This is a genomic window from Flavobacterium arabinosi (assembly GCF_048158725.1).
In the GTDB taxonomy this organism is placed as follows: domain Bacteria; phylum Bacteroidota; class Bacteroidia; order Flavobacteriales; family Flavobacteriaceae; genus Flavobacterium; species Flavobacterium arabinosi.
This window is the reverse complement of the sequence record NZ_JBLNKX010000002.1, coordinates 403,700-461,370: the sequence shown is the minus strand read 5'-3', so window position 1 is coordinate 461,370 and position 57,671 is coordinate 403,700. Positions and strand designations below refer to the sequence as shown.

The 57,671-nt window shown below is 35.1% G+C and carries 53 protein-coding genes, 2 tRNA genes and 2 pseudogenes (2 of these 57 running past the window's edge); 41 read left to right on the top strand and 16 right to left on the bottom strand.

All coding sequences use genetic code 11. From position 1 onward, the window contains the following. The 5 genes from bamA to ACM55K_RS06125 all read right to left on the bottom strand — a co-directional run. On the bottom strand, positions 1-247 hold the 5' portion of the coding sequence (bamA, locus tag ACM55K_RS06145) for an outer membrane protein assembly factor BamA (RefSeq protein WP_416849356.1). Its footprint begins 2,498 nt before the window's first position; 247 of the gene's 2,745 nt are visible here — the first part of the coding sequence; the start codon lies at positions 245-247; its stop codon lies off the left edge, out of view. Continuing rightward, positions 180-920 carry an isoprenyl transferase gene (locus ACM55K_RS06140; RefSeq protein ID WP_416849484.1) on the bottom strand — a complete coding sequence of 247 codons (741 nt, stop codon included), beginning with the start codon at positions 918-920 and terminating at the stop codon, positions 180-182. Before ACM55K_RS06140 ends, bamA begins: the two co-directional genes overlap by 68 nt. A 4-nt stretch (positions 921-924) precedes the next feature. Next, complete coding sequence (gene porG, locus ACM55K_RS06135; RefSeq protein ID WP_416849355.1) at positions 925-1,608, bottom strand: type IX secretion system protein PorG; 684 nt, start codon at positions 1,606-1,608, stop codon at positions 925-927. Positions 1,609-1,764: 156 nt separating this feature from the next. Further along, entirely contained in the window at positions 1,765-2,649 is an 885-nt protein-coding gene (locus ACM55K_RS06130) for an NAD kinase (protein WP_416849354.1), read from the bottom strand. A gap of 72 nt (positions 2,650-2,721) precedes the next feature. Then, positions 2,722-3,381: a CBS domain-containing protein gene (locus tag ACM55K_RS06125; RefSeq protein WP_416849353.1), complete on the bottom strand. Its 660-nt coding sequence runs from the start codon at positions 3,379-3,381 to the stop codon at positions 2,722-2,724. Positions 3,382-3,494: 113 nt separating this feature from the next. Between ACM55K_RS06125 and ACM55K_RS06120 the strand changes: the two genes are divergently transcribed. The 24 genes and pseudogenes from ACM55K_RS06120 (at position 3,495) to ACM55K_RS06005 (ending at position 27,598) form a co-directional block, all read left to right on the top strand. Then, on the top strand, positions 3,495-4,208 hold the full coding sequence (locus tag ACM55K_RS06120; RefSeq protein WP_416849352.1) for a pyridoxine 5'-phosphate synthase: 714 nt from the start codon (positions 3,495-3,497) through the stop codon (positions 4,206-4,208). 133 nt (positions 4,209-4,341) lie between these two features. Then, positions 4,342-5,100: an alpha/beta fold hydrolase gene (locus ACM55K_RS06115; RefSeq protein WP_416849351.1), complete on the top strand. Its 759-nt coding sequence runs from the start codon at positions 4,342-4,344 to the stop codon at positions 5,098-5,100. A 54-nt stretch (positions 5,101-5,154) separates the two neighbouring features. Next, positions 5,155-5,499 (top strand): phage holin family protein, encoded by a 345-nt coding sequence (locus tag ACM55K_RS06110; RefSeq protein WP_416849350.1) that lies wholly within the window; start codon positions 5,155-5,157, stop codon positions 5,497-5,499. Between the two features lie 84 nt (positions 5,500-5,583). After that, a complete protein-coding gene (locus tag ACM55K_RS06105) occupies positions 5,584-5,955 on the top strand; it encodes a hypothetical protein (protein ID WP_416849349.1) in 372 nt (123 codons plus the stop codon). Positions 5,956-6,102: 147 nt separating this feature from the next. Then, on the top strand, positions 6,103-6,957 hold the full coding sequence (locus ACM55K_RS06100; RefSeq protein ID WP_416849348.1) for a DUF3347 domain-containing protein: 855 nt from the start codon (positions 6,103-6,105) through the stop codon (positions 6,955-6,957). 59 nt (positions 6,958-7,016) lie between these two features. After that, the gene (locus ACM55K_RS06095; protein WP_416849347.1) at positions 7,017-7,721 is read left to right on the top strand and encodes a DUF3347 domain-containing protein; all 705 of its coding nucleotides are present in this window, start codon (positions 7,017-7,019) and stop codon (positions 7,719-7,721) included. A gap of 2 nt (positions 7,722-7,723) precedes the next feature. Then, a complete protein-coding gene (locus tag ACM55K_RS06090) occupies positions 7,724-8,284 on the top strand; it encodes a helix-turn-helix domain-containing protein (protein ID WP_416849346.1) in 561 nt (186 codons plus the stop codon). A gap of 109 nt (positions 8,285-8,393) precedes the next feature. Beyond that, the gene (locus tag ACM55K_RS06085) at positions 8,394-9,029 is read left to right on the top strand and encodes a heavy metal-binding domain-containing protein (RefSeq protein WP_416849345.1); all 636 of its coding nucleotides are present in this window, start codon (positions 8,394-8,396) and stop codon (positions 9,027-9,029) included. A gap of 71 nt (positions 9,030-9,100) precedes the next feature. Beyond that, the gene (locus tag ACM55K_RS06080) at positions 9,101-9,343 is read left to right on the top strand and encodes a heavy metal-binding domain-containing protein (protein WP_416849344.1); all 243 of its coding nucleotides are present in this window, start codon (positions 9,101-9,103) and stop codon (positions 9,341-9,343) included. A gap of 245 nt (positions 9,344-9,588) precedes the next feature. Then, entirely contained in the window at positions 9,589-9,885 is a 297-nt protein-coding gene (locus tag ACM55K_RS06075; protein WP_416849343.1) for a PDDEXK family nuclease, read from the top strand. After that, the gene (locus tag ACM55K_RS06070; RefSeq protein ID WP_416849342.1) at positions 9,872-12,499 is read left to right on the top strand and encodes a cation-translocating P-type ATPase; all 2,628 of its coding nucleotides are present in this window, start codon (positions 9,872-9,874) and stop codon (positions 12,497-12,499) included. The genes ACM55K_RS06075 and ACM55K_RS06070 overlap by 14 nt, the downstream gene beginning before the upstream one ends. Next, a complete protein-coding gene (locus ACM55K_RS06065; RefSeq protein WP_416849341.1) occupies positions 12,496-12,777 on the top strand; it encodes a hypothetical protein in 282 nt (93 codons plus the stop codon). The genes ACM55K_RS06070 and ACM55K_RS06065 overlap by 4 nt, the downstream gene beginning before the upstream one ends. A 119-nt stretch (positions 12,778-12,896) precedes the next feature. Next, positions 12,897-13,451 carry an AAA family ATPase gene (locus tag ACM55K_RS06060; protein WP_416849340.1) on the top strand — a complete coding sequence of 185 codons (555 nt, stop codon included), beginning with the start codon at positions 12,897-12,899 and terminating at the stop codon, positions 13,449-13,451. Positions 13,452-13,512: 61 nt separating this feature from the next. Further along, positions 13,513-16,692, top strand: a pseudogene (locus ACM55K_RS06055) (efflux RND transporter permease subunit). A 34-nt stretch (positions 16,693-16,726) separates the two neighbouring features. Continuing rightward, a complete protein-coding gene (locus ACM55K_RS06050) occupies positions 16,727-17,983 on the top strand; it encodes a TolC family protein (RefSeq protein ID WP_416849339.1) in 1,257 nt (418 codons plus the stop codon). Between the two features lie 2 nt (positions 17,984-17,985). Further along, the gene (locus ACM55K_RS06045) at positions 17,986-19,233 is read left to right on the top strand and encodes a heavy metal-binding domain-containing protein (protein WP_416849338.1); all 1,248 of its coding nucleotides are present in this window, start codon (positions 17,986-17,988) and stop codon (positions 19,231-19,233) included. Positions 19,234-19,236: 3 nt separating this feature from the next. Next, positions 19,237-20,451 (top strand): efflux RND transporter periplasmic adaptor subunit, encoded by a 1,215-nt coding sequence (locus ACM55K_RS06040; protein WP_416849337.1) that lies wholly within the window; start codon positions 19,237-19,239, stop codon positions 20,449-20,451. Positions 20,452-20,474: 23 nt separating this feature from the next. Further along, positions 20,475-23,009: a heavy metal translocating P-type ATPase gene (locus ACM55K_RS06035; RefSeq protein WP_416849336.1), complete on the top strand. Its 2,535-nt coding sequence runs from the start codon at positions 20,475-20,477 to the stop codon at positions 23,007-23,009. A gap of 30 nt (positions 23,010-23,039) precedes the next feature. Beyond that, positions 23,040-23,369: pseudogene (locus tag ACM55K_RS06030) on the top strand (MerC family mercury resistance protein); the annotation flags it as partial. A gap of 51 nt (positions 23,370-23,420) precedes the next feature. Continuing rightward, the gene (locus tag ACM55K_RS06025) at positions 23,421-23,639 is read left to right on the top strand and encodes a GDCCVxC domain-containing (seleno)protein (RefSeq protein WP_416849483.1); all 219 of its coding nucleotides are present in this window, start codon (positions 23,421-23,423) and stop codon (positions 23,637-23,639) included. Positions 23,640-23,660: 21 nt separating this feature from the next. Then, positions 23,661-25,892 (top strand): multicopper oxidase family protein, encoded by a 2,232-nt coding sequence (locus tag ACM55K_RS06020; protein ID WP_416849335.1) that lies wholly within the window; start codon positions 23,661-23,663, stop codon positions 25,890-25,892. Positions 25,893-25,936: 44 nt separating this feature from the next. Further along, positions 25,937-26,755: an MOSC domain-containing protein gene (locus ACM55K_RS06015; RefSeq protein ID WP_416849334.1), complete on the top strand. Its 819-nt coding sequence runs from the start codon at positions 25,937-25,939 to the stop codon at positions 26,753-26,755. A gap of 234 nt (positions 26,756-26,989) precedes the next feature. Then, on the top strand, positions 26,990-27,163 hold the full coding sequence (locus ACM55K_RS06010) for a hypothetical protein (protein ID WP_416849333.1): 174 nt from the start codon (positions 26,990-26,992) through the stop codon (positions 27,161-27,163). Between the two features lie 93 nt (positions 27,164-27,256). After that, positions 27,257-27,598 (top strand): hypothetical protein, encoded by a 342-nt coding sequence (locus ACM55K_RS06005; protein ID WP_416849332.1) that lies wholly within the window; start codon positions 27,257-27,259, stop codon positions 27,596-27,598. A gap of 201 nt (positions 27,599-27,799) precedes the next feature. Here the strand turns inward: ACM55K_RS06005 and ACM55K_RS06000 are convergent, their stop codons facing one another. Both ACM55K_RS06000 and ACM55K_RS05995 read right to left on the bottom strand, forming a co-directional pair. Then, positions 27,800-28,348, bottom strand: a complete 549-nt coding sequence (locus tag ACM55K_RS06000; RefSeq protein WP_416849331.1) for an REP-associated tyrosine transposase — start codon at positions 28,346-28,348, stop codon at positions 27,800-27,802. Between the two features lie 273 nt (positions 28,349-28,621). After that, positions 28,622-29,398, bottom strand: coding sequence for a S1 family peptidase (locus ACM55K_RS05995; RefSeq protein ID WP_416849330.1), 777 nt, complete (start codon positions 29,396-29,398; stop codon positions 28,622-28,624). A 448-nt stretch (positions 29,399-29,846) separates the two neighbouring features. Between ACM55K_RS05995 and ACM55K_RS05990 the strand changes: the two genes are divergently transcribed. The 7 genes from ACM55K_RS05990 to serB all read left to right on the top strand — a co-directional run bounded on the left by ACM55K_RS05990 (position 29,847) and on the right by serB (position 36,548). Beyond that, a complete protein-coding gene (locus ACM55K_RS05990; RefSeq protein WP_416849329.1) occupies positions 29,847-31,172 on the top strand; it encodes a trigger factor in 1,326 nt (441 codons plus the stop codon). A gap of 310 nt (positions 31,173-31,482) precedes the next feature. Next, positions 31,483-32,157 (top strand): ATP-dependent Clp endopeptidase proteolytic subunit ClpP, encoded by a 675-nt coding sequence (gene clpP, locus ACM55K_RS05985; RefSeq protein ID WP_073204212.1) that lies wholly within the window; start codon positions 31,483-31,485, stop codon positions 32,155-32,157. A gap of 85 nt (positions 32,158-32,242) precedes the next feature. Then, entirely contained in the window at positions 32,243-33,475 is a 1,233-nt protein-coding gene (gene clpX, locus ACM55K_RS05980; protein ID WP_416849328.1) for an ATP-dependent Clp protease ATP-binding subunit ClpX, read from the top strand. A gap of 169 nt (positions 33,476-33,644) precedes the next feature. Next, complete coding sequence (locus ACM55K_RS05975) at positions 33,645-34,058, top strand: VOC family protein (RefSeq protein ID WP_416849327.1); 414 nt, start codon at positions 33,645-33,647, stop codon at positions 34,056-34,058. 28 nt (positions 34,059-34,086) lie between these two features. After that, on the top strand, positions 34,087-34,527 hold the full coding sequence (locus ACM55K_RS05970; RefSeq protein ID WP_416849326.1) for an SRPBCC family protein: 441 nt from the start codon (positions 34,087-34,089) through the stop codon (positions 34,525-34,527). Between the two features lie 23 nt (positions 34,528-34,550). Beyond that, positions 34,551-34,985: a VOC family protein gene (locus ACM55K_RS05965; RefSeq protein ID WP_416849325.1), complete on the top strand. Its 435-nt coding sequence runs from the start codon at positions 34,551-34,553 to the stop codon at positions 34,983-34,985. A 324-nt stretch (positions 34,986-35,309) separates the two neighbouring features. Next, positions 35,310-36,548, top strand: coding sequence for a phosphoserine phosphatase SerB (gene serB, locus ACM55K_RS05960; protein WP_416849324.1), 1,239 nt, complete (start codon positions 35,310-35,312; stop codon positions 36,546-36,548). Between the two features lie 57 nt (positions 36,549-36,605). Here the strand turns inward: serB and ACM55K_RS05955 are convergent, their stop codons facing one another. Together ACM55K_RS05955 and ACM55K_RS05950 are read right to left on the bottom strand one after the other, a co-directional pair. Then, positions 36,606-36,755: a hypothetical protein gene (locus tag ACM55K_RS05955; RefSeq protein WP_416849323.1), complete on the bottom strand. Its 150-nt coding sequence runs from the start codon at positions 36,753-36,755 to the stop codon at positions 36,606-36,608. Positions 36,756-36,767: 12 nt separating this feature from the next. Further along, complete coding sequence (locus ACM55K_RS05950; protein WP_416849322.1) at positions 36,768-38,291, bottom strand: GH3 auxin-responsive promoter family protein; 1,524 nt, start codon at positions 38,289-38,291, stop codon at positions 36,768-36,770. Positions 38,292-38,386: 95 nt separating this feature from the next. On the opposite strand from ACM55K_RS05950, the gene ACM55K_RS05945 reads away from it, so the two are divergent. Then, a complete protein-coding gene (locus tag ACM55K_RS05945; RefSeq protein ID WP_416849321.1) occupies positions 38,387-39,181 on the top strand; it encodes a DUF2797 domain-containing protein in 795 nt (264 codons plus the stop codon). A 53-nt stretch (positions 39,182-39,234) separates the two neighbouring features. Here ACM55K_RS05945 and ACM55K_RS05940 read toward each other — a convergent pair whose 3' ends face one another. Both ACM55K_RS05940 and sppA read right to left on the bottom strand, forming a co-directional pair. After that, a complete protein-coding gene (locus ACM55K_RS05940) occupies positions 39,235-41,877 on the bottom strand; it encodes an AsmA-like C-terminal region-containing protein (protein ID WP_416849320.1) in 2,643 nt (880 codons plus the stop codon). Positions 41,878-42,060: 183 nt separating this feature from the next. Further along, positions 42,061-43,821 (bottom strand): signal peptide peptidase SppA, encoded by a 1,761-nt coding sequence (gene sppA / locus ACM55K_RS05935; RefSeq protein ID WP_416849319.1) that lies wholly within the window; start codon positions 43,819-43,821, stop codon positions 42,061-42,063. Between the two features lie 137 nt (positions 43,822-43,958). Between sppA and folK the strand changes: the two genes are divergently transcribed. After that, positions 43,959-45,092 carry a 2-amino-4-hydroxy-6-hydroxymethyldihydropteridine diphosphokinase gene (folK, locus tag ACM55K_RS05930; protein ID WP_416849318.1) on the top strand — a complete coding sequence of 378 codons (1,134 nt, stop codon included), beginning with the start codon at positions 43,959-43,961 and terminating at the stop codon, positions 45,090-45,092. A gap of 16 nt (positions 45,093-45,108) precedes the next feature. On the opposite strand, the gene ACM55K_RS05925 is transcribed toward folK, so the two are convergent. From ACM55K_RS05925 to ACM55K_RS05915, 3 genes are all read right to left on the bottom strand, one after another. After that, entirely contained in the window at positions 45,109-48,024 is a 2,916-nt protein-coding gene (locus ACM55K_RS05925) for an Ig-like domain-containing protein (RefSeq protein WP_416849317.1), read from the bottom strand. Positions 48,025-48,063: 39 nt separating this feature from the next. Then, a complete protein-coding gene (locus ACM55K_RS05920; protein ID WP_416849316.1) occupies positions 48,064-48,600 on the bottom strand; it encodes an RNA methyltransferase in 537 nt (178 codons plus the stop codon). A gap of 76 nt (positions 48,601-48,676) precedes the next feature. Then, a complete protein-coding gene (locus tag ACM55K_RS05915) occupies positions 48,677-49,132 on the bottom strand; it encodes a DUF1573 domain-containing protein (protein WP_416849315.1) in 456 nt (151 codons plus the stop codon). 160 nt (positions 49,133-49,292) lie between these two features. On the opposite strand from ACM55K_RS05915, the gene mutS reads away from it, so the two are divergent. The 5 genes from mutS to ACM55K_RS05890 all read left to right on the top strand — a co-directional run bounded on the left by mutS (position 49,293) and on the right by ACM55K_RS05890 (position 53,128). Then, a complete protein-coding gene (mutS, locus tag ACM55K_RS05910; protein WP_416849314.1) occupies positions 49,293-51,899 on the top strand; it encodes a DNA mismatch repair protein MutS in 2,607 nt (868 codons plus the stop codon). 148 nt (positions 51,900-52,047) lie between these two features. Further along, positions 52,048-52,123 (top strand) — tRNA-Gly (locus tag ACM55K_RS05905). Positions 52,124-52,135: 12 nt separating this feature from the next. Next, positions 52,136-52,221, top strand: a tRNA-Leu gene (locus ACM55K_RS05900). Between the two features lie 53 nt (positions 52,222-52,274). Then, entirely contained in the window at positions 52,275-52,556 is a 282-nt protein-coding gene (locus tag ACM55K_RS05895; protein WP_416849313.1) for a GIY-YIG nuclease family protein, read from the top strand. Positions 52,557-52,780: 224 nt separating this feature from the next. Beyond that, positions 52,781-53,128, top strand: a complete 348-nt coding sequence (locus tag ACM55K_RS05890; protein ID WP_416849312.1) for a DUF1508 domain-containing protein — start codon at positions 52,781-52,783, stop codon at positions 53,126-53,128. Between the two features lie 165 nt (positions 53,129-53,293). On the opposite strand, the gene ACM55K_RS05885 is transcribed toward ACM55K_RS05890, so the two are convergent. Further along, on the bottom strand, positions 53,294-53,536 hold the full coding sequence (locus ACM55K_RS05885; protein WP_416849311.1) for a hypothetical protein: 243 nt from the start codon (positions 53,534-53,536) through the stop codon (positions 53,294-53,296). A 341-nt stretch (positions 53,537-53,877) separates the two neighbouring features. Beyond that, positions 53,878-55,122 (bottom strand): 3-deoxy-D-manno-octulosonic acid transferase, encoded by a 1,245-nt coding sequence (locus ACM55K_RS05880; RefSeq protein WP_416849482.1) that lies wholly within the window; start codon positions 55,120-55,122, stop codon positions 53,878-53,880. A 229-nt stretch (positions 55,123-55,351) separates the two neighbouring features. Here ACM55K_RS05880 and ACM55K_RS05875 point away from each other — a divergent pair, with 229 nt between their 5' ends. The 3 genes in view from ACM55K_RS05875 to galE are tightly spaced (at most 9 nt apart) and all read left to right on the top strand, a layout consistent with a single transcriptional unit that may run on beyond the window. Further along, positions 55,352-56,482, top strand: coding sequence for a DegT/DnrJ/EryC1/StrS family aminotransferase (locus tag ACM55K_RS05875; protein WP_416849310.1), 1,131 nt, complete (start codon positions 55,352-55,354; stop codon positions 56,480-56,482). 5 nt (positions 56,483-56,487) lie between these two features. Further along, on the top strand, positions 56,488-56,931 hold the full coding sequence (locus ACM55K_RS05870; RefSeq protein ID WP_416849309.1) for a nuclear transport factor 2 family protein: 444 nt from the start codon (positions 56,488-56,490) through the stop codon (positions 56,929-56,931). A 9-nt stretch (positions 56,932-56,940) separates the two neighbouring features. Then, positions 56,941-57,671, top strand: the 5' portion of a protein-coding gene (gene galE, locus ACM55K_RS05865) for a UDP-glucose 4-epimerase GalE (RefSeq protein ID WP_416849308.1). 283 nt of this gene lie beyond the right edge of the window; the window shows 731 of its 1,014 coding nt (coding positions 1-731); it begins with the start codon at positions 56,941-56,943; its stop codon lies beyond the right edge, outside the window.

Here is a 57,671-nt window from a genome sequence, read left to right as displayed (position 1 = left end):
CTGCAAAAGTTACCACGGTCTGAGAATTGAAACTTATTTTTCCAATAACTGCTACATCGGCTAGAATGTATTTTTTTCCCTGGTCAAAAGGAACTCTTTCTTGAGCTTTAATTTGAGTAAAACTACCAAAAATCAAAATTGTAAGGACTGTTTTTATGCTTTTATGTAACACTAAAAAATTATTTAATTTGTTCACTTGTTTTTCCAAATCTACGTTCTCTTTTTTGATAACTAATAATAGCCTCATATAAATCTTGTTCTTTAAAGTCTGGCCACAATATATCAGTAAAATATAATTCTGCATAGGCTATCTGCCACAACAAAAAATTACTTATTCTATGTTCTCCGCTGGTTCGTATTAATAAATCTACGTCAGGTAAATTTTGCGTGTAAAGATGCTCATTTATAATTGAATCGTCAATAGTGTCTATTGAAATTATATTATTTTTAACTTTACTACAGATGTTTTTAACCGCATTGACTAATTCCTCTCTGGAACCATAGCTTAACGCCAGTGTTAATGTCATTTGCGTGTTGTTCTTTGTTTTATTTATTACATCGAGAAGTTCCTTTTGCGCAGATTTTGGTAATTTTTCCAGGTTACCAATAGCATTCAGTTTGATGTTATTTTTTTGTAATGTGATCAGTTCTTTTTTTAGTGAATTGATCAAAACTCTCATTAACGTTTCTACTTCCAGTTTTGGTCTGTTCCAGTTTTCAGTAGAAAAAGCGTAAAGCGTAAGATATTCTATACCTAATTTAGCACTGGCTTCTATTATTTTTTTAACTGATTTTGTTCCACTTTCATGCCCTAAAGCTCTTAAAAGTCCTTTTTGTTTCGCCCAACGACCATTTCCATCCATTATAATGGCTAAATGTTTGGGTAAATTTGTAACGTCTATTGTAGGTAGTAAATCCATTTCTTTAATCTGCACAGTAACAAGGTTTCTCTCCAAAGGTATAAGTAAGGGTTAATCCCGAAAAAACATACCAATCATTATTATTTAAATTTCCAAATCTCAACATTTCTAAATTCTTATTCTTAGGGTAACTCCCATCCAAATTGTCTGTAAGCGCATATCGTGCTCCAATCTCTGCAGCCAATATAAAATTAGGTGTAATATTTGATTTTATTCCTAAATTAATTGGAATGGCAAAAGAACCTGAACTTTTATCTTTCCTTGTTTCACCAGCTAAAATATATAATTCATCATATCTAAAATAGCTTATTCCGGAATACATATAAGGAGTGATTTTATTCCTCATTTCATGAAGATTAAAATCGAAGAAATTGAATTCAAGGCCTAAAGATACTTCTTTTATGCTATTTTCAAAACGATATCCTCTTTGGTTTCTGCCAGCTTCTTCAGAATCCAAATCGTTTGAAGTGATTTTTGATTGTGTGTACGAAAACCTGTAGGAGTGTCTGGAGCTTTTATTCCATTTGTAAAGAAGTCCTAAAGCGGGTTCGTTTGGAGAAATATAGGTCGTGGGACCAACATCTCCAACGTAGTTACTACCTCCCACAAAAACACCAATCTCATGAATTTGAGCTTGGATTGCCAAGAAGGGAAATAGGCATAACAATAAATTAAAAACTTTGTTCATTTAGTTAAAATTGCGTGCAAATATAAGAATTATCGATACGATTCAATACCCATCTTGTTAATTGTCTTTTATTTTGAATAATTAACAACAAATAGGCGTTAGATAAATCCAAACGTGAAAAATAGATAGAATCGTATAGTGTTTAACTAAAATGATTTAATTCCTTTTGTCTTCTCCCCAAAGTAATTTACTGCGAAGTGTTTTTAAAAATGTTTCGTCGGGAATTTCAACCATATTGATTTGAAAAGGAGTTTTCTTAATGGTTAGGATAGATTCGTTTTTTATAGTGGTTACCCTGGAATCTAATGAAACTAAATAATTTTCCTCTCTACCGGAAACTTTTAATTTAATTTCGGTTTCATCCGGAACAACAAGTGGTCTGGCGGTAAGATTGTGAGGCGCTATTGGAGTAATAACTAAGCTTTTAACAGTTGGTGTCAAAATGGGACCGCCACAACTTAAGGAATATCCCGTAGATCCGGTTGGTGTAGAAATAATCAGACCATCAGCCCAGTATGAGTTTAAATATTCATCGTCCAGATAGGTGTCAATGGTAATCATCGCAGTGGTATCTTTTCGGCTAACCGTAATTTCATTCATCGCAAAATTAATTTCCTGAATGGATTCGTTTTCGGTAGTACAGGTTAAACTGAGTAAAGTTCTCTTAGAAAGCGTGTATTTTCTTTCAATAACAAATTGCATAAATTCTGCAATGTTTTCTTTCTGAACTGTGGCTAGAAATCCTAATCTCCCTGCATTTATGCCTAATATTGGAATCCCTGAATCCCGAACCAATGTAGCGGCTCTCAAAATAGTTCCGTCACCGCCAATGCTGATGAGCAGGTCAAAGCTTTGGTCTAATTCAGTATGGGAAGAAAAGGTTTTGTATTTTGTTTCTACAATTTTTTTTTCGTTAACCATCGATAAAAAATTAGATTCGATGATCATCTCAACGTTGTTCTTGTTAAAAAAATTAAAGATGTCGTTTATAATAGGTTCTGTACTATTTTGATAATATTGTCCGTATATGGCTACTTTCATCTTTTTAATCTTTTAATCGCTGATATGTTTATTGGGTAACGGCTTAACTGTTTATTTTAACAAACTGCTACCCTATATATTAAGGTATTTGTCTAAATAATCAGAACGTTCCTTTAAGTTGTTGATGTAATTGTCTTCTTGATGCTCTGATATGATTTCATAGTTATACCTTCTGAAAGTTTGGATAATTTCATTCATGGCTCCCAAACTTATTTTCATGGTCACTTGAACACTTTCAACATCAGCATCAGATATAAATAAACCCAAAAGCTTCCCGTTATTGCTTTCAACAATTTGGGTAATCTGACTCATTGAATAATCCAAAATAGGTTTTTTGACAACAATAATTCCGCCTGGTTCTTTTAAAAAGGGAGTTTCATGGAAAAATTTCATGATATCCACTATTTCATAATAGCCAACATATTTATTGTTTTCATCTAAAACAGGAACTAAATTAGTGTGGTTTTTTGCAAAAATTTCTAAAACATCGAGCCAAATAGTATTGGTTCTGGTAAAAAATCCTTCAAGTGTAAATCGGTAATCAGCTACTTTCTTATCGGTATCAAAAGTTTCTATATCATCGGATGCAATACTGCCAATATAAATCCCCTCTTCAATCACCGGAAAGTGCGAAAAGTGCAATTCATCAAAAAAGTCTTGAACAACCGCAATCGTATCTTGGCTGTCAATCGCTTTAAAATCATTGGTAATATAGTTTGTAATTTCTGTCATAAATCAATCGGCAATATTTCATGCAAAATAATCAAAAATAAGCAAAAACTCCTAAGTTTTACTTTGTATTTTTGCTCCATTAAATACTATTATCACAATCAAAAAGTGTTCCAATGACAAAGTTAAGTGTAAACATCAATAAAATAGCTACTTTACGAAATGCTCGTGGTGGAAATGTTCCTGATTTATTAAAAGTCGCAACCGACATTCAAAAGTTTGGAGCCGAAGGAATCACCATACATCCACGTCCTGATGAGCGTCACATTCGCTATCAAGACGCCCGCGATTTGAAATCCATTGTTTATACCGAATATAATATTGAAGGAAATCCAGAGAAAACCTTTATCGATCTCGTTCTCGAAATAAAACCGACCCAAGTTACTTTGGTTCCGGATGCTATTGATGCGATAACTTCAAATGCAGGTTGGAATACCATAAAACATGCCGATTATCTCAAAGAAGTGGTTCAGGAATTTCAACGCAACGGAATCAGAACGTCCATTTTTGTCGACCCAGTTCTCGAAATGATCGAAGGCGCCAAAAAAATTGGAACCGAAAGAATCGAATTATACACTGAAGCCTTCGCGCACGAATACAGTTTGGGTAATCAAAGAGGAATACAGCCGTATATGGAATCAGCGATTTTGGCCAATCAAATCGGCTTGGGGATCAACGCAGGTCATGATTTAAGTTTGGATAACATTCAGTTTTTCAAGGAAAATATTCCAGGATTACTCGAAGTTTCAATAGGTCATGCTTTAATTTCCGAAGCCATTTATCTGGGATTGGATAATGTGATCAATATGTATTTGCAAAAATTAAAATAAAATAATTGGGGCGTGACCCGCTGAAAAAGCGGGTCGGGCTATTCGTTGCAAGTCCTCACAAAACTCCATTTTTATTCCGTTTTGTTCCGGGCTTTCCACTGCTATCCCTCACGCGCTCACCAAATTCCATACTATGTTGTACTCAAAAATAGAAGGCTCTGGCCAACCGCTTTTAATTCTTCACGGATTTCTTGGAATGTCTGACAATTGGAAAACACTGGCTACTCAATTTGCTGCTGATTTTCAAGTTCACATCCTCGATTTACGCAATCACGGCCGAAGCTTACATTCCGAAGAATTCAGTTATGAAATCATGGTTCAGGATGTTTTCGAATATTGTCAAGCCCATAATTTAGAAAACATACATATCATCGGACATTCTATGGGCGGGAAAGTCGCCATGCTTTTGGCAACAACGCATCCCGAATTAGTCGATAAATTAATCGTTGCTGACATTGGACCAAAATTTTATCCGCAACACCATCAGGATATTTTGGCAGGATTGAACGCCGTTGATTTTTCAGTAAAACCAAGCCGAAATGAAGTAGAGGAAATTATGGCAAAATACATTCCTGATTTTGGAACACGACAATTCCTGATGAAAAATTTGTATTGGCAAGAACCGGGACAATTAGCTTTCCGATTTAATTTGGCCGTTTTTAATACTAAAATGGATGAAATTGGAGTTTCATTACCAGAAAATTTAATTTTCGAGAAACCAACGTTGTTCATCCGTGGTGGAAATTCTAATTATATTCTGGACAGCGATTTCGAAAATATAAAACACCATTTTCCAACGGCAACAGTTGAAACAATTCCGAATGCAGGACATTGGCTTCACGCCGAAAATCCAGCCGTTTTTTATGAAACGGTTATCTCATTCTTAAAATAAATTAATTAGATTTAAATTTTTCTTACATTTATTAAAATTTTAAAACAAAAAACCATGAATTTATTGATCAGAATTCTTGTTACTTCAGGATTAGTTTTGCTAATTTCCCATTTTATGCCGGGTGTTCATGTGGCTGGATTTACTACAGCATTAATTGTAGCGATAGTTTTGGGTTTACTTAATATATTTATCAAACCAATATTGGTGATATTAACATTACCCGTTACCATTCTTACATTGGGTTTGTTTTTGTTGGTCATTAATGCATTAATTATCTTATTGTGTACCAATATTGTAGGCGGATTTAGCGTTGATTCGTTTTGGACCGCCTTTCTTTTTAGTATCATATTGTCTCTTTCACAATCCATCATGAATGGGATATTAGGAGAGGGGAAATAATCAATTATTTAACAGCTAATTGTGAGTGAATAAATTTACGATGATTGTTGATTTAATACCTTTGTGCTATAAATCGCTTGATAAATGTCAAAAAAGTTTTATATAATGCTTCTTGTTATGTTTGGTTTCTTTATGACGCCAAGCATAGCTTTTGCATGTGGAACTAAATCGGAGAAAGCGTGTTGCAAAAAAGAAACTTCTTCAAAAACGAAAAAGGTCGACTGCTGCAACAAAGAGCATTCTTCTAAAAAGAAATCACACGAGGGTTGCAATGGAGCCTGTAAGAATATTTCTTGCGGTGGTTCAACACTTCATTTGGGGTTAACTTCATTATTTTACACCGATTTAAACAATAAAAAAGTTAGTTTTTCTTCAGAAAAACAAAATTACTATTATTCAGAAATCTTCATTTCTTCTGATTTCCGATCCGTTTGGCTTCCACCCAAAATAAGCTAAATTACTTATTAGACAGCCATAAAAGGGTTTAATTCAAAGCGTTAATGCTTTAAAATCATTAAATTTATAGTCAAATTCAATTTTTAGCAATGCAAACCATTGCTCTGATGTTGTTTGTGACAAACTCACTTCAAATTATTTAAAACAATGAACTCAATAAAAAAAATAGTGATGGCAATTATAGTATTGCTTTCAGTCACAATCGCTAACGCACAAATTAAAAATGCCAAAACCGAAACGGTGAAAATTTATGGTAATTGCGGAATGTGTAAAACAACGATAGAGAAAGCCGGAAACTTGAAAAAGGTAGCTCAGGTAGATTGGAATAAAGAAACCAAAATGGCTATGCTGACCTATGATTCGCAAAAAACAAATCAAGAGGAAATCTTAAAGCGCATTGCTTTAGTTGGTTATGACAGCAACAGTTTTCTTGCTCCAGAAGCCGCTTACAATAATCTTCCCGGATGCTGTAAATACGACAGAGAAGCTAAAGTGGCTGTGTCTGAAATTATAACAAATCATGAAAGGCACAATAAAAATTTAGGTACTCTAAATCAAGAACAAACAACGAATAATCAATTGAAACCAGTTTTTGATAATTATTTTTTGTTGAAAGATGCCTTGGTGAAAACCGATGGTAAAGCGGCTTCTTCGATAGCAAAAGATTTATCAGTTTCCTTAAATGGGGTTAAAATGGATGAACTAACGATGGATGTTCACCTGGTTTGGATGAAAGTTATGAAAGATTTGATGGCTGGAGCCAAAAATATTTCTGAAACACAAGACATTAAAAAACAAAGAACGCTGTTTATGTCTTTGTCCAAAAACATGCACGATTTGATAAAAGTCGCTAAGTATGAAACTCCTGTTTTTTACCAGTTTTGCCCAATGACAAATGATGGAAAAGGCGCTAATTGGTTGAGCAAAGAGGACACGATTAAAAATCCTTATTATGGTTCCCAAATGTTGAGTTGTGGTAAAACGGTTGAAACGATTAAGTAATTTACTTCAGAATTATAATATACCTTTAAATTAGAACTAAAAATCAATAAACATAAAATATGAAAAATATAATCCTTTCTTCGATTGCATGCGCATTCCTATTTACAGCTTGTAACCAAAAAAGCAAGCAAGCCGAAACAACAAATCCTGAAACAACTAAGAGTTCTTCAGAATTATATGCCTGTTCCATGCATCCTGAAATTACAGGAAAAAAAGGAGAAGCATGTTCTAAGTGCGGAATGGAATTGACAGAACCTGTTGCTGAAACTCCGATAACGGAAGCAAAAACCACTATAGTTGCATCTGAAGCGAAATCAGTTATTTCCTCTTCGTTTGCTATTGATGGAATTGTAAGTGGCTATTTGAAGCTTAAAAATGAGTTGATAAAAGACGATTCTAAAGCTGCGGCCAATGCAAGTAAATCAATAGCCGTAACTTTAAATGAGGCTAGCACAAATACATTAGATGCAAAACTAAAGAAGAAATACAATGATATTGCGGCTGATGCTAAAGAACATGCGGAACTTATTGGTAATAACGTAGGGAAAATTGATCAACAAAGAGCGCATTTTGCGATGCTAAGTAAAGATGTAAATGATTTGATAAAAACCTTTGGAACAAAACAAAAATTGTATCAGGATTATTGTCCAATGTATGATGAAGGAAAAAGCGGCTATTGGATAAGTGAAACAAAAGAAATTAGAAATCCGTATTATGGTTCCGAAATGTTAAGCTGTGGTAGAATAGAAAAAACGATTCAATAATTATGAAGCTCTATATCAAAAATATGGTATGTGATCGCTGTAAAATGGTTGTGAAATCAGAACTCGAAAAAATTGGAATTTTCCCTATTTCAGTTGAATTGGGCGAAGTCGAATTTTCAGGCGATTTCAAAGAGAATCAGAAGCAAGATTTAGAAATAAAATTACAATTACTTGGATTTGAATTATTAGAGGATAAAACAACTATAACTATTGAGAAGGTGAAATGTTTAATTGTTAATTTGGTTCATCATCAAAATAATGAAATAAAAACAAATTTGTCAAGCTATTTGTCAGAACAATTAGGTCAAGATTATAACGCATTGAGTAATTTATTTTCAGAAGTTCAAGGCACAACTATTGAGCATTATTTTATTGCTCAAAAGATTGAAAAAGTGAAGGAATTATTAATGTATAAAGAATTGACATTAAGTGAAATTGCAATTAAATTGAATTACAGCGATGTAGCGCATTTGAGTAATCAGTTTAAAAAAATTACGGGCGTTACGCCAACTCATTTTAAACAATTAAAAGAAAATAACAGATTGCAAATTGATGGTTTGTAAAATTTACAAATCATTTCCAAAATTCTACAACGAGTCAAAATAATAGGTCTTGTACCTTTGAGTAGTAGAAAAATGAATCTTGATTTTAATATTTTAAAACAACAAAAAAATGAAAAATTTAATTATCGCACTAAGCGTTTTCTTAGTAGTGAATTCAATGGCATCAGCTCAAGAAGTTGTGAAAAATGAAGGTCAAAACACAACTTACACCTGCCCAATGCATCCTGATCAGATGAGCATGACAGGAGGTAAATGTTCTAAATGCGGAATGGAAATGGTAAAAACCACCGAGAAAATTGATACTCATGCTGCAAAAGGAAGTCAACCTAGGAGTATAGTTGTGACGAAATATGTTTGTCCAATGGACGGCACAACTACTGACGAACCTGGGAAATGTTCTAAATGTGGAATGAAATTGGTGAAAACCACCGAAAAAGTTGATACCCACGCTACAAAAGGAAGTAAACCTAAGAGTACAATTGTGACAAAATATGTTTGTTCAATGGATGGTACAACTTCCGACAAAGCAGGTGAATGTTCTAAATGCGGAATGAAATTGGTAAAAACTACACAGAGGAAATACGACCACGCTGTAAAGGGAAGTCAAGCTCGCACCTATGTTGCGACGAAATATGTTTGTTCTATGGATAGTACAACTTCTGATAAAGCAGGTAAATGTCCTAAATGTGGAATGGAAATGAAAGAAATGGATGAGCAAAAAAATGAAAAAAAGCACAAACATTAATTTTAGCCCTAAATAAGCCTATGGACTATATAGCTATGGGCTTTTTTCTAATTCTTTTAAAATTTAAATAAATGAAAAACATAATTCTTTCAGCCATTGCAATGGTATTCGTGTTGGTTTCCTGCAACCAAAAAAACAAACAACCCGAAACAACAAATACTCCAATGATGGAAAAAGATTCAACAATGATGAAAGACACCCAAGCAAAAATGTATTCTTGTCCAATGCATCGAGAAGTCAAAGGAAAACTGAACGACAAATGTCCAAAATGTGGAATGGAATTAACAGAACCAGTCGTTCAAACGACAAAGTAAACTTCAAATCCTTTAACTGAAGTAATAGCTGAAACAAAAAATACCGCCGCAGGTAAGCGATAAGAAAATTTATTGCGGGAATGAAATGTTAAATTCAATATGAAAAAGATTCTGGTTCATATTGCTTTATAAACGATGAACGTCTTTTGTATATTGTATAGTAACAGGTGTAAATAAATTTACAGAACATAATTGTAACATCAGTTAAATGAGTAAAAAAAATCAAATAGTTATAACTAAAGGAAGTGGTCAACAGTCTCCGGAATTGTGCCGGTCTTAACTTGCTGGGATGGGACTTTCCTGAAAAAGACAGTTTAAAAGAACAGATTGATACGTTGGGACTATATCCGGTTACCTGTCTCACTACACTTACAAAAATTGAAAAACAACAATTATTAGAAAATGATATCGTGTTGTGCAAAGAAATTTGCGATAACGAAAATCATTTGAATACTATTGGCATAGAATCTCCCCGGATTAAATCAATACTTGAAGAAGGCCGTCAGCTTTGTAATCAATTAATAGACAATGGGAAACATTAAACTAAATAGTATTCCATATTCTACAGAAGCCGAAGCGGTGATTGCTGCTTTACAATCTGATGGTGAAAGCGGATTATCTTCATCAGAAGTGGAGAAACGCTTGAAAGAATATGGAACCAATAAAATTGAAGAGAAAAAGAACAAGAGCCTTTGGCTTATTTTTCTAGATCAATTTAAAAGTCCAATTGTATGGCTGCTTGTTTTTGCTGCTGGCTTATCTTTTTATTTTGGAGAATGGGTAGATGGTATTGCCATTCTTACCGTGATAGTGATTAATGCGCTTATTGGATTTTACATGGAGTTCCAGGCAAGGCGTTCCATGAATACGCTAAAAAAATTATCTGCCGTACCCGCCAAAGTGCTGAGGAATAAAAAATTGGAAGAAATAAATGCGGAACATATTGTTCCGGGTGATGTGGTTTATATTGAAGCGGGAGATATGATTCCTGCAGATGGCAGAATTTTTAATGTCTCACAAATGCAGATTGACGAATCGGCATTAACAGGCGAATCTGTTCCTGTTGAAAAACAAATAGAAAAGTTGGAAACAGACACTACTCTAGCTGAACGAAATAACACGCTCTATAAGGGAACTTACGCTACAAAAGGCAACGGCTATATGGTAGTTACGGAAACCGGAATGGATACCGAACTTGGAAAAATCGCACAAATGGTACAAACAGCAGAACAAGCTGCTACACCTTTAGAAAAGAAACTGGAAGATTTTAGCAAAAAGTTGATTTGGATAACAGTAGCATTGGTAATCGTAATCTTTATTATAGGACTTCTGAATGGGCAAAAGCTACTTGAAATGCTTCAAACTTCCATTGCGCTTGCTGTTGCTGCCATACCCGAAGGATTGCCTATAGTTGCGACTATGGCATTGGCACAGGGAATGATGAAAATGGCAAAATTTAACGTGATTGTAAAAAAACTTTCGGCTGTTGAAACACTTGGTGGAACCAATGTAATATGTACTGATAAAACAGGTACACTTACGCAAAATAAAATAGAAGTCAATACAATTATGACCCCTGCTGATAATGCAGAAGCTTTAGAAGTTATTAATCGAATAGCTGTTTTATGCAATACGGCAGAGTTGCAAAACAACAATGGTGCTGTTAAAGAAATTGGAGACCCTCTTGAAATCGGGTTGCTAAAGTTTGCTTTGAAAAATAATTTTAATATTCAGGATTATCGAAGCCAATTTCCTAAAATAAAGGAAGAACCTTTTTCTTCCGAAACCAGAATAATGGCTACACTCCATCAGTCTGAAAAGGAGCTTACTTCTTATGCTAAAGGAGCTACAGAAGAATTGCTAATGCGTTGTAATCGTATTTTAGAGACCGAAGGTATAACAGAACTGAATGCTGAAGAAAAAGAGCTTTGGATCCAAAAAGCAGAAGAACTTGCTAATTCAGGATTAAAGGTAATTGCAGGGGCATATAAACCTGCGACTGCTTTAAATGAGGATATGGCAGTCGATCTTGTATTTGTAGGGTTATTTGGAATGATTGACCCACCAAGAGAGGAAGTATTTGAAGCAATCGAGGAATGTAAAACAGCGGGAATCAATGTAATAATGATAACTGGGGATCATCCAGCCACTGCTAAAAATATTGCTCTTGAACTTGGCATTGCAAGCAATGATACCTTCAAGGCAATGGTAGGAAAAGAAATGACCGATTACGAACATTTGACGGAACAGGAAAAATCAAATTGGTTGGATACAAAAGTTTTTGCAAGAGTAAGCCCTAAACAAAAACTGGATCTTGTTTCGGTCTTACAAGAAAGGAAAAACATTGTGGGGATGACAGGTGATGGAGTGAACGATGCTCCGGCATTGAAAAAAGCCGATATCGGTATTGCAATGGGGTTAAGAGGAACGCAGGTTTCGCAAGAGGTGGCAGACATGGTGCTAAAAGACGATTCTTTTTCATCTATTGTAATAGCCATTAGACAAGGACGTGTTATTTTTGAGAACATACGAAAGTTTGTGATTTTTCTACTTTCATGTAACTTAAGTGAGTTATTAGTGATTGCAACTGCATCAGTATTTAGCCTTCATTTTCAATTATTCCCTATTCAGATTCTTTTTATAAATCTTATTACAGATGTTTTGCCTGCCCTTGCTTTGGGAGTAACGGAAGGCAGTCCTGATATAATGCAAAGACCGCCTAGGAGCATTGACGAACCTATTATTGATAGAAAAAGATGGATTAATATTTTCTTTTATTCAATTGTTATTGGAGCTAGTAGTATAGGCGCAGTTTTTTTTAGCCATTATACAGTTCACAAAGCAGAAACCTGGAAACCAGAACTTTGTAACAATATTTTATTTTTTACGCTAATCTTTTCACAGCTTCTTCATGTACTGAATATGGGGAGCAATTCCTCTTTTTTCAAATCAGAAGTAATCAGGAGCAAGTATGTATGGGGAGCAATTATACTTTCATTAATCATTTTGGTTGGTATTTACAATATTGAACCAATGAGAAAAGTATTGACACTTTATAGCATGTCTATTAACGATTGGTTCATTTCAATTGGAGCAAGTGTGGTTTCATTAATAATAATTCAGATTGGTAAGAAACTAAAAATTGCACAACAATGAACAGCATAAATAAAAGCATTTTCGTTTTTGGTTTGTATTCCTTGTCAATGGGAATGGTTTTGCTGTTTTTAGCAATCCTTGTGTTGCCCATGGTGGGTTTACCCATCTCTAAAGAACCGTGGCTTCACTTACTTGGTTTTGTATTGATATCTTCATCATTCTATTATTTGCGATCCGCCTTAAAGGGAAATATTGATTTTGCTCGATACATTTTGCATACAAGATTATTCGCCCCACTGGTAGTCATTTTCTTGATTGGAACAGGCAAAGCGGATTAGCATTTTTTATCTTTTGGAATTGTAGATGGAATGGGTGGAATTGGGACGTGGATTGATTTAAAGAGAAATAAAGAAAACAACATTAAATAGTAATAGGAGCAATAATTACAGTATTTAAAATGGAAAAAGGAATCATCAATAATCATTTAAGGCAAACCAATTGGTATGTCATAACAGGGGGACCAAGTTCTGGGAAGACTACCACCGTTAATATACTTCGAGAACGAGGTTATATTACAACTATGGAGCATGCCCGACATTTTCTTGACACACAACGGCTAAAAGGAAAAACTATTGAAGAAGTTAGAAAAAACCAACGGGAGTTTCAATTAGGTGTTTTAGATATGCAGATTGAGCAAGAAAAAGAAATTGCACCACACGTCCAGGTTTTTCTTGACAGGGCAATTCCTGATGCGCTTGCCTACTATCGTTTTTTAAATCTTTCCGTAGATGACAAACTAACAGATGCATTAAGAAATGTTTCCTATAAAAAAATTTTTATTATGGATTATCTTCCCTTAAAAAATGATTATGCTAGGAATGAAAATGCAGAAGCGCAAAAGAAAATCCATGCACTGATAACAGCCGTTTATGAATCCTTGCCTTTTCCCGTTGTACATGTTCCTGTACTTCCGGCAGAAGAGCGGGTAAATTTTATATTGAAAAATCTTTAGTGATCAATGTAAATAATAAAACTTGTTTCAAGTGTAAAATTTAGACTAAAAGAAAATAATAATGATAAATTATTTCATAACCTGGGCACTTAAAAACCGCATTATTGTTTTGCTCATTGCAGCAGCAGTTGCGGCTTACGGTATTTATGCAGTAAAAAATACGCCCGTTGACGCTATCCCCGATTTGTCAGAGAATCAAGTCATCATTTTCACTGAATGGATGGGACGTAATCCGCAAATCATCGAAGATCAGATTACCTATCCTTTGGTAAGTAATTTACAGGGGATTCCTAAGGTAAAAAACATACGGGCAAACAGCATGTTTGGGATGAGTTTTGTATTCGTGATTTTTGATGATGATACTGATATTTATTGGGCAAGAACAAGAGTTTTAGAACGATTAAATTATGCCCAACGACTTTTACCCGAAGGAATCATACCTACACTTGGTCCAGACGGAACAGGATTGGGTCATGTTTATTGGTACACTTTAGATGCTCCAGGCTATGATTTAGGAGAACTTCGTGCTTTGCAGGATTGGTATGTCCGTTTTGGTTTACAGACTGTTGATGGTGTTAGTGAGGTAGCTTCTTTTGGAGGTTTTCAACGACAATACCAAGTGGTTGTTGACCCTAATAAACTGCGTTATCATAACATCCCATTAATGGAGGTTGCCGGAAAAATTAAAGCAAACAATAACGATGTTGGTGGACGAAAATTTGAGCAATCGGATATCGGATATATCATTAAAGGATCCGGCTATATCAAAAACATAAAAGAAATTGAAAATATTCCGCTTAGAACCATTAACTCAGTTCCTGTTAGAATAAAAGATGTTGCTACTGTTCAAATGGGAGGAGAACTGAGGCTTGGCATTATTGATGAGAATGGTGAAGGAGAAAAAGTGGGAGGAATTGTCGTAATGCGTTATGGAGAAAATGCAAAAGATGTAATAGGAAGAATTAAGGAAAAATTACCGGATATCGAAAAAGGCTTGCCTCCCGGAGTAAAATTTAAAACGGCTTACGACCGTGCCAACCTCATCGATGCTACTATAAGCACATTGAAGGAAGCGGTAATAGGAGAAATTATAGTGGTCGCCATCGTCCTATTCATCTTTCTGCTTCATGTAAGAAGTGCATTAATAGTCGTAATTACAATTCCAATATCTGTTCTTATTTCATTCATTATGATGAGCTGGTTTGACATCACTTCAAACATAATGTCTCTTGCAGGAGTTGCTCTTGCCGTGGGTGATTTAGTGGATGCCGGAATTGTGATGGTTGAAAATGCAATGAAATCAATAAGTGGAGAAGAAGATTAATTTTTTTTAAAGTTAGAACAAATGTTATCAAACGAAGAAAGAGAAAAGAAAATTGAAGCGTCATCTAAGCTGATTGGGAAAGCCGTATTTAATTCCATACTGATTACGCTGGTATCATTCAGTCCTATACTATTCCTTACAGGGCAGGAAAATAAACTATTTTCACCTTTAGTATGGACTAAAACCTTTGCTATGATTGGCTCTGCCTTCGTAGTTGTATTTCTTGTTCCGGTGCTTATGACACTATTTTTAAAGGGAGACGTGCGTCCTGAAAGTAAACATCCCGTTTCCCGTTTTTTCCTTTGGATGTATAATCCGATAATCCGTTGGTGTCTAAAATGGAAAAGAACAACTCTTGCGTTAAGTATCGCATTAGTATTGGGAAGCGTTCCTCTGGTGCTCAGTCTTGGAACTGAATTTATGCCACCGTTAGATGAAGGATCTTTACTTTTTATGCCAGTAACTTTGCCTGATGTTTCCAATTCCGAAATAAAGCGAATCATGCAAGTACAGGATAAACTAATTATGACTGTCCCTGAAGTGCAAAATGTTCTCGGAAAAGCCGGACGGGCTAATACAGCCACAGATAACGCACCTATGAATATGATTGAAAGCATCATACTATTGAAACCGCAATCGGAATGGAGAGAGGATTTTTCCAAGGATGATATCATTAACGAGTTAAACGCTAAACTACAAATTCCGGGAGTTATAAACGGGTGGACACAACCCATTATCAATCGGATCAACATGCTGTCAACTGGAATTAGAACAGATGTGGGGATTAAATTATATGGGCAAAACATTGACACGATCAATAAGTTGGCGCAACAATTTAAAAAAGAACTGGAAGGATTAGACGGTGTAAAAGATTTGTATGTGGATCCCATCGTAGGCGGAAAGTACATTGACATAAAAATAAATAAAGAGGAGATTGGCAGATACGGTCTTTCAGTGGATGATGTAAACATGTTTATCGAAACAGCCATTGGAGGAATGAATGTTACCACTACAATCGAAGGCCGGCAACGGTTTTCTGTTAATGTGCGATTTGCTCAGGATGCTCGTGATGAAATCCATAAGTTGAAAATTTTGCCATTACAAACCATGGAGTATGGTTCTATACCACTTTCTGCCGTTGCTGATATCAGTATTACCGAAGGGCCTCCCATGATAAGTTCAGAAAATGCGATGCTAAGAGGAACGCTTCTGTTTAATGTTCGAGAAAGGGATTTAGGAAGTACTGTAAATGATGCCAAAAAGAAACTCGAAGGAGCGATTAAAAAATTGCCAAAAGGGTATTTTTTAAGTTGGAGCGGACAATACGAAAACCAAGTAAGGGCGCAGGAGCGATTGAAAATGATTATTCCCTTTGTGTTACTCATCATTATGGCTATCCTTTATTTTACCTTCCATACTTTCAGGGAAGTACTGATAGTCCTTTCTGCCATTCCGGTTGCTTTGGTTGGTGGAGCTTATTCACTGTATTTCTTCGATGTCAATTTTTCGGTTGCCGTTGCCGTTGGTTTTATTGCCCTATTTGGAGTTGCCGTAGAAACAGGGGTATTAATGCTGGTTTACATGAATAATTCAATACACAAAAAGGTAAGTAAGATTACTGCGGAGAATAAATCAATGACAAAACAGGATATCGAAGATGCCATTTATGATGGTGCTGCTTTAAGGTTAAGACCAAAGCTGATGACTGTTCTGGTTGATATTATTGGCTTAATGCCTGTTTTATTAGCCACAGGAACGGGTAGTGATGTAATGAAACCAATTACAATTCCATTTGTTTTTGGGTTAATGACCTCCACTCTATTTGTACTGATTGTATTGCCTGTATTGTATGCCTTAGTCAGGGAATACGAATTAAAAAAACATGGTAAACTAATAGTAAAGGAATTGGAGGATTAATTCGAAAAAAAACAATAAATAAAAGATATTTGAAATGAAGATAAAGAGTAAATATTATTTCGTTTTAGGTTTGATTTTAAGCTGTATTACTGTTAAGGCACAAACACTTTCGTTGGATGAAGTTTTGACCAATATCAAAACAAATAATCCACAATTAAAAATGTATGATGCCGATATACAAAGTATGGATGCCGCGGCAAAAGGAGCCAAAAGTTGGATGGCACCACAAGTCAGTACGGGATTTTTTATGACACCTTACAATACCAAAATGTGGAAGGCAGATGAAATGAGCCCCGGAATGGGAAATTTCATGTTAGGAGTTACACAAATGATTCCAAATGCTTCCAAACTAAAAGCCGATTTTAATTATATGAATACGATGTCTTCGGTCGAAGCCGAAAACAAAAATTACACCAGTAATCAATTAAATACTATTGCAAAAACGAATTATTATCAATGGTTAATATTAAATAAAAAACTAAAAATTGCTAATGATAATTTATTGCTTTTGGAATATATGATTAAAAGCATGGAAATACGATATCAGTATAATATGGATAAGCTACCAACGTATTACAAAGCAAAATCGCAATACAGTGTATTAGAGAATATGATAGTAATGTTACAAAATGATATCTCTCAAAAAAGAATTATGCTCAATACGTTGATGGCAAGAGAAAAAAACACTGCTTTTGAAATAGATCCAACCTATAAATTAAATAATTTTGATATTATAAAATCTGACTCCACAGCACTTTCCCAAAACCGAAGCGATGTTAAAGCTATTGAAAAAGCAATGGCATTAAATCAATTGAAAATAGCCGCCGAAAAAACAAAATTATTACCTGAGTTTGGTGTCAAGTACGACCACATGTTTGCCTTTGGGGAGCAACCCCAACAATTCTCTTTAATGCTTATGGTTAATATTCCTTTCGCACCATGGTCATCAAAAATGAACAAAGCCAACATCAATAGTTTTCAAATAAAAAACGAAAGCCTGAACTTTCAAAAGCAGATGATTCTCAATGAAGCTTCAGGGATGATTTCAGGGATGAATATAGAGCTGACAAACTTAAAAAAGCAATATGATATTTCGGAAAAAAATATTATTCCAGCCTTACGAAGAAATTATGATACCACCATTATAGCCTGGCAAAACAACACTGGGGATTTGTTTGTTGTTCTTGACGCTTGGGAAGCATTAAACATGGCACAAATGGATACTTTGGATAAATTACAAGCCATTCTGAATACACAAGTAGAAATTGAAAAACAACTGGAAACTAATTAATTATGAGCCGATACTTAAAATATAGCTTGGTCGTTATAGTAATTTCTATTATTGGATTTGCAATCTATTACTTCGCAATAAGGTCAGATAAACCAATACACACTCAGCATCAAAAAGAAGTCTATACGTGTTCCATGCATCCTGAAATCATTCGGGACAAACCGGGAAACTGCCCTATTTGCGGAATGACTTTAGTAAAAAAGCAAGACTCCGGTCATGCTATAAAAAGCACTTCAATCGAAAATTTTTTAAAGCGTACCGATAATTTTATAGTAGGTAATTATAAAACCACAACACCAAAAGATACCATTTTAAACAGCGAAATAAATTTGCCTGGAATTGTAGCATACGACCCCAATTCCTCCATAAATATTGCAGCAAGAATGAGTGGTAGAATAGAAAAAATGTATGTCAATTATAAATACCAAAAAATAACTAAAGGACAAAAGCTTTTTGATTTATACAGTCCGGAATTACTCACCGAACAGCAAAATTTCATCTATTTAATGACTAATGACGCTGAAAACCATTCTATCATTAAAGCATCAAAACAAAAATTACTGCTCTACGGAATGACGCTTAATCAAGTAAATGCATTGGCTTCTGCCAAAAGGATAAACCCTCTAATTTCAATATACAGTCCTGCTTACGGAATTATTCAGGGAACCGAAAGCATGACCAAAAGCACGGAGGGCAGTATGCAAAATTCTAATATAACTACAGAAGCTTTAACCATTAAAGAAGGAGATTATATTAAAAAAAATGAAGGCGTTTTTAAATTAGTGAATACCGATAAAGTATGGGGTGTTTTTAATGTCTTGCCTGGATATAATAGCTTAATTAAAATAAACCAGCCTATAGATATTTCATCAGAATTTAACGAAAATGAGCCTATAACCGCCAAAGTAAATTTTATTGAAACACAATTCAACCAGACGGACAGAACCAATAGAATTAGAGTTTATTTAAATAACAGTTCGCTAAAGTTACCAATTGGTTTACGATTACAAGGGGTTGTGAAAACAAATCCAACGAAAGGGATTTGGCTGGAAAAAGAAGCTTTGGTGACCATTGGAAATAAGAAAATAGTTTTCATAAAAATGGAGGATGGCTTTAAAGCGAAAGAGATAAAAACAGGAATGGAAATCAATGACTTTATCCAGATTATAGATGGTATTTCGGTTGAAGATACAATTGCTAAAAATGCACAATATTTAATTGATAGCGAAAGCTTTATTAAAACAGACTAAAACATGAAAGCATTAATAAACATCAGTATCCTATTTATACTATTTACAATAGTAATAGCTTGTAATACTAAAAACAAGGAAGACCATGGCAAACATGCTACAAAAGAAAGTGTTTACTATACATGCGCTATGGATCCGCAGATAAGGGTAAGTAAACCGGGAAAATGTCCTATTTGTCACATGGACTTAACGCCAATAAAAAACGACGATTCTGCGGCTAACGAAATAGCCTTGAGTGAGCAGCAAATAAAATTGGGTAACATCACTATGCAAACTATAGCAGAATCAGGAAATAGTTTAGAAGAAACCTATACAGGTGTTTTAACGATCAATCAGGAAAAAGTTAAAACCATATCCTCCAGGGCGATGGGACGTATCGAAAAGCTATATTTCAAAACTACAGGGGATTATATTAGGAAAAACGAAGCGGTTTATCATTTATACAGCGAAGATATTGCGATAGCCAAGCAAGATTATTTCACAGCGTATAAACAGCTTGCAATGCCCGGTGATTTTGGGAAAAATGCTAAAACTATGCTAAATGCAGCCAAACAAAAACTATTGTTCTTTGGCTTATCCAATACCCAAATTGAAAGTATAAAAGCGAGCAATAAAATTTCTCCTTACACTACTTTCTACAGCACATTCAGTGGGTATGTTACGGAAATAATAGCCACAGAAGGCAGCTATATCATGGAGGGTTCGGGAATACTTAAATTAGCGGATTTAAATAGTCTTTGGCTTGAAGCACAGTTAAATGTAAACTATGTTAAAGGTGTAAAAATTGGACAAAATGCAAAAATTTCATTTACTGATTATCCAGATAAAACAATAAATGCCAAAGTTTCATTTATTAATCCGGAAATAAATCCAGACACCAGACTACTCTTAATTCGGATGGAAGTCCCAAATCCGAACTTATTCTTAAAACCAGGCATGCAGGCAATGACTAAATTAACCCAACCAAATGTGAAAGGATTATTTATTCCAACGGATGCTGTTATCAGAGAAGAACATGCCACTTATATATGGATTGAAAAAAGACATGGTGTATTTGAAAACCTCATGGTAGAAACAGGAATTGAAGCCAATGGGATGATAGAAATTAAATCAGAAATGGATCCAACAAAAAAAGTAGTCATTACGGGAGCGTATGCCATAAACAGCGAATACAAATTCCGCAAAGGAAGCGACCCTATGGAGGGAATGAAAATGTAATATTTAAAAATAAAAACAAAAAAATGACACACACCTATAATATCACCGGAATGTCTTGCGACGGTTGTCGTTCCAAAGTCGAAAAAACATTGAATTCAATTGACGGGATTCAAGCAACAGTTACTTTGGATCCGCCAATGGCAACGATAACAATGGATAAACACATTCCTACAACTCAATTGAAAGAGGCATTGACAGCCGCCGGAAATTATACAATAGCAATGAATAACGGGGTTGATTCTCATGGAACAACTGAGAAATCAATGGAAAAATCATGTTGCAGTTCGAATAAACAACAAGAGAAACCAACAGTGATTTTACCCAATAATGCGAAAGGCAAATACTATTGTCCTATGCATTGTGAGGGTGAAAAAGTCTATGATAAGCCAGGAAGTTGTCCCGTTTGCGGAATGGATTTGGTCCAAGAAGCAGCGTTGACAAATAGTAAAACGTTGTACACTTGCCCCATGCATCCTGAAGTAATTAAAGACGGTCCCGGTTCTTGTCCCATTTGTGGAATGGATTTAGTGCCAATGGAACCATCCGATTCTGAAGAAAATAAGGTCTATAATGACTTGGTTCGTAAAATGAAAATCGCAGTAATTTTTACAGTTACAGTGTTCTTAATTGCCATGTCGGATATGATTCCGAATAATCCATTAATGAAAATTATGGATGCTTCAAAATGGAATTGGGTACAACTGATTTTATCGCTTCCTGTAGTTTTTTATGCATGCTGGATGTTTTTTGAGCGTGCTTGGAAATCCATTATTACTTGGAATCTCAATATGTTTACCCTTATCGGCATTGGTACAGGAGTGGCGTTTTTATTTAGTTTAGTCGGAATGTTTTTTCCTGATATTTTTCCAAATGAATTTAAAACCCATAACGGAACGGTTTCGCTCTATTTTGAAGCAACAACAGTCATATTGACATTGGTTTTATTGGGGCAATTGTTAGAAGCCAGAGCACATAGTCGAACCAGTGGTGCGATAAAAGAATTGTTGAAATTAGCACCAACCGAAGCAACTTTGGTTAGCGATGGAGTGGATAAAGTAATCTCAATTCACGATATCAAAAAAGGGGATTTATTGCGTGTAAAACCGGGAGATAAAATTCCGGTGGATGGAAAAATCACCGATGGAGAAAGTACCATTGATGAATCGATGATTACTGGCGAACCCATTCCTGTTGATAAAAAAATAGGAGATAGCATTAGTTCAGGAACAATAAACGGAAATAAATCGTTTGTGATGATTGCCGAAAAAGTAGGTTCGGAAACCTTGCTTTCGCAAATTGTACAAATGGTCAATACTGCCAGTAGGTCTAAAGCACCAATCCAAAAACTAGCGGATAAAATCGCTAAATATTTTGTGCCAATTGTTGTCTTTGTTTCGGTAATCACCTTTTTTGTTTGGGCAAAATTTGGACCGGAACCCGCGATGGTTTATGGGTTTATCAATGCGATTGCCGTATTGATAATTGCCTGTCCGTGCGCTTTGGGATTAGCGACGCCTATGTCAGTCATGGTTGGTGTTGGGAAAGGAGCGCAATCGGGAGTTTTGATAAAAAACGCCGAAGCACTTGAAAATATGAACAAAGTAAATGTCTTAATTACCGATAAAACAGGAACAATCACGGAAGGAAAACCTTCTGTTGAAAAAGTATTTGCTATAAATAATGATGAAAATTCGCTATTGCAAAGTATTGCTTCCTTAAATCAATACAGCGAACATCCTTTGGCACAAGCCGTAGTCAATTTTGCGAAAGCGAAAGGAGTTTCATTAATCGAAGTCAAGGATTTTGAAGCGATTTCCGGCAAAGGAGTCATTGGCACGGTTACCAATAAAAAAGTGGCACTCGGAAATAAAAAATTAATGGAGCAAGTGAATGTTTCAGTTTCGGATGAATTAGAAAATAAAATCAGTGCCGAACAAAAACTGGGGAAAACGGTTTCTTATATTTCAGTTGATGGAATCGCGGTGGGATTTGTATCGATAACTGACGCTATAAAAGCAACAAGTGTCGAGGCCATAAAAGAACTGATGCGCCAGGGAGTTGAAGTAATTATGCTTACTGGTGATAATGAAAATACAGCAAAAGCAGTGGCGACACAATTGAATTTAAGTTCGTTTAAAGCGAGTTGTTTGCCCGAAGACAAGCTCAAGGAAATTAAACGATTGCAATCTGAAGGGAAAATTGTAGCGATGGCGGGTGACGGAATCAACGATGCTCCGGCTTTGGCGCAAGCCGACATAGGAATTGCGATGGGAACCGGAACGGATGTGGCTATTGAAAGTGCGAAAATAACGTTGGTGAAAGGCGATTTACAAGGAATCGTAAAAGCCAAAAATTTAAGCCATGCCGTGATGAAAAATATCAAGCAAAATTTATTCTTCGCTTTTTTCTACAATGTACTTGGAATTCCGATTGCTGCGGGCGTTTTGTATCCGTTTGTTGGAGTTTTGCTTTCGCCAATGATAGCGGCTTTGGCGATGAGTTTTAGTTCGGTTTCAGTAATTGTAAATGCGTTGCGATTGCGTGGTTTAAAACTTTAAATTAAAAATCAAATAACTGATATATTAAAAATGAAATTAACAAATAACATAGACAAATTAGGAACAATCGGTCTCTTTACGATAGCACTATTTTCACCTTGCTGTTTTCCGCTTTTTGCATTTGTAGCATCAATATTTGGATTGGGTAGTTTTGAATTGTTTGGTGGATGGACTATGTGGGTATTTCTCATCATGGTTTTAATTTCAATTATAGGTTTAATTATTTCTTATCAAAAGCATCGGAATTTTTTTTCGCTATTAATTGCCATACCATCGGTTGTATTAATTTATTACGAATATTATTTTAACAGCAATACTTATTTTATTTACATGGGGATGTTTGGTTTGTTATTAGCAACTGGAATTAATTATTACAGAAATAAATTGTACGGTACCTGCAATACTTGTGTAATCTATAACGGGAAGTCAGTAGAACTTAAATCAACTTTAGCCTGTCCAAATTGTGGACATAAAAAAGACGAAATAATGCCTACCGATGCTTGTCAATTCTTTTACGAATGCGAAAATTGTAAGACTGTATTAAAACCTAAACAGGGAGATTGTTGCGTTTATTGTAGTTATGGAACTGTAAAATGTCCGCCAATTCAGGCAGGAGATAAATGTTGTTAAAAGTCACAAAAGAAATTAAAGATGAAAAAATACTCCATAATTATAATCTTGCTTTTTGCTTTGAATGCTGCCGCACAAAAGGTAGTTCGTTACGATTTATATGTTCGGGATACAATTGTCACTTTTGGTGATAAACCCAAAAGAGCGATTGCCGTAAATGGACTAATTCCTATGCCCACGCTCACGTTTACCGAAGGCGATATTGCCGAAATTTATGTGCATAATGAGTTAAATGAAGGTACTTCGCTGCACTGGCATGGATTGTTTTTGCCCAATAAAGAAGATGGCGTGCCTAATTTGACACAAATGCCAATCAAACCAAATACAACCCATAAATATACGTTCCCAATTATCCAAAATGGAACCCATTGGTATCACAGTCATACCGGTTTGCAGGAACAAATCGGGATGTATGGTTTGTTTATTATGAATAAAAAAGCAGGTGATTCGACTTTTAGAAAAGGGATTGATGATTTGCCAACCGTTCCAATTATTCTGAGCGAATGGACGGATATGAAACCGGAAAATGTGCATCGGATGTTACACAATGCGACGGACTGGTTTGCGATTCAAAAAGGAACTACGCAAAGCTATTCTGAAGCTATAAAAGCGGGACATTTCAAGACTAAAGTCACCAACGAATGGAAACGGATGAACGCCATGGACGTCAGTGATGTATATTACAATAAATTCCTGATCAACGGGAAAAATGAAAGCCAGCTTTCACAGTTCAAGGCAGGTGATAAAGTACGTTTAAGAATTTCCAATGGTGGTGCTTCTACCTATTTTTGGTTGAATTATGCCGGAGGAAAAATCACTGTTGTTGCTAGTGACGGAAATGATGTGGAACCTGTTGAAGTCGATCGATTAATCGTTGCTGTTTCTGAAACGTATGATGTTGTTGTAACGATACCTGCGGATAAAACGGCGTATGAGTTTTTAGTCACTTCGGAGGATAGGACGAAATCGGCTTCGTTGTATTTAGGAGATGGCATCAAGCAATTGATTGCGCCTATGCCTAAATTAAAGTATTTTGAAGGAATGAAAATGATGAACGGCATGATGAAAATGAATGGCGATTTAGATGATATGGGCATGCAAATGTCACTCAACCAAATGGACATGAATGTGGTGATGTATCCTGAAATTACTGGAAACAGTCAAAAGTCAAAAGTCGAAAGTCAGAAAAATGATGAACATGCCAATCATAATCAATACGACTCCAACGCACTTTCTGACATCACGACCTTGAATTATGCGATGCTGAAATCACCTACTAAAACAACATTGCCAAAAGACGCACCGGTAAAAGAATTGCGGTTTGAATTATCAGGAAACATGAATCGCTATGTTTGGAGTCTGGACAATAAAGTGGTTTCGGAAGCCGACAAAATTCTAATTAAAAAAGGAGAGAATGTTCGAATAGTACTCTTCAACGGCTCCATGATGCGCCATCCGATGCATTTGCACGGACACGATTTTAGAGTGCTGAACGGAAAAGAAGCATACGCGCCGCTGAAAAACATCATCGATATTATGCCGATGGAAACCGATACGATTGAGTTTAATGCGAATGTTAAAGGCGATTGGTTTTTTCATTGTCACATTCTCTATCACATGATGGCGGGAATGGGCAGGGTTTTTAGTTATGAAAATCAAGAGCCAAATCCTTTGATTCCAAATCCAAAATTAGCGCAACGCAAATTGTTTGCTGATGACAGAGCTTTTCATGTGATGGCCGAAAATGATTTTGCCACCAATGGAAACGATGGAATGGCAATGTTAGGAAATACACGTTGGAGTATTGGAACAGAATGGCGTTTGGGCTACACCAATCATCATGGGTATGAAACCGAAACGCATATAGGACGATACATTGGGAAAATGCAATGGCTGATGCCGTTCATCGGTTTTGACTGGCGGTATCGAAAAATGGAAATGGGACCAATGGAAGAGAATCTTTTTGGTCAAGCCAATACCAAAGACAATCGCGCCGTTTTCAGTGCCGGAGTCGAATATACCTTGCCCATGCTCATCAAAGCACAAGCAGAAGTATTTACCGACGGAAATTTCAGGCTGCAATTTGAACGCATGGATATTCCGGTTTCCAAAAGATTGCGCATGAATTTAATGTGGAATACGGATAACGAATACATGGCAGGATTGCGGTATATTGTCAAGAGAAATTTTGGAATAACCACGCATTATGACAGTGATATGGGATTTGGTTTTGGGTTGAGTTTGAATTATTAAAAACGGAATACTTTGTTTTGTAATTTTGAGAAAAATATAGTACTATGTTACAACTTTCAGAAATCTGGATTTATCCTGTAAAATCATTAGGTGGAATTAAATTGCAAGAAGCTCAAGTGACCGATCGAGGTTTGGAGCACGATCGCCGTTGGCTGTTAGTTGATGAAAACGGAATATTTCTGACGCAAAGGGAACATCCGGAATTAGCTCTTTTTCAACCTGAAATTACAGGGAATTTTCTGAATATTACACATCGGGTACAATTAGAAAAGATACAACTTCCGCTACATCAATCTTTTTTGGAAACCGAAACTAAAATTGATGTGATGGTTTGGGAGGACTCTATTCAGGCGTATGAAGTAGATTCGGTTATTTCAGATTGGTTTTCCCGAATATTGGGATTTTCGGTTCGTTTGGTCTATATGCCCGAGGAAAGTCACCGAAAAGTGGAGGCTGAATATGCAGTTACGGAAGCTGATATTAATTCTTTTTCGGATGGATATCCTTTTTTGTTGATTGGTCAATCGTCATTGGATGATTTGAATTCACGTTTGAAGAAATCACTGCCGATGAATCGGTTTCGACCTAATTTTGTTTTTACAGGCAGTGACGCTTATGAAGAAGAATCTTGGAAAGAATTTACAATTGGTGAACTGACCTTTTTTGGCGTGAAACCTTGCGGAAGATGTGTAATCACAACAATAGACCAAGAAAATGGAGTGACATCAGGAAAAGAGCCTTTGCTGACTTTATCAAAATACAGGAATGTGGGAAATAAAGTGTTGTTTGGGCAAAACTTGATAGGTTCTGGAATTGGTATTGTTACTGTTGGTGATGCTATTGCCGTTTTGATTTCTATTTAAGTTCCGTTTTTTCTTCATAAGATAGACTTAACACTTTTGCGAAATTTCCTGGTTTTTCACGTTATTATTAGCTCATTATTGGGGTCGCAAAGAGACAATTGTGCAGCTTGTTTGTTGGAAATGTGTGAATTATACAATTATTGCCAAAAATTGTATTACATTTTTGCAAATGTATAGGGTTATTTTTGCTTCTTATGGAACAAATTATTCGAACCATCATTTAAAATTATTTACATGAATAACCCCTCAGCACCAAAGAAAATTACATGGATTATAGGATTGATTTGCGGTATACTTGGAATCATCGGACATTTTGTACATATTCAGATTTTAACAGAATATAATTACACGTTATTACTTATTGGTTTTGTTGTTTTGGCAGTAGGAACAACTGTAAAAGGAGTTTAAATAATTAGAAATTATGCTAGGATGAGAAACAAGTATTAATATAATAAATATATAATAATGTCAGAAAAAAACAAAAAACAATTTGGTGTTTGGATGGATTCACATCATGCAACTATTGTAGGAAGAGAAAATGTAGATTCAGGTGAGTTCGTAATATTAGGTCACGAAAAAGTTGACGGACAAGGTCGTAATTCAAGCGAAAACGCAGCAAACAATGCTGAAAGAGATTTACTTCATAAACTATTCAAAAATATTTCTGCTCATATGCAAAATGTTGATGAATTGCATGTGACAGGAACTGGTACTGCACAAGAACAATTTATTAAGTATTTGAGTGAGACTCCACAGTATAAAAATGTTGAGACTAAAGAAAGTACTTCTAATAAAATGGATGATGAAAGTTTAATTGAATATGTAGCTGCACAGTTCAACTAATCGCTTTAAAAAAAGCTATTTTTTATTGTTTAAATGAAATGCCTCCAAAAAAGTCAAAAGCTATTTGGAGGCATTTTTATGGACGCAAAGTCAGAGACGTTTGCGCAGCATTAATGACAAATTTATTCTTTGAATGAAGATTTTGCTGAGCTGGGTTCACTTACGCTAGCGCGAGAGTCCCGCTCGTGCCCACTATCAAAATCAATTCAAATCTATTTCTAAAATCGTTTGGTCATTATTTCCGTAATTTCGGGCACTACTATATTTCCAATCTATGGGATCAGTTACAAAACCAGATTCGACTGGATTGTAATGTATATAATTAATTTTTTGTTCAAAAACCTTTAATGACCAAATTTCTATTGGCTGATTATCCTGTTGCCAAAATTGTCTATGCTTTACATTACTATTCTTTTTTCCTGCTCGTTCCATCATCCAAAGCATCCATTCTCGTCGGCTTTCTTGAGCATTTTCTTCGATTGTTTGAAGTATTCTTTTTGATGTGAATCCTTTGAAATCTCTCATTAACCCTGATGGATCGCCATTTCCTGAGCGAAATATTAAATGATCATGGCTTGGCATAATACAATACCCATAAATTTCCATCGCTTTATTTTTTCTGCAAAAGTCCAATGATTCTATGATATTCCCAAAATACGTATCTCTTGTAAATACATCTATCCAATTTACTGTGGCAAAGCTTACAAAATAAGCTCCAGAGCTTTCTCCAAATTTATATTTTGTACTCATAGATTTGCTTGTGTTTAATCTAATTGTCAACTAAAAGTAAATGTATTAGTTCTAGTTTTTTTAGAAGCAGAAAATTTAGATTTAGATTTAGATTTTTGTTTTTCCTGTTTTTGTTTGCGGTCACGAGCGCAGGTTAAATTGGTTCACTTAGGCTAGCGCGAGCGTCCCGCTCGTGTCTCTTAAGAATTGATTTTTAGATTTGTTTTTTGTTCTTCTTGCTCTTGTTAGGTGTCACGAGCGGGACGCTCGCGCTAGCGGGGGGGTAGCGCCAGTTTATTCATTTTTTTTATCAAATAGATTATGTCTTTTAATTATTTCATGAATAACTGTAGACTTATAAAAAAATGAAATTCCACTATGTCCATTTCCTTCAGGAATATGCCCTGCATTCACGCCGATTAAATAACCATGCCTCGAATTTGGAATATTTCTTAAACCTCTTGGAGGTGCAAAAACGGGACTTCCTGACGCGCCTTCAGACGAAAATCCTTCATATGCTACACATTGTCCTTGATTTTCGCTGTCCCAAGAATAATCATATAATGGGTCACTTGCAATATTTCCACTTCTTAATATCGGCCTGTTTGCTAATTTATCATGTGTTTTGGGAAATCCAGAATAACAGACTAAGTCGAAAACATTAATTTCTTTATAAATATTTTCATCCGCTAAATGTTCTAATCCAAAATGCCAATGGAGCTGTTGCCCATCAACTAAATACATGTGAGCCCTGATTACTGCAATATCATTCTCACAGTCGTCATGAAAATAAATTTCGGCATTTTCGTGTAGCTTAAAAGAATATTCTGTATCATCTTGTTTGCGACCAGTAATTATAAACTTTGACAATTCAAAGTCTTTAAATTTTGCAGTAGGTTTTTTATAATCTAAATCAATTACATGTCTGTTGGTAATAATCCAAGCTACACCTGGAGAAATTTCAAGAATAAATCCAGTAGCAATTCCACTAATAGTCTTGATTCCGTCAGAATGTTCGGCGTAAATTTTATATGCAGAGTATAAAAAATCCTTTGAGGGTTCGTTAAACATTATTCGGTTATTTTGGTTTCTAAATTGGTGCTAACTCGTTTATATGTATGATAAAGTCATACATATCCACCCACAGCTGGCTAGCTTTGGATGATAAAAGTGATACATTATTAGTAATCCAAATATATAAATAAATTATTACAAATTTCCAAAGCGATTTTTTATTGTCGTATACCTCGACCCGCGTGAAGGATGGCAGTGAAAATCCTTTTATTAAGCGAAGCGCAATAAAAGATTGCAACGTACAGCCTGACCCGTAGTTTTTACGGAGGGGCACGCCCAAATTATTTTCCATTTCAGACCTGTGATTTTGTCAAATAACTGCTTAAAATTCAATCCCGTCTCTTCCTGACGCTTCGGGATTGGGATCGTGAATAAAAAGCTTGTTTGGGTTGGAAAAATTTTATAATTTTGCAGTCCAATTTTATTATGTAAATTAAAGAAGAAGATGGATATTAAAAGAGTAGCAATAGACGCTGTAACTGAGACAATTGTAATGACAGTTGTTCACATGGATTACAAAGGGCAAGTAGCAAAAAGAATAAACGAAAAAATGCCTTTGGCAACTGTTAAAGGATTTAGAAAAGGGGCTGTGCCTAAAGATCTTGTTGAAAAACAATATGGTAAAGGGATTAAACAAGAAGAAGTTCAGAAAGTTGTGGATTTAGCTTTAGAGCGTTTTGTACAATCAGAAAGATTAAACCTTCTTGGAACGCCACTTGCTAAAGTAAACGAAGATTTTTCTTGGGATACTGAAGAATTGGTTTTTGAATATGAAATTGGTTTAGTGCCCAACTTCGAATTGGATCTAGAAGCTAAAAACGACATCGTTAAATATGTAGTTTCTGCTGATGATAAATTAATCGAAGGTCAAGTAGAACGTATCCAAAAACAATTTGGAACTGCAATTCCTCAAGAAGTTGTTGCTGCAGATTCAGATGTAACAGGAACTTTCACAAACGAAGAAAAAGGAATAAATAACGCTACCACTATTGCTGCGGATCTTTTCAAAGACAAAGCGACTTTTGATTTATTCATTGGTAAAAAAGTAGGTGATGTAGTAACTGTAAACACTAAAGGCTTATTCGAAGACGATCATCAATTGATGGATGTTATGAAAGTAAATCATGATGACGTTCACGGATTAGAAGTTGATGTTGATTTCACAATTGAAGCAATCAATACAGCAGAATTGGCTGAATTGAACCAAGAATTGTTTGATAAACTTTTTGGAGCAGGAACTGTTGCTTCGCTTGAAGAATTGAAAGCAAAAATCAAGGAAGATGCTGAAAATCAATTTGCGCAACAAGCAGACCAAAAATTATTGGCTGATGTTCAGGATTTCTTGATCGAAAATACAAAATTCGACTTGCCATCTGAATTCTTGAAAAAATGGTTGCAAACCGTTGGAGAGAAAAAATTGTCTCCTGAAGAAGCTGAAGTAGAATATGCACGTTCTGAAAGAGGATTGCGTTTTCAGTTAATCGAAGGTAGAGCAATGGCTTCAAGCGATATCAAAATTACTTTTGAAGACTTGAAAACATTCACTACAAAATCAATCAAACAACAAATGGCGCAATTCGGGCAAACAAATCCTACTGACGAAGAAGTTCAAGGAATTGTTGCAAGAGTTTTGTCAAACCAAGACGAAGTAAAAAGACTTTCTGACCAAGTTGTTGCTGAGAAATTATTAGAATTGTTCAAAGAGAAAGCAAATCCTACAACTAAAGAAGTAACTTACGACGAATTTATTGCCGCTTCATACGGAGAATAATTTCTAAAAAAATAAGTATATTTGAGCGTCAAAAGAATAATTTTTTTGGCGCTCTTTTATTTGAATTAATTTCAGGAGCCAATCCAGCTATTCGTTACAAGTTTTTTCTTCCGTTTAAGTTTTTTTAAATTCTTTCAAGAGCTTCTTCCAGTCGCTTTGTAAGAATAAAAAAACTAAAAAACGGAATTCAAAAAGCTTTTCACTGCTATCTGGGCTAAAAATAAGACATATTGACATCATTTGTAAAGAGGTATGACCTTTGCATTAAATGGAATTCAAGATAATAACGTAAAACTTAGAACAAATAAATATGAACTACGGTAAAGAATTTAAAAAATTTGCGACAAAAGACCACGGCGTAAACTCGATGTACTACGATAAAATCGTAGGCGCAATGACTCCTAAAAACATGACTCCATATATCATCGAGGAGCGTCAGTTGAATATTTCACAATTAGACGTTTTCTCAAGGCTGATGATGGACAGAATTATATTCCTTGGAACAGGAATTGATGACCAAATCGCAAACATCGTTCAAGCACAGTTATTGTTCCTTGAAAGCGCTGATGCTTCAAAAGATATTCAGATTTATTTGAATTCTCCAGGAGGAAGCGTTTACGCAGGATTGGGGATTTATGACACGATGCAATACATCAAGCCAGATGTTGCAACTATTTGTACAGGAATGGCAGCTTCAATGGGAGCGGTGCTGTTGTGTGCAGGAGCTGCAGGAAAACGTTCGGCATTGCCACATTCAAGAGTAATGATTCACCAACCATCAGGCGGAGCTCAAGGAGTTGCTACTGATATGGAAATCAACTTACGTGAAATGTTGAAACTGAAAGATGAGTTGTACAAAATTATTTCTCACCACTCCGGACAAACTTTCGAGAAAGTACATGGGGACAGCGAGCGTGATTATTGGATGATTGCCGAAGAAGCAAAAGCATACGGAATGATTGATGAAGTTTTAGTAAGAGGATAATTTAGTTACAAGTTTAAGGTTTAAAGTTTAAGGTTTCTGTGGGAACTTTAAACTTTAAGCTTCTAAAACTTTAAACAAAAAAAGAATGGCAAAAGTAGTATTAGAGTGTTCGTTTTGTGGAAGAAAGAAGCCAGAAACCAATTTGTTGATTGCTGGTATCAATGCACATATTTGTGATAAATGTATCGAACAAGCACACGGAATTGTTTTAGAAGAATTAAAATCCAGCGGAAGTTCAAAAGTCGTTGGAGATTTGATTTTGAAGAAACCAAAAGAAATCAGAGCGTTCTTGGATCAGTATGTAATTGGACAGGACCAAACTAAAAAAGTAATGTCGGTTGCGGTTTACAATCACTACAAACGTTTGATGCAACAGCAACTGGACGATGAGGTTGAGATTGAAAAAAGCAACATCATCATGGTGGGACAAACAGGAACAGGAAAAACGTTAGTGGCTAAAACTATTGCGAAAATGTTGGATGTACCTTTGGCTATTGTTGATGCGACTGTTTTAACAGAAGCAGGATATGTTGGAGAAGATGTCGAAAGTATTTTGACGCGTCTTTTACAAGCTGCTGATTATGATGTCGCCAAAGCCGAACGCGGAATTGTATTCATTGACGAAATAGATAAAATTGCACGTAAAAGTGACAATCCGTCTATTACTCGTGACGTTTCTGGTGAAGGTGTGCAACAAGCATTATTGAAATTATTGGAAGGAACCGTTGTGAATGTGCCACCAAAAGGAGGACGTAAACACCCGGACCAAAAATTTGTTGAGGTAAATACGCAAAACATTTTGTTTATAGCCGGTGGTGCTTTTGATGGAATCGAAAGAATTATTTCTAAACGATTGAACCGTCAAGCCGTTGGTTATTCTACTTCTAAAAATGTGGATAATATTGATAAAGACAATTTGTTGCAATACATTATTCCAAAGGACATCAAAGATTTTGGATTGATTCCAGAGATTATTGGTCGTTTACCAGTATTGACACACATGGATCCTTTAGACAGAGAAACTTTGCGTGCAATTTTGACTCAGCCTAAAAATGCGTTAATCAAACAATACGAGAAATTGTTTTTGATGGATGATGTTGAATTTACCATTACAAATGAAGCATTGGATTTTATTGTTGACAAAGCTTTAGAATACAAATTAGGAGCTCGTGGATTGCGCTCTTTATGTGAAGCAATCTTAACCGATGCGATGTATGAATTGCCAAGTTCTGATGATAAAATATTAGAAATTGACGTGGATTATGCAAAAGAAACGTTGAATAAAAACTTATTGAAACGATTGGAGATTGCTTCTTAAAGATTGCATTTTTCTCATAAATACTAAACCTGTTCATTTATTGAGCAGGTTTTTTTTATGAATTATTTTCTGTAGATTTTTCAAAGTCCTGTTTTTGATTATAAAATCAAATGGAGTTTAAATAATGTGTAAATTTATAATTAAAAAATTTGACTCTAAAAATAATAATATGACAAAGCAAATATGGCTTAATTTACCGGTTAAAGAGGTGGCAAAATCAAAAGCATTTTTCGCTAAAATAGGTTTTTCTTTTAATGAGCAATATGCTACTCCGCATTCAACATGCCTGTCAGTTGGCGCTACTAATTTTGCGGTCATGCTTTTTGAGGAAGCGATATTTGAAGGTTTTGTGCAAAATAAAATTACAGATACGCAATCAAGTTCCGAAGTATTAATTTCAATTGATGCAGAAAGTAGAGAAGAAGTGGATGAATTCGCAAAGAAAGTAGAAGAAGCCGGAGGGACGCTTTTTGCTAAACCTGCGGAAAATCAAGGTTGGATGTACGGTTGTGCTTTTGCGGATTTAGACGGACATCGCTGGAATATGTTATATATGGATTTTAATAAAGTACCAAAACAGTAGGTTTTAAGTTAATCTAAAAAAACACAAAATGACAACACTGGAATTTAAAATCGAGATAAATGCTCCAAAAGAAAAAGTTTGGGACATTTTATGGAATGAAGAAACATACAAACAATGGACCTCCGTTTTTTGTGAAGGGTCTTATGCAGTAAGTGATTGGAAAGAAGGCAGTAAAATTCATTTTTTATCTCCAAATGGGGACGGAATGAATAGTGTTATTTATAAGAAAATTGATAATGAATACATGGCTTTTAAACATTTGAGTGAAATCAAAAACTTTCAGGAAATGCCTGTTGATGATGCGACTCAAGAATGGGCGGGTGCCATGGAAATGTACCGTTTGACCGAAGACAAAGGAATTACTGTTTTAGAAGCTAAAATGGATTCAGTCGAAAAGTATATCGATTATTTCAAAACGACATGGCCAAAAGCGTTAGATTTGGTAAAGAAACTTTCAGAAGTAAAATAATATATTAATCTTAAAATAGCATTATGGCATCAATTAATCCGTATTTAATTTTTAATGGAAATTGCGAAGAAGCATTTCTATTTTATCAATCTGTATTTGGTGGTGAATTCCCTTATGTTGGGAAGTTTAAAGATATGCCACCAGCGGAAGGTAATCCCGTGCTCTCTGAAGCAGATGGAAATAAAATAATGCATGTCACATTGCCAATCGGTGATGGATCCGTATTAATGGGAAGCGACAGCAATTCAGCAAGTGGGGACGTTGCTTTTGGACAAAACGTTTCGCTTTCAATCAATGCTAAGAGTAAAGAAGAAGCTGATAAATTGTTTAACGGACTTTCGGTAGGAGGAACGGTAACGATGCCAATGAATCAAACCTTTTGGGGTGCCTATTTTGGAATGTTTGTCGATAAATTTGGAATCAGTTGGATGATGAATTTTGATGAAAATGAAAAATAATTATCGTTAAAGCAAATTCTAGTTTGAAAAAATACCTTTGTCAAAGATTAAAACTTTGAAAGAGGGTAAAACTAGACCTGTTCATTTTGGAGCAGGTTTTTTTATAGCTAAGAATTATTTAATCTACTTATTGGTGATAAAGAAACACTAATATGAATGTACTTTAATCCAGTTTCGGCTCCCTCTCCTTTGGAGAGTCCCGAAACTTCGGGAGGGGTGAGGAATTCAAACTTCACTTTTCTCTTTGTGAAAAAACAAGGATTTCCTTTTTTATAAGCAATAGATTGTCGATTTTTGCCCTTCGTAAAATCAATAGTAATAAAAATGGCAGTAGAAGATAAAGAGATTATTTTATTAAAAGTTTCTGGTCAGGATAAACCTGGAGTAACAGCTGGTTTAACATCCATATTAGCGACTTATGATGCCATTATTTTAGATATTGGTCAAGCCGATATCCATGATACGCTATCTTTGGGTATTTTATTTGAAATACAAGCAGGGTCTAGTTCTGCGCCTGTTTTGAAAGATTTATTGTTCAAAGCCTATGAATTGGGGATTAAGGTTAACTTTATTCCAATTTCTATTCCGGATTACGAAATTTGGGTAAAAGCACAGCGCAAACAACGCTACATCATCAATGTTTTAGGAGAAACATTGACAGCTGTACAATTGGCGGCTGTGACCAAAATAATGTCGGACCAAAATTTAAATATAGATTCTATAATAAGATTAACCGGTAGAATTTCTGTGGTTGAAAAAGAAGAATATCCTCGTTCTTGCGTACAATTATCTGTAACGGGTAATATTGTCGATAAAACGTTGATGACTGCCAGTTTTATGGAAATTTCTAGAACTTTAGATGTGGATATCTCTTTTCAAGAAGACAATATGTATAGAAGAAACAGACGTTTGGTGTGTTTTGATATGGATTCTACCTTAATTCAAACCGAAGTAATTGATGAATTAGCTGAATTAGCAGGTGTAGGCGAACAAGTTAGAGCCATTACTGAATCGGCTATGAATGGCGAAATTGATTTTAGTGAAAGTTTTAAACAACGTATGGCTTTGTTAGAAGGCCTAAGTGAAGATGTGCTACAAACAGTTGCTGAAAATCTTCCTATAACACAAGGAGCGCATCGCTTGATGAAAGCCTTAAAATATTACGGATATAAAACCGCTATTTTATCGGGCGGATTCACCTACTTTGGTCATTATTTACAAAAGGAATTAGGGATTGATTACGTTCATGCCAATGAATTGGAGATTAAAGACGGTAAATTGACGGGCAAATATTTAGGTGAAATTGTTGATGGACAAAAGAAAGCCGAATATCTAAAAGCTATTGCAGAAAAAGAAGGCATAAATATCAATCAAACCATTGCGGTTGGTGATGGTGCAAATGATTTACCTATGTTGAACTTAGCCGGTTTAGGAATTGCTTTTCATGCCAAACCTACAGTCAAAGAAAATGCAGCTACATCAATCTCTAGCCTGGGACTAGACGGCGTTTTATACCTATTAGGCTACCACGACAGACATATTGATATGATGGATGAGGAGTAAAAAGTGCAAATGAAAATACATAAAAAAGGCTGTCTAAATAGTTTTAGATAGCCTTTTTTATGCTTTAATAGTAGCTGTTTTTTCAGATTTTTCCAATGTTTGTTTTTCGGGAGATTTACAAATTCCTCTGGCTCCACAACGCATTCTGTGTGGTCCGCAGGAACACAAAAAAATTACCGTTATCAAGATGTAAAAAATATTTTTCATCTTCCCGTTTTTTTAAGCTGTTTGAAACTGCATGCTTTTCAATTGTTCCAGGTAATCTCTTTGGTTTGATAATCTTGGAATTTTATGTTGCCCGCCCAGTTTATTTTTCCCTTTTAACCAGTCATAAAACAAATTTTTTCGGGCTACATTAATTACTAATGGGTTCAAAGTCATGTTATTGTAGCGTTTCGCTTCGTAATCAGAATTTAAGGATTGTATGGATTCATCCAATGCTTTCTGGAATTGGGATACGTCAGCAGGATTGTTTTTAAATTCAATCATCCATTCATGGGCACCTTTTTCTTTTCCATCCATAAATACAGGAGCAACGGTATATTCAACGACTTCCATTTGCGTTATTTTACAGGCGTTGGCAATAGCCTGATCCGTATTTTCGACCATCAATTCTTCCCCAAAAACATTGATATGATGTTTGGTTCTGCCCGTAACCCGAATTCTATAGGGATTTAATGAGGTGAAACGTACGGTGTCGCCTATCAAATAGCGCCATAAACCAGAATTCGTAGTAATCACTAATGCATAGTTTTTGAAAAGTTCTACATCGGCCAAACGAATTACTTTTTGATCAGGTGTGCCAAAAGTATCCATTGGAATAAATTCATAGAAAATTCCGTAATCCAGCATTAATAATAAATCACTGGAATAATTTAAATCCTGAATGGCAAAAAATCCCTCGGAGGCATTGTATATTTCGTAATATTTAAAATCTTTTTTCGGGAGTATTTTTTTATACTGTTCACGATAGGGCTCAAAATTTACACCGCCGTGAAAGTACACTTCGAGATTGGGCCAGACTTCAAATAAATTTCCTTTCCCGGTTTCTTCCAGCATTTTATTCATTAAAACTAACATCCACGAAGGAACTCCTGCAAAACTGGTTACATTTTCGTTTTTCGTTTCGTTTATAATCGCTGCAATTTTTGTTTCCCATTCACTCATTAGGGAAATTTTGCTGCTTGGCGTGCTGCTAAACTCAGCCCAAATAGGCATATTTTCGATTAATATCGCAGACAAGTCTCCAAAAAACGTATTGTTGTCTTCATAGATTTGTGAACTTCCGCCAAGACGTAGACTTTTTCCAAGAAAGAGTTCTGATTCTTCGTTGTTATTTAAATACAAACACAACAAATCCTTACTTCCTTTATAATGACAATCCTCCAGCGCTTCATTGCTTACCGGAATAAATTTACTTTTGGCATTCGTTGTTCCGCTGGATTTTGCAAACCATTTTATAGGGGCTTCCCAAAAAACATTTTGTTCACCTTTACGAGTTCTCTCAATTAGCGGCTGTAATTCTTCATAAGTAGAAATAGGAATTCGATCAGCAAAAGTTGCATAGGAATTTATCGAAGCATAATCATATTCTTTGCCTAAAACAGTGTTTTTTGATGACTGAATTAAATTCATAAGCAATTCTTCCTGAACCTCGTTCGGGTATTTTAAAAAAAGTTCAATCTGATGGATGCGTTGTTTCAGAACCCAAGAGGCAAACGAATTGATTATGGTTAGTGGCATTTTTAAATTATGAATTATGAATTACGAATTATAACTTTACCAAAAATAACAAAATTTGTTTAACTTGATGTGTTAAACCTGAAACTTTAAATAGAATGACTTACGAAGGTGTACTTACAAAAATGCAGACTGAATTTGGAAATCCAATTCAATATTATTTAGTTTTTGAGAATAGTTTTTTGAATGTGAATCAGTTGCTGAATAAAAATATCGAAATTAATTTTGTCGGATACCAATGTTTGAATTGCGGAAAGAAGAAAAAGATTTTCCGTCAAGGATTTTGCTATGATTGTTTTTATTCGAGTGCTGCTGTGGGAGATTGGATTATGAAACCCGAATTGAGTACGGCACATCTTGGAATTCAGGATAGGGATTTAGTTTATGAAGAAAAAGTACAGCTGCAACCGCATATTGTGTATTTGGCTTTGTCAAGCGAAGTAAAAGTAGGGGTAACAAGGAAAACTCAAATGCCAACCCGTTGGATTGATCAGGGCGCAACCCAAGCGCTTTCTATTGTGGAAGTTCCAAATAGGTATTTGGCGGGGATTACTGAGGTAGCTTTGAAAAACCATTATGCCGATAAAACTAATTGGCGTAAAATGTTAACTAATAATGTCGAACAAATCGATTTAATTGCTGAAAGATTGAAAGTGGAGCATCTAATTCCAACAGAAGTTCAGGAGTATTTCTATTCACAAAAAAATGATTTGTACGAAATGGATTATCCCGTTTTGCAATATCCAAATAAAGTAAATAGTCTGAGTTTAGATAAAACGCCACAGTTTCAAGGAAAACTCACTGGAATAAAAGGGCAATACCTTCTTTTTGATGATGGGACAGTTTTCAATATCCGGGGTTCTGAAGGATATGTGGTAACGATTAATGTATAAAAGAAAGCCTAAAAGTATTTGAAATTTTTAGGCTTTTTAGTTTAGAAAATAGTTTAAGGCGTTGTCTTAGGTTCTTCTGCTTTTTTCTTTTTATTAAACAATCCATTTAATAAATCGGTTGCTTTTGTTTTTACAGCATTCGTAGTTTCTTCCTTTGTTGTAGGAGTTGCCGTTTTTGTGGTATCGCTCGGTTTCTTGTTTTTATTGATATAATCAGTTAAGGCCGAAGTTCCTTGTTTTACTAATCGTTCTTTTTGTTGTTTCACTAATTGAGAAGTCAGATTGTTAACAGCACTTTTTATATCAGTTGAAATTTTTGGATTAGTGAAGTTTCCGGTTAAAATGGCATTTATAGGAAGGTTTTCCAATTTAGCAGCATCAGCAGGAGACAGTTTAGCAATTAATGCATTGGCTTCTGAACCCAGATATTTTGCCGGAACATCAAATTTGATGTTGTAATTCATACTTTGGTCAAAACCATGAGAGCCACCAATTGTTGCTTTTATGTCTTGGTATTTGATATTAAATGGTTTTACATTCACTTTTCCGTCTTTGAAAGTAATAGCCGCTTTCAAATCATTCAAATTGATTTTGCTTACATCAATGAACTTCAAATTAGAGCCCAGAGCCGTTAGCAAAGTCGAATTACTCGAATTTATAGTGGTTGAAAGCAACTGTCCCAATAAATCTCCGGTCAGTGTTTTTAAATCAGGCGTTAGTTCTTTTGCATCAAGATTTCCGTTCAATTTGATGGTTGAATTCAGCTTCCCGTTAATGATTCCAGCAATAGGCGCGATTTTTTTCAACATATCAAGTTGCGTAAAAGATTGTGCAATATCAACTTGATTTAAATTCAAATCCATATTGAAAACTGGCGTTTTTCCTTTTGTGGAAACTGCCCCATTTACGCCAATTGTTCCTCCAAAAATTGATGTTTTTACGTTTTCTAATGTTACTTTCTCATCCTTTACTATTAGTTTTCCCGAAACGTCTTTTAAGGTCAGATTGTTATATAAAACCGTAGTCGCTTTTGCGGTAAGCGTACAATTTAAGAAAGCTGGAATCTTCATTGCTTCCGCTTTTTTAGTTTGCTTCGCCTGCTCGCTGTCGCTCGGGTCAGTTTTAGTTTTTTCGCCAGTTGTCATGAAATCATCTATGGCTAATTGTTTGGAATTCATGTTGAAGTTTCCTTTCAATTCTTGGTTTTTAAAAATAAAACCGTAAAAATTCTCTAAAACTCCCGTTACACTAATGTCGCTTTTTCCAGTTGTCGCATTAAGTTCTTTCAAGTTGACCTGACTTGGATTAAACTGGACTAAGGCATTGCTAATGTTCATTGTTTTGCCATTTTCATCCACATAGTTGAAACCAGACAAACTCATCGTTCCGGCATTATTAATATTTTGATACTGACTTTTCTCTACGGATTGCATATCAAATTTTGTCGTTACATCTGCTTTTAAAATACCTGATAAAGGTTTGTCTAACTTTATAGGATATGCTTTGGAAAGATTGGCCAAGTTGATGGTTCCTTTTAAAGCCGCATCGACAATGGCATTTTGCGTTATATTTTTGATATTGGCTTTAGCATTGAAAACATCCTGATCTATTTTGAAAGAAAGTTGATCAAGGTTGACATAAGTATCGTTCAGAATTCCTGTTTCATTAATGATTTTAGTGTCAATAACTATATTTTGAACCGATTTCGGTAAATTAGGATATTTAAATGAAGCATTGTTTGATGCAATTTTAATGTTGAATTTCGGAACAGTTGTATTAGAATATAATCCTTTTGCAAAACCCATAACGGTAAAATCACCAGTTGTTTTCACATTGTCCAAACTTGCCGCATAAGCCGCCGGGATAACTCCCAAGAAATTTTTGAAAGAAGAAGTTGGCGTTTTGAATTTCAAATCATATTGTTGACCCGCTTCAACCATTTGAATGAACCCATCAAATTCTAACGGCAATTGATTGATTAACGCTTTGTTTTGTTTGAATGTGTATTTACTTTTTTCTAAATCAATACCCAAAACGGCATCTAAAGTCAAAGCGACATCTTTCATATAATTGACTTTATCCATGTCTAGCGTGACTTTTGCTGTTGACTTGGTAACCAAATCCAATTTTTTTGCGGCAAAATCTCCGGTTCCTTCATGGTTTAAACTATCAATTACCATTTTGATTTTTGAACTTTCGTCAAAATATTTGAATTTGAAGTTCTCGATTTTATAATTCTGAATTTTTAATGACAAAGGACTGCTTTTACCCTCATCTTTATTGTTTTTATCTTTCAGGGCAATGTCATAATTCCCAATTCCATCTTTATTGAATATGATATTGATTAACCCATTTTTTGAAGTTATTCCGTCAATATTCATTGCTTCGTTTTTGCCTTTAAAAAGTTCTTTTATGGACATTTTTAAATTCAATTCACCTAATGATATCAAAGTGTCGTCTTCAAAAGGAGCTTTGTTAATAATGATTAATTTATCGAGAGTTACATTCGCGTTTGGAAAATTTTTGAATAGACTCAAATCGGCATCAGCAAAAGAGACTTTTGCATCTACTTTTTCATTGATAGCTGCGGCAATTTTGGCTTTTATTTGATCTTTAAAAAAATAGGGGATAGCAAATAAAGCTGCTGCGAGTAGGACGATTATAATCCCAATGATTTTTAAAATTTTCTTTAGCATAATTTGATTTCTTAAGATTTTATAAGTTTAGCAAAAATGGTGTCTTCTTCCCACAAAAATAGCGGATTATAATTTAGGACATTTGTAATGTTTTCATAAATAACGAAACACTCTCTTTTTCTTTGCAAAAAAAAATCCGTTTAAGGGAGCTTAAACGGATTTTCTATCAGATGTTGTAAGTATTTATTTAATATTAATTTCAAAAGGCATGATGGCTTGAACGCCTTTCTGAGATTGCAATCTTTTTACTTCTTCGATGATTTTATAGTTTTCTTCCCCAATTTCTTCCTTAATAAAAGATTCTTTAGACTTACCAAATGGCAGATTAGCTAAAAGATCATTAATATCTTTTTCGTATTCAGGATAGTTTTGTGTGGAATATGTTTTTGTTTTTGCCAAAGTGGCAGCCTCCTGTATAGCGTCATTCAAACCTCCAATTTTATCTACAAGCCCAATTTTAACTGCTTCGGAACCAGCCCAAACTCTTCCTTGTGCGATAGCGTCTACTTGCGCAAAAGTCATTTTTCTTCCTTGTGCCACATGCATAACAAAAGTTTTATAAATATGTTCAATCTCTTCAAGTGTAACTGCTTTTAGTTTTTCATCCAATGGGACAAAAGGACTGTATCTCGCAGCGTTTTCATGTGTTTTTACTTGTTCTACATTTATCCCGATTTTCTTTGTCAATTGACTGAAATTAGGCAATATCCCAAAAACACCTATTGAACCGGTAATGGTATTGTTTTCGGCAAAAATTTTATTCGCGTTACAGGCAATATAATACCCTCCTGAAGCTGCGTAATTTCCCATCGAAACTACTACGGGTTTTACTTTTTTCGTTAATTCAACTTCTCTCCAAATCAAATCTGATGTCAAAGCACTTCCACCGGGACTATTGATTCTAAGTACAATGGCTTTTATATTCTTATCTTTTCGGGCTTCTTGTAATGAACGACGCATCGATCCTTCCCCTATAACATCTACATCACCTTCCCCGCTACGAATTTCGCCTTGAGCATAAATAATGGCAATTTTGTCATTGGCATCGGTATTTTTTGAAGTAGCCGCTACTTTTTTAGCATAATCCAAAATAGATACTTTGTTGTAATCTTCGTCTTTTTCTACTTTTAATATATTTTTAATGGCATCATGGTATACATCTTCGTAAGCCACAATGTCAACTAAACCTTTTGTTTTTGCCATTTGAGGAGTTCTTGCCAGAAGTCCGTTTGCAATTTCGTTTAGTTTCACCACCGGTACATTTCTGCTTTTTGAAATTTCTGTTACCACAGAATTCCAAATAGAATTCAATAAAGCGGAAGTTTGTTCTCTGTTAGCATCACTCATTTTATTTTCCAAAAAAGGCTCAACAGCACTTTTGTATTTTCCATGACGAATCACTTCCATTTTAACACCTGATTTTTCCTGAAAATCTTTGAAAAACAAAATTTCCGCAGACAGTCCTTTAAAATCCATTTCGCCTACAGGATTTAAATAAATAGGTTTGGCAACTGAATTTAAATAATATTCTTTCTGAGAATACGAATTGGCATAAGCCATTACAAATTTACCTGATTTTTTAAAATCCTGTAAAGCATCTCTTAAAGCTTTACTTTGGGCCATTCCTAATTGAGATTCGTCGTTCAAAATAGAAATTCCTTTGATGTCATCGTCAGTTTTTGCTTCTTCAATGGCACTGATAATATCAGTGAGACCTATGTTTTTTCCATCAGAAAAAATAGTTACCCAAGGATCTTTGAATTTACCGGCATAATCATTTTTTATATCTTCTAAATTTAATTCGATAACTGAATTGTTTTTTACGCTAATTCCTTCCGATTCACCTCCAAAAATGGCTCCTATAATTAGTATTCCAAAAAAGAACAGCATAAAAAAGATGAAAATACCTATGATGGTCGCCAACACATTTCCTAAAAACTTCATATTTATTTTTTTTTAATAAGTCTAAAAAGAGGTCAAATTGTTACAAATTTCAGGTTTTATAATTCTAGAATTAGTTATCAACACTCTTTGCAAAGATACTTCTATTCTAAAATTCTTTTAGTTAATTTGTGCTTAATATGAAATCACAACATCAAGTTATTTTATCGATAGGAAGCAATCAAGGAAACCGATTAGAAAATATTGAACTCTGCTTACAATTGCTCCATCAGGAAGTGGGAACGGTAATCAAAGTTTCAAAGCTATATGAAACGCCGTCTTGGGGTTTTGACAGTGATGCATTCTATAATTGTGCATTGATGATTCACACTTTTAGCTCGGCAAATAAAATTCTGGCCCGGGTTTTAAAAATTGAAAAAAAATTGGGCCGTATTCGCAATGAAGAACTAGGATACCAATCTAGAATTATAGATATTGACTTGATTGCTTTCGATTCAGCAATTATTGAAACCGAAAAGCTTCAGATTCCACATCCATTAATGCAAAACAGAAAATTTGTTTTGTTACCCATTCAGGATTTGAATTTAGATTGGAAACATCCTATTCTTAAAAAAACAGTATCGGAATTGCTTGAATTTTCTCCAGATCAAAGCGTTTGTAAAGTAGTACAAGATTTAGAAAGTCCTTTGCAAAGTATTGCTTTGGAGCAATTCAATTATGTGGCTTTTGAAGGGAATATTGGAGCAGGAAAGACAACTTTGGCTATGAAAATTGCTGAGGATTTTAATGCAAAAACAGTTTTAGAACGTTTTGCAGATAATCCATTTTTGCCTAAATTTTATAAAGATCAAAATCGATACGCTTTTCCGCTTGAAATGTCATTCCTTGCCGATAGGTACCAACAGTTGTCAGATGATTTAGCCCAATTTGATTTGTTTAAAGACTTTTTAGTAGCCGATTATCATATTTTTAAGTCTTTGATTTTTGCGAAAATAACACTGGCTGAAGATGAATATCGTTTGTATCGAAACCTGTTTGATATTATTTACAGAGAAATGCCGAAACCAGATTTGTATATTTATTTGTACCAAAATTCAGAGCGTCTTTTACAAAATATTAAAAAGAGAGGCAGAAGCTACGAACAAAAAATTCCAGCAGAATATTTGGATAAAATTAATAACGGATATCTAGACTATATTAAATCACAAACGGAACTGAATGTTCTGATTATAGATGTGTCTAATCGAGATTTTGTAAAAAATCAAGAAGATTACCTTTATATTCTGGATCAAATCCACCAGAAAATCAGTTAATAGAAATTAGAAATAATTATCTTTTTAACGAAAAATGACCTCTTATTTCGGGTTTTGTATTGTCTATTTTTAAAACATACCAATAATCGGATGCAGGCAAGATATTGTTATTGTATTTGCCATCCCAACTATATTTTAAGGCGTTTAATGTTATTATTAATTTGCCGTAACGATCAAAAATTAAAGCACTTGAATTGGGAGCGTTTTTCATTTCTTTTATTTCCCAAACGTCATTAAATCCATCGTTATTTGGGGTAAAATATTTTGCAATTGTAAATATTGTAAAATCTTGTTGTACTAGATTGCACAAGTTTTTTTCTCTAACGTATGCCGTGTGTTGTCCACTTTGGATGTAGGAAAATTTATTGGAACCCTGGAATAATTCTCCGTCAATTGAATACTCATAATAATTTTCCGGATTGGTTAGTTCGACTGTTATCGAGTTTTCGTTCACGATTATTGCCTTAATAATTGGTGCGGGATGCTCTATAACTTTAATATTTTTTTTTGAATCACAAGAAACCACAAAAGGGGAGCTAATCTTTACGCTGTAATCCCCTGTGGTTGAAACGACAATGGTTTGGGTGGTTTCGCCTCCCGGAGACCACAAATAATTCATTCCCGGTATGGAAGCATCTAATGTTGCGGTTTCAGTTTGGCATAAAATGACTTCTTCATTGATGTTGACAACGGGGTATATTGTTGCTGTTACTGACACTCTTCGGCTTGTGCATTGATTTGTAGTTTCAACATAATAGGTTGTTGTTGATGCAATACTAGGGGTCGTAAATGAGGTTCCTGTTCCTAATAAAGTTCCAGCTGTCGGAACATTGTACCAGTTTATTGTGCCTGCCGAAGCGGTCGCTCCCAGTGTTACTGTTCCTGTATCGCAGCGAGAAGCTGGCGTGGTCGAAGTAATTGATGGTGAAATATTAACAGTGGCAGTAATTGCGGTTCTTGTTGCTGTTGTACATCCAGATGCAACTGCATCAACATAATATATAGTTGTCGACACTATGTTTGGAGTTGTGAATGAGGTTCCAGTTCCTAATGAAGTTCCTCCCGTTTGGACATCATACCAATTTATAATTCCAGCCGAGGCTAACGCTCCCAATGTTACCGTGCCTGTATCGCAACGTGATGTTGGCGTTGTTGAAGTTATTGTTGGGGTAATATTAATAATGGCTGCAATGGCAGTTCTTGTTGGGGTTGTGCATGAGAAACCAGTAGCATCAACATAATAGGTAGTTGTTGATGCAATATTCGGGGTCGTAAATGAAGCTCCGGTTCCTAATGAAGTTCCACCTGTTGGTGCGTCATACCATTTAATTATTCCTGCCGAAGCGTTCGCTGTAAGCGTTACTGTTCCTGTATTGCAACGAGAAGCCGGAGTTGTCGAAGTGATCGATGGCGAAATATTAACAGTGGCAGTAATTGCAGTTCTTGTTGCTGTTGTACATCCAGATACAACTGCATCAACATAATATGTAGTTGTCGACACTATGCTTGGAGTTGTGAATGAGGTTCCGGTTCCTAATGAACTTCCTCCCGTTTGGACATTATACCAGTTTATAGTTCCAGCCGAGGCTGACGCTCCCAATGTTACAATGCCTGTATCGCAACGTGATGCTGATGTTGTTGAAGTAATAGATGGAATAGCATTTATAGTAGCAATAATTTCAGTTCTTGGTACAGTTGGACAATTCCCGTTTGTTGCATCCACATAATAAGAAGTAGATGTGGAAATTATGGGGGTAGTAAATGAATTTCCTGTCCATATTGGAATTCCGCCAGTACTAGAGGTATACCAATCTACGAGTCCGTCAGTAGCAGTTGCTTGGAGCATAACTGTTCCTGAACCACATCTTGAGGCTGGTATTGTGCTGTTTATTACTGGTATTGTCATTGTTGTACTTGCTGAAATTTGAAGAGGAAGTTCACCCGGCATTCCGCCATATTCTATAATATAACCTTTAGGTTGATAATTACCACTTGAATCACCAGTATTGGACATATCATTCCATGAGCCGGGAATTCCAACGCCAGGAGCAGTAATATGTGCATAGTCTTCATTTCCAGATTGATTTGGTTCGTTATTATTGGTATTCCAAAAAGCAAAATTAGGGGTTGAACCATTGCCTGTTCCGTTCCAAAATACTGTTCCGCTTTCTGGACCAGTTACCCATTTCCAGACTCCCTCTGTTTCAGCATCGCTGCCTCCAATCCAGCCTGCGCCCGGTGCTTGTTTACCTACTAATTGCGCCTCATCTGCAGCAGTGATTGTGGCTAAATAACCCTGTAAGCCATAATATGTTTTTGTTTCTGCCTCTGCTTTTGCTGCAGACCAAGTGATGCTTAAACTTGGTACATATTCGTAAAAATGACCATTTCGAGGTAAATAATTGGCTTGTCCTGGCCCTAAACTGATAGAAAAATTTTTAATTCCTGATGGTGAAGGAGATGAACTATAAAACTCAACATTTTTTATTGCAGTTTCAAAATCACTATAGGGAACTAAACTAGCTGTTGAACTAGACAAGATTAGTTTTCCTTCAGCAGGAATCCAATTGGATATGATATTAGGATAAGAACCCGTTAAAGTAAGTTGGTCTTGTCCATTAACATAACCTGATGAAATTTGAATGTAAACTGCATTGGTACTGGTCTCTGCGGGGTCATTTGTTATGGTTAAGCTTGTGGCAATTTTGACATAGGTTTGTGGACAGTATGTTTGATTTCCCTCTGCCTTAATCTTAGGGGGATCTATAGTAACTGCGTTTTTTTCCGAATTTTTACGTAATGGATTTTTAATCGAATTAGTTTTGTTTCTACCATCTTTTTTGGCAGACAAATTATAGGTACTGGCAAAAGTAGCTTTTGAACAGATAAATAATAGCAGCACTATGATTTTAAAAAAATGACTAAATCTCATTTTGTAAAAGTATTAATTATTTAATATTCAAAAAAAAAATTATTTCGGCCAATTTAATTTTCGAAACAAATCCCAGACTACAATACCTGCACTTACTGAGATGTTTAACGAATGTTTGGTTCCTAATTGTGGAATTTCGATACATCCGTCGCATAAAGCAACAGCTTCCTGAGAAACCCCATACACTTCGTTTCCGAAAACTAAAGCGTATTTTTTTTCTTTTTCAACTTCAAAATTTTGAAGAAAAACAGCACTTTCAACTTGTTCGATTGCAAGTGTGGTAATATTTTCTTTTTTTAATTTTTCAATAACTTGCAGAACGTTTTCATTGTGTTCCCAAGTCACAGTTTCGGTAGCGCCAAGTGCTGTTTTATGGATTTCTTTGTTTGGAGGTGTTGCTGTTATGCCGCACAAGTATATTTTTTCTATCAAAAAAGCATCAGCGGTTCTAAATACTGAACCAATATTATGTAAACTTCTAATGTCGTCTAACACTAAAATAAGTGGTGTTTTTTCGGATTCTTTAAAAGCTTCGATAGTTTTTCTTTCGAGTTCGCTGTTTTCCAGTTTTCTCATATATTTTTGGATTTTACTTGAATAAAAAAAGCTTCCGAAATTAGGGAAGCTTTTTTATTATAAATTAATTTAGAATTTAGCTTTTTGCATCATCTCCTAAAACAGTTCCTTTTATAGTAAGTACTTTAGTTGGTTGTCCTGCAGCATTTGAAGTTACAGTTACAGTTTTTGTAAACGCACCGATTCTATCAGTAGCATATTTAACACCAATAATACCTTTTGCACCAGGAGCAATTGGCTCTTTTGGAGTAGTAGGAACAGTACATCCGCATGAACCTTGAGTATTTGTGATAATTAATGGTTTGTTACCATTATTAGTAAAAACAAATTCACGTTTTCCGTCTGCATTGTGTGCAATTGTTCCGTAATCAATAACTTCAGTTACAAATACCATTCCTGCGCCATCTACTTTTGGAGTTGAAACTTTAGCAGTTGTAGCTTTTATTTTTTTTGTAACCTTTGATGTTTCTTGTGCATTAGAAGCTGTAACCCCTAATACTAATAATAACGCTAGTGTAACTATTTTTTTCATTTTCTTGTTTTTTTAATTCGTTAAACAAATTTAAAGAAAAAATCATGCCATTAGCTTAATTTTTCCTTAAAAAAATTAATTTTTTGAAGTGTTACTTATTCGCATTAAAATATTTAAATTCGCTGACACATTTTTTTTCATTTTTTAAATATAAAATAACTTGGCATCTAAAGAGAAAACAGTTAAAGAAACGCCTTTAATGAAGCAATATAATGATATCAAAAGGAAATATCCGGATGCGTGTTTATTGTTTAGAGTAGGGGATTTTTATGAAACTTTTGGAGAGGATGCCGTTCGTGCTTCAAAAATTCTCGGAATAACATTGACCAAAAGAGGGGCAGGTTCAGAAACAGAGACTGCACTGGCAGGTTTTCCGCATCATTCTATAAATACGTATTTACCAAAACTAGTCAAAGCGGGACTTCGTGTCGCTATTTGCGATCAGCTCGAAGATCCGAAAATGACCAAAACGATTGTGAAACGCGGTGTTACGGAGCTTGTAACTCCCGGTGTTTCTATGAATGATGAGGTTTTACAATCTAAAACCAATAACTTTTTAGCCTCTGTTTTCTTTGCCAATAAATCAATAGGGATTTCATTTCTTGATGTTTCCACCGGTGAATTCCTTACAGCACAAGGAAATGCAGAATATATTGATAAGTTATTGCAGAATTTTAATCCTAGCGAAGTTTTAATTCCAAAAAACAATAAAAATGATTTTCGCGAAATTTTCGGAGATGATTATCATAGTTTTTACTTGGAAGATTGGATTTATAAAGAAGATTATGCATTCGAAACCTTAACTAAGCATTTTCAAACTGTTTCTTTGAAAGGATTTGGAATCGAAGAATTGAAAGAAGGAACAATTGCTTCGGGAGCGATTTTGTATTATTTATCCGAAACGCAACATAATAGAGTACAGCATATAACTGCTATTCAACGTATCGCCGAAGATGCTTATGTTTGGATGGACCGATTTACAATTCGAAATCTGGAATTGTATCATAGTTATAATCCAAATGCAGTTACGCTTCTCGATGTGATTGATAAAACGCTTTCGCCAATGGGTGGCCGTCTGTTAAAAAGATGGTTAGCGCTTCCTTTGAAAGATAGTGCTAAGATTCAAAGCCGTCATCAAGTGGTTTCTTATTTAAAAGAACATCAGGATGTTTTGAAAAATATACAGAATCAAATCAAACAAATCTCAGATTTGGAACGTTTGATTTCGAAAATTGCTGCTGGAAAAGTATCACCTCGTGAAGTGGTTTATTTGAAAGAATCATTGGACGCGATTATTCCGATAAAAACCTTGGCTTTAGAAAGTCCGCAGGAAGCAGTAAAAGTAATTGGTGATAGTTTACACAGTTGCGAATTATTGCGCGAAAAAATCAAAACCGTTTTAAATCAAGATGCTCCTGTGGCTATTGCCAAGGGGAATGCTATCGCTAAAGGAATCAATGCGGAATTAGATGATTTAAGGGCCATATCTACTTCCGGGAAAGAATTCTTGGACGGAATCGAAAAACGAGAATCACAATTGACAGGAATTTCCTCGTTGAAAATTTCCTTTAATAATGTTTTTGGTTATTATATCGAAGTTAGAAACTTGCATAAAGATAAAGTTCCTGCTGAATGGATTCGAAAGCAAACTTTGGTCAATGCGGAACGTTATATTACGGAGGAATTAAAAGAATACGAAACTAAAATCCTTGGTGCCGAAGAAAAAATTCATAAAATAGAAGTAGAGTTATTTGAACAATTAGTGAGTTGGATTGCTACTTATATCAAGCCGGTTCAAATGAATGCAAATTTAGTTGCGCAATTGGATTGTTTGTGTTCTTTCACGCAATTGGCTATCGAAAATAAATATGTTTGTCCGGAACTAGACGAAACATTCGAACTAGAAATTAAAAACGGAAGACATCCTGTTATCGAAAAACAACTGCCTGTTGGAATGCCTTATATTGCTAATGATGTTTTCTTGGATAGAGAAACGCAACAGCTGATAATGATCACGGGGCCCAATATGTCCGGAAAATCGGCTATTTTACGTCAAACGGCCTTGATTGTGCTCTTATCTCAAATGGGAAGTTTTGTTCCTGCGGACAGCGTGAGAATGGGAATTGTAGATAAAATATTCACCAGAGTAGGGGCTAGCGATAACATTTCGATGGGAGAATCTACATTTATGGTCGAAATGAATGAAACAGCTTCTATCTTGAATAATATTTCCGATAGAAGTTTGGTGCTGTTGGATGAAATTGGAAGAGGAACGAGCACCTATGACGGAATTTCTATTGCTTGGGCAATTGCAGAGTTCTTACACGAACATCCTTCTAGGCCTAAAACGTTGTTTGCGACGCATTATCACGAGTTGAATGAAATGAGTGAATCTCTGCCTAGGATTCAGAATTATAATGTTGCTGTCAAAGAATTGAAAGATACCGTGCTTTTTATTCGGAAATTAGTAAAAGGAGGAAGTGCGCATAGTTTTGGAATACATGTCGCTAAAATGGCCGGAATGCCTCAAATCGTAATTTTGAAAGCACAGAAGCTTTTGAAAAAATTAGAAAAGAATCATTCGAGCGATGCACTGAACGGAATTAAAGCTGTAAAAGATGAAATGCAAATGAGCTTCTTTAATCTGGATGATCCTTTGTTGGAGGAAATCAAAGAAGAGATCATAAGTTTAGATATAAATACCATTACACCTATGGAAGCATTGATGAAACTTAATGAAATTAAAAGAATGTTGACCAGAAAATAATTTATTTTGTTTTAAAGTTTACGTTATCAGAAAGTTAACTTTTATCTGTGATTTTTTTATAAAAAAGGCTTGTATAATTCAATAAATGTCCTAAATTTGCATCCGCAATACAGAACAAGTATCGCGGTTCTTTCTAAGAATTGAAAATGCGAAAATAGCTCAGTTGGTAGAGCGCGACCTTGCCAAGGTCGAGGTCGCGGGTTCGAGCCCCGTTTTTCGCTCCAACACCACATAATGCTCGGATGGTGAAATTGGTAGACACGCTGGACTTAAAATCCAGTGAACAGCAATGTTCGTGCGGGTTCAAGTCCCGCTCTGAGTACTAAAAAAGCTTCAAACTATGTTTGGAGCTTTTTTTATTAAACAATTTTTTAAATGTATTTTATTTATATAATTTATTCTAAAAAATTAGACAGATTTTACGTCGGAACTACGGATGATGTCGAAAAAAGATTGGCTGAGCATAATTCAGGATTTTATAGCGAAGCGTTTACAGTAAAAGGAGTTCCTTGGGAATTGAGTTTAAAATTCGAGTGTAAATCGAGTGAGAAAGCTTATGGATTAGAGAAGTTTTTGAAAAGAATGAAGTCTAGGATTTTTTTGGAGAAAGTGATAGTTAATCCGGGTATTTTATTAGATATTCAAAATAAAATATAATTTTAAAACGGGTTCAACTCCGAAGCTTCGGAGCCGCTCTGAGTACTAAAAAAGCTTCAAACTATGTTTGGAGCTTTTTTTATTTTATAACAAATCCATTTTAATTTTTTGAATGTCAATTTAAACAACTGCTATTGCAGTGTTTTTAGCGTGGCAAGGGTGAAGTAAAGCATATTTGTTAGGAGAGTTGGTTTTTAATGATTTGGTGTATTTAAAGATGTATTATGGGAGCTTTTGTGATTAGTAAAAGAAATAATGACGAGTATAAGTTTGTTTTCACTTCTAGAAAAGGGAAAATTATTTTTACAAGTTTAAGTTATGAACTTAAGTTTGAGTGTGAAGAAGATATTGAAAAGTTTAAACAAGACATTGCATCAGCTGATTTTTTAAAGTTTAAATCTTCTAATGGGAAGTACTTCTTTAAATTGATGTCAGGAGGGAATCATTTTGCGACAAGTAGAAAATATACCACTTCCTTGCGTCTGCAAAAAGGAATAAGTGAAATTGTACTCTACGGGTCAAAGTCGGAAATATTAGATTTTTCGGAGAATGATTTTATTTTCTCTGATTAAGATTTAGAAAACAATTGTTTTGAAACAAAAAAAGAGAGTATTGGTGATTACCAATGCTCTCTTTTTTGTTATTTATCATGAGGTTAAAAAAACGCTACTATAAATAATTAAAAAAGCCATCTCGCTAGGCGGATGGCTCTAAAATTTTTAGAATTTGAGTTCTAATTATTTTTTTGCAGCTTCAGTTGCAGTTTTAGCAGCGTCAGTTGCAGTTGCAGCAGCTTCAGTAGCTACAGCAGCAGCAGAATCAACAACTACAGCAGCAGAATCAACTACAGCAGCAGCAGAGTCAACAACAACAGCAGCAGAGTCAACTACAGCAGCGTCACCAGCAGGAGCGTCAGCTTTTTTACATGATACAACAGTTAAAACAGCAACAACAGCTAAACTTAAAAATACTTTTTTCATCTTACTTTATTATAAAAGGTTAATTATTAATTCGTGGCAAAGATATAAATTTTTTAATATGTAAAATATTTTTTTATTTTTTTTTTAAAAAATAATATTTTTTGTCAACATTCTCATTTACAACAACTATTATGCCAGAAGGCTAATGGAGTGAAATATATTGTTGCTAATTTAATGAATGATACTCTTACAAACTTTTTTATAATCCAATTTTGGTGAGTATCAAAGCTTCTTACAGAAAGTTATTAAGAGTTCGCTTAATAACGGATCGTTTGTCCGAAAGAAAATTTTTAGATTAATTTATTGTTAAGAGATGCTTTTATTAAATCAGTATTAAAATATTAATGTGCCCCAAAATTTGAAATGGTATTCATAATCACATTTGTGGCGCCTTTATTCATTTGTACAAAAGTGCTGCAAATATGTCCTCTTTCTTGTCGTTCTATCTCGTTTAGGATTAAGTTTGTGAAAGCAGCATCCAGTTCCTTTTTATTAGAAACAGAAATACAGCCTTCCAGATTCATTAAAGCAGTTGCTTCGGCAAAATGGGAATAGTTTGGCCCTATAACTATTGGGACGCCAAAAGTTGCCGGTTCAAGGATGTTATGCACGCCAGGATTTCCAAAACCACCACCAACATAAGCAATATCGGCATAACTGTATATTTTGGTCAGAATCCCGATGGTATTAATGATCAAGACATCATACTCAGCAAGAGCAGCATTTTCCTTTTCAGAAAAGAGAATGGTTTTCTTGGTAATGCTATTTTTTAGCTGTTGAATCTGTTCGTCTTTTATATTGTGTGGTGCAATTATAAATTTGACATTGCACGTATTCGAATTTATAAAATCGACTAATAAATTTTCGTCTTTGGGCCAAGAACTGCCAATTACAATAGTTAAAGTATCGTTTTTAAAATTGGCAATAAAGTCCAAAGTGTTGTCTTTTTCTAAAATTGCAGCAACTCTGTCAAAACGAGTGTCTCCGGAAACGGCTACATTGGTTTTGCCTAATTGGAGCAATAATTTTTTCGAGTTTTCATTTTGAACAAAAAAATAAGTGAAGGTATCCAGCGCTTTTCTGTAAAAACCACCGTACCATTTAAAGAACATTTGGTTCTCTCTTAGGATGCCAGAAACCAAATAAGTTGGCGTGTTTAGCTTTTTAAGTTTGCTTAAATAATTCAGCCAATATTCATATTTGATAAAAAACACCAAATCCGGATGAACAAGTTTCAAGAACTCCTGTGCATTTTTTTGCGTGTCCAAAGGCAAATAAACCGTGACATCAGCAACGGTATTGTTTTTACGAACTTCATATCCCGAAGGGGAGAAAAAGGTAACCACAATTTTATGTGAAGGGAATTTTTCTTTGATTTTTTCAATAACAGGCAATCCTTGTTCGTATTCGCCTAATGAGGCAGCGTGAAACCAAATTGTTTTATCAGAAGGTTTTATTTTTTGTTCCAAAGTAGGAAAAACAACTTTCCGACCTTCAATAAAAAGTTTGATTTTTGGACTGAAGAAAGCTATTATTTTTAATAAAAAACCAGCAATCCGAACAATAAGATTATAAAGAAAAAGCATCATTGAAATTTTGGGGCTAAAATACGTTTTCTTTATATTAATTTCTTCCGAAAGAAATATTTAAATTTTGGTTGTCAGGAACCTACTTTTTTATTTCATTGGAAGACTATTTTTTAATGTGGGTTTCATTGGTTTAAACTCATTAAATAACTATTTTTGTTTTTCGTTTTAAGAAAGTGTTTGTTGTTTTTAGAAACCTTAAACTTTAGAACTTTAAACAAAAATTTCAATGAAAAAAATCCAAATGGTTGACCTAAAAAGTCAATATGATAAAATAAAAGACGTTGTAAATACCTCTATTCAGGAAGTTTTAGATACCAATACTTATATCAACGGGCCTCAAGTTCATCAATTCCAAAAATCTTTAGAAGAATATTTAGAAGTAAAGCATGTAATTCCTTGTGCCAATGGAACTGATGCTTTGCAAATTGCGATGATGGGATTGGATTTAAAACCGGGTGATGAGGTAATCACTGCCGATTTTACTTTTGCCGCAACCGTGGAAGTAATTGCGTTATTGCAATTAACACCTGTTTTAGTCGATGTTGACTTGGTAAATATGAATATTTCTATCGAAGGAATTAAAAAAGCGATTACGCCAAAAACCAAAGCCATTGTACCTGTACATTTGTTTGGTCGTGCTGCCAATATGGAAGCAATTATGGTTATTGCTAAAGAGCATAATTTATATGTTATTGAAGATAATGCACAAGCGATAGGCGCTAATTGTAAATTTTCGGATGGAACCAAAAAGAAGGCCGGGACAATTGGACACGTCGGTTCTACTTCATTTTTCCCGTCTAAAAATTTAGGATGTTACGGTGATGGCGGTGCTATTTTTACCAATGATGATGCATTGGCTCACAAACTTCGCGGAATTGTAAATCACGGTATGTATGAGCGTTATCATCACGATGTAGTAGGTGTGAATTCTCGTTTAGACAGTATTCAGGCAGCGGTCTTGAATGCTAAATTGCCTTTATTGGATGATTACAGCAAAGCAAGACAAGATGCTGCCAGAAAATATTCTATAGCTTTTGAAGGGCATAAAAATATAATTGCGCCAAACATTTGTGATATTTGTGATTGCCACGTTTTTCATCAATATACCTTACGAATTATAGATGCCGACAGGAATGGTTTAATGCAACATTTATTAGATAAAGGAATTCCTTGTGCTATTTATTATCCAATTCCGTTGCATTCTCAAAAGGCTTATTTAGATTCAAGATACAAAGAAGAAGATTTTCCTGTAACCAATCAGTTAGTTAAAGAAGTACTTTCTTTACCCATGCACACCGAATTAGATGAGGAACAAATCAAGTTTATTACTGACAGCGTTTTGGAATTTTTAAACTAAATAAGATGAAATATTTTTTTGCAACTATTGCGGTGGTTTTATTTCAATTTTCAGGTTTTGCTCAAAATAGTTCCAAATCTAAAGAAGAAATCGCCGTTGCTTCTCGTGTCGAAAATTTGCGTCAAGCATTGATTGATGCAGATGGAAGTAAATTGAAGGAATTGACGTCTGCAACTTTGAGTTACGGACATTCGAGTGGACTTGTACAAAATCAAGCTGTTTTTATAGAAAAAATTGTCAATGGAGAGTCTGATTTCGTTACGATTGAATTCCAAAATCAAATAATTAGTATTAGTGGCAATGTTGCCATAGTTCGCCATAATTTGGCTGCTCACACCAAAGATGGCGGGATTGAGAAGGATATAAAAATTGGAATAATGCTCGTTTGGCAAAAGCAAAAAAACAAATGGTTGTTAATCGCCAGACAGGCGTTTAAATTACCGTCATAAAAAATAAAGATGAAAATACTAGTAACAGGAGGGTTGGGTTTTATCGGTTCGCATACTGTTGTCGAATTGCAAAATCAGGGTTTTGAAGTGATCATTATCGATGATCTTTCGAATTCATCTTTGAAAGTGCTGGACGGAATTCAGAATATTACTGGAAAAGTTCCCGCTTTCGAAAAGCTGGATTTGCGCGAAAAAGAAAAACTGCAGGATTTTTTCAAAAGACATCACGATATTTCAGGGGTGATACACTTTGCAGCTTCAAAAGCAGTTGGTGAAAGCGTTGAAAATCCATTGTTATATTATGAAAACAATATCAACACCTTGGTATATCTACTTCAAGAATTGCAACAAAAACCAGAAGCTAGTTTTATTTTTAGTTCGTCTTGCACGGTTTACGGTCAAGCTGAAAAAATGCCAATTACTGAAGATGCATCTATTCAAACGGCGATGTCTCCTTATGGAAATACAAAACAGATTGGGGAGGAAATTATCATTGATACTGCTAAAGTAACCAATATTAATGCTATTTTATTGCGTTATTTCAACCCGATTGGAGCACATCCATCTGCTGAAATTGGGGAATTACCTATTGGAGTGCCACAAAATTTAGTGCCATTTATTACTCAAACCGGATTGGGTTTGCGAAAAGAATTATCTGTTTACGGCGACGATTATCCTACGCCAGATGGAACAGCAGTACGGGATTATATTCACGTAGTTGATTTGGCGAAAGCCCACGT

What these genes read in the sequence shown, in the direction of transcription:
- ACM55K_RS06140 (WP_416849484.1), bottom strand. Translation starts at nt 920, where the DNA reads ATGGATTTACTACCTACAATAGACGTTACAAATTTACCCAAACATTTA.
- porG (WP_416849355.1), bottom strand. Translation starts at nt 1,608, where the DNA reads ATGAACAAAGTTTTTAATTTATTGTTATGCCTATTTCCCTTCTTGGCA.
- ACM55K_RS06130 (WP_416849354.1), bottom strand. Translation starts at nt 2,649, where the DNA reads ATGAAAGTAGCCATATACGGACAATATTATCAAAATAGTACAGAACCT.
- ACM55K_RS06125 (WP_416849353.1), bottom strand. Translation starts at nt 3,381, where the DNA reads ATGACAGAAATTACAAACTATATTACCAATGATTTTAAAGCGATTGAC.
- ACM55K_RS06120 (WP_416849352.1), top strand. Translation starts at nt 3,495, where the DNA reads ATGACAAAGTTAAGTGTAAACATCAATAAAATAGCTACTTTACGAAAT.
- ACM55K_RS06115 (WP_416849351.1), top strand. Translation starts at nt 4,342, where the DNA reads ATGTTGTACTCAAAAATAGAAGGCTCTGGCCAACCGCTTTTAATTCTT.
- ACM55K_RS06110 (WP_416849350.1), top strand. Translation starts at nt 5,155, where the DNA reads ATGAATTTATTGATCAGAATTCTTGTTACTTCAGGATTAGTTTTGCTA.
- ACM55K_RS06105 (WP_416849349.1), top strand. Translation starts at nt 5,584, where the DNA reads ATGTCAAAAAAGTTTTATATAATGCTTCTTGTTATGTTTGGTTTCTTT.
- ACM55K_RS06100 (WP_416849348.1), top strand. Translation starts at nt 6,103, where the DNA reads ATGAACTCAATAAAAAAAATAGTGATGGCAATTATAGTATTGCTTTCA.
- ACM55K_RS06095 (WP_416849347.1), top strand. Translation starts at nt 7,017, where the DNA reads ATGAAAAATATAATCCTTTCTTCGATTGCATGCGCATTCCTATTTACA.
- ACM55K_RS06090 (WP_416849346.1), top strand. Translation starts at nt 7,724, where the DNA reads ATGAAGCTCTATATCAAAAATATGGTATGTGATCGCTGTAAAATGGTT.
- ACM55K_RS06085 (WP_416849345.1), top strand. Translation starts at nt 8,394, where the DNA reads ATGAAAAATTTAATTATCGCACTAAGCGTTTTCTTAGTAGTGAATTCA.
- ACM55K_RS06080 (WP_416849344.1), top strand. Translation starts at nt 9,101, where the DNA reads ATGAAAAACATAATTCTTTCAGCCATTGCAATGGTATTCGTGTTGGTT.
- ACM55K_RS06070 (WP_416849342.1), top strand. Translation starts at nt 9,872, where the DNA reads ATGGGAAACATTAAACTAAATAGTATTCCATATTCTACAGAAGCCGAA.
- ACM55K_RS06065 (WP_416849341.1), top strand. Translation starts at nt 12,496, where the DNA reads ATGAACAGCATAAATAAAAGCATTTTCGTTTTTGGTTTGTATTCCTTG.
- ACM55K_RS06060 (WP_416849340.1), top strand. Translation starts at nt 12,897, where the DNA reads ATGGAAAAAGGAATCATCAATAATCATTTAAGGCAAACCAATTGGTAT.
- ACM55K_RS06050 (WP_416849339.1), top strand. Translation starts at nt 16,727, where the DNA reads ATGAAGATAAAGAGTAAATATTATTTCGTTTTAGGTTTGATTTTAAGC.
- ACM55K_RS06045 (WP_416849338.1), top strand. Translation starts at nt 17,986, where the DNA reads ATGAGCCGATACTTAAAATATAGCTTGGTCGTTATAGTAATTTCTATT.
- ACM55K_RS06040 (WP_416849337.1), top strand. Translation starts at nt 19,237, where the DNA reads ATGAAAGCATTAATAAACATCAGTATCCTATTTATACTATTTACAATA.
- ACM55K_RS06035 (WP_416849336.1), top strand. Translation starts at nt 20,475, where the DNA reads ATGACACACACCTATAATATCACCGGAATGTCTTGCGACGGTTGTCGT.
- ACM55K_RS06020 (WP_416849335.1), top strand. Translation starts at nt 23,661, where the DNA reads ATGAAAAAATACTCCATAATTATAATCTTGCTTTTTGCTTTGAATGCT.
- ACM55K_RS06015 (WP_416849334.1), top strand. Translation starts at nt 25,937, where the DNA reads ATGTTACAACTTTCAGAAATCTGGATTTATCCTGTAAAATCATTAGGT.
- ACM55K_RS06010 (WP_416849333.1), top strand. Translation starts at nt 26,990, where the DNA reads ATGAATAACCCCTCAGCACCAAAGAAAATTACATGGATTATAGGATTG.
- ACM55K_RS06005 (WP_416849332.1), top strand. Translation starts at nt 27,257, where the DNA reads ATGGATTCACATCATGCAACTATTGTAGGAAGAGAAAATGTAGATTCA.
- ACM55K_RS06000 (WP_416849331.1), bottom strand. Translation starts at nt 28,348, where the DNA reads ATGAGTACAAAATATAAATTTGGAGAAAGCTCTGGAGCTTATTTTGTA.
- ACM55K_RS05995 (WP_416849330.1), bottom strand. Translation starts at nt 29,398, where the DNA reads ATGTTTAACGAACCCTCAAAGGATTTTTTATACTCTGCATATAAAATT.
- ACM55K_RS05990 (WP_416849329.1), top strand. Translation starts at nt 29,847, where the DNA reads ATGGATATTAAAAGAGTAGCAATAGACGCTGTAACTGAGACAATTGTA.
- clpP (WP_073204212.1), top strand. Translation starts at nt 31,483, where the DNA reads ATGAACTACGGTAAAGAATTTAAAAAATTTGCGACAAAAGACCACGGC.
- clpX (WP_416849328.1), top strand. Translation starts at nt 32,243, where the DNA reads ATGGCAAAAGTAGTATTAGAGTGTTCGTTTTGTGGAAGAAAGAAGCCA.
- ACM55K_RS05975 (WP_416849327.1), top strand. Translation starts at nt 33,645, where the DNA reads ATGACAAAGCAAATATGGCTTAATTTACCGGTTAAAGAGGTGGCAAAA.
- ACM55K_RS05970 (WP_416849326.1), top strand. Translation starts at nt 34,087, where the DNA reads ATGACAACACTGGAATTTAAAATCGAGATAAATGCTCCAAAAGAAAAA.
- ACM55K_RS05965 (WP_416849325.1), top strand. Translation starts at nt 34,551, where the DNA reads ATGGCATCAATTAATCCGTATTTAATTTTTAATGGAAATTGCGAAGAA.
- serB (WP_416849324.1), top strand. Translation starts at nt 35,310, where the DNA reads ATGGCAGTAGAAGATAAAGAGATTATTTTATTAAAAGTTTCTGGTCAG.
- ACM55K_RS05955 (WP_416849323.1), bottom strand. Translation starts at nt 36,755, where the DNA reads ATGAAAAATATTTTTTACATCTTGATAACGGTAATTTTTTTGTGTTCC.
- ACM55K_RS05950 (WP_416849322.1), bottom strand. Translation starts at nt 38,291, where the DNA reads ATGCCACTAACCATAATCAATTCGTTTGCCTCTTGGGTTCTGAAACAA.
- ACM55K_RS05945 (WP_416849321.1), top strand. Translation starts at nt 38,387, where the DNA reads ATGACTTACGAAGGTGTACTTACAAAAATGCAGACTGAATTTGGAAAT.
- ACM55K_RS05940 (WP_416849320.1), bottom strand. Translation starts at nt 41,877, where the DNA reads ATGCTAAAGAAAATTTTAAAAATCATTGGGATTATAATCGTCCTACTC.
- sppA (WP_416849319.1), bottom strand. Translation starts at nt 43,821, where the DNA reads ATGAAGTTTTTAGGAAATGTGTTGGCGACCATCATAGGTATTTTCATC.
- folK (WP_416849318.1), top strand. Translation starts at nt 43,959, where the DNA reads ATGAAATCACAACATCAAGTTATTTTATCGATAGGAAGCAATCAAGGA.
- ACM55K_RS05925 (WP_416849317.1), bottom strand. Translation starts at nt 48,024, where the DNA reads ATGAGATTTAGTCATTTTTTTAAAATCATAGTGCTGCTATTATTTATC.
- ACM55K_RS05920 (WP_416849316.1), bottom strand. Translation starts at nt 48,600, where the DNA reads ATGAGAAAACTGGAAAACAGCGAACTCGAAAGAAAAACTATCGAAGCT.
- ACM55K_RS05915 (WP_416849315.1), bottom strand. Translation starts at nt 49,132, where the DNA reads ATGAAAAAAATAGTTACACTAGCGTTATTATTAGTATTAGGGGTTACA.
- ACM55K_RS05895 (WP_416849313.1), top strand. Translation starts at nt 52,275, where the DNA reads ATGTATTTTATTTATATAATTTATTCTAAAAAATTAGACAGATTTTAC.
- ACM55K_RS05890 (WP_416849312.1), top strand. Translation starts at nt 52,781, where the DNA reads ATGGGAGCTTTTGTGATTAGTAAAAGAAATAATGACGAGTATAAGTTT.
- ACM55K_RS05885 (WP_416849311.1), bottom strand. Translation starts at nt 53,536, where the DNA reads ATGAAAAAAGTATTTTTAAGTTTAGCTGTTGTTGCTGTTTTAACTGTT.
- ACM55K_RS05880 (WP_416849482.1), bottom strand. Translation starts at nt 55,122, where the DNA reads ATGCTTTTTCTTTATAATCTTATTGTTCGGATTGCTGGTTTTTTATTA.
- ACM55K_RS05875 (WP_416849310.1), top strand. Translation starts at nt 55,352, where the DNA reads ATGAAAAAAATCCAAATGGTTGACCTAAAAAGTCAATATGATAAAATA.
- ACM55K_RS05870 (WP_416849309.1), top strand. Translation starts at nt 56,488, where the DNA reads ATGAAATATTTTTTTGCAACTATTGCGGTGGTTTTATTTCAATTTTCA.